The 46,300-nt window shown below is 36.2% G+C and carries 32 protein-coding genes and 1 CRISPR repeat array; of the genes, 19 read left to right on the top strand and 13 right to left on the bottom strand.

The window, feature by feature from the left end; translation table 11 throughout:
- Window positions 1–110: 110 nt before the first annotated feature.
- Window positions 111–863, bottom strand: a complete 753-nt coding sequence (locus QS62_RS09240) for an esterase family protein (protein ID WP_066109194.1) — start codon at window positions 861–863, stop codon at window positions 111–113.
- A gap of 12 nt (window positions 864–875) precedes the next feature.
- Window positions 876–2,054 carry an ATP-grasp domain-containing protein gene (locus tag QS62_RS09235; protein ID WP_066109191.1) on the bottom strand — a complete coding sequence of 393 codons (1,179 nt, stop codon included), beginning with the start codon at window positions 2,052–2,054 and terminating at the stop codon, window positions 876–878.
- Window positions 2,055–2,234: 180 nt separating this feature from the next.
- Between QS62_RS09235 and ettA the strand changes: the two genes are divergently transcribed.
- The 6 genes from ettA (at window position 2,235) to QS62_RS09205 (ending at window position 7,114) form a co-directional block, all read left to right on the top strand.
- Window positions 2,235–3,905, top strand: a complete 1,671-nt coding sequence (ettA, locus tag QS62_RS09230) for an energy-dependent translational throttle protein EttA (RefSeq protein ID WP_066109188.1) — start codon at window positions 2,235–2,237, stop codon at window positions 3,903–3,905.
- A gap of 140 nt (window positions 3,906–4,045) precedes the next feature.
- The gene (gene ribH / locus QS62_RS09225) at window positions 4,046–4,516 is read left to right on the top strand and encodes a 6,7-dimethyl-8-ribityllumazine synthase (protein ID WP_065233507.1); all 471 of its coding nucleotides are present in this window, start codon (window positions 4,046–4,048) and stop codon (window positions 4,514–4,516) included.
- Window positions 4,516–4,944 (top strand): transcription antitermination factor NusB, encoded by a 429-nt coding sequence (gene nusB / locus QS62_RS09220; RefSeq protein ID WP_066109185.1) that lies wholly within the window; start codon window positions 4,516–4,518, stop codon window positions 4,942–4,944. Before ribH ends, nusB begins: the two co-directional genes overlap by 1 nt.
- A 60-nt stretch (window positions 4,945–5,004) precedes the next feature.
- Window positions 5,005–5,985 (top strand): thiamine-phosphate kinase, encoded by a 981-nt coding sequence (gene thiL, locus QS62_RS09215; protein ID WP_066109182.1) that lies wholly within the window; start codon window positions 5,005–5,007, stop codon window positions 5,983–5,985.
- Window positions 5,957–6,466 carry a phosphatidylglycerophosphatase A family protein gene (locus QS62_RS09210; RefSeq protein WP_066109178.1) on the top strand — a complete coding sequence of 170 codons (510 nt, stop codon included), beginning with the start codon at window positions 5,957–5,959 and terminating at the stop codon, window positions 6,464–6,466. The genes thiL and QS62_RS09210 overlap by 29 nt, the downstream gene beginning before the upstream one ends.
- Before the next feature lie 15 nt (window positions 6,467–6,481).
- Window positions 6,482–7,114 (top strand): LysE family transporter, encoded by a 633-nt coding sequence (locus QS62_RS09205; RefSeq protein ID WP_197495468.1) that lies wholly within the window; start codon window positions 6,482–6,484, stop codon window positions 7,112–7,114.
- Here QS62_RS09205 and matP read toward each other — a convergent pair.
- The 5 genes from matP to pepT all read right to left on the bottom strand — a co-directional run bounded on the left by matP (window position 7,106) and on the right by pepT (window position 11,107).
- Window positions 7,106–7,552, bottom strand: coding sequence for a macrodomain Ter protein MatP (gene matP / locus QS62_RS09200; RefSeq protein WP_066109172.1), 447 nt, complete (start codon window positions 7,550–7,552; stop codon window positions 7,106–7,108). The two genes, QS62_RS09205 and matP, sit on opposite strands and share 9 nt — an antisense overlap.
- A 139-nt stretch (window positions 7,553–7,691) precedes the next feature.
- Complete coding sequence (locus QS62_RS09195; RefSeq protein WP_066109169.1) at window positions 7,692–8,447, bottom strand: YdcF family protein; 756 nt, start codon at window positions 8,445–8,447, stop codon at window positions 7,692–7,694.
- A 1-nt stretch (window position 8,448) separates the two neighbouring features.
- Window positions 8,449–8,604 carry a YoaH family protein gene (locus QS62_RS11890; RefSeq protein ID WP_082966174.1) on the bottom strand — a complete coding sequence of 52 codons (156 nt, stop codon included), beginning with the start codon at window positions 8,602–8,604 and terminating at the stop codon, window positions 8,449–8,451.
- A 15-nt stretch (window positions 8,605–8,619) separates the two neighbouring features.
- Window positions 8,620–9,708 carry a protease SohB gene (sohB, locus tag QS62_RS09190; RefSeq protein ID WP_066109166.1) on the bottom strand — a complete coding sequence of 363 codons (1,089 nt, stop codon included), beginning with the start codon at window positions 9,706–9,708 and terminating at the stop codon, window positions 8,620–8,622.
- 157 nt (window positions 9,709–9,865) lie between these two features.
- Complete coding sequence (gene pepT / locus QS62_RS09185) at window positions 9,866–11,107, bottom strand: peptidase T (protein WP_066109164.1); 1,242 nt, start codon at window positions 11,105–11,107, stop codon at window positions 9,866–9,868.
- A 274-nt stretch (window positions 11,108–11,381) separates the two neighbouring features.
- Between pepT and potA the strand changes: the two genes are divergently transcribed.
- The 3 genes from potA to potC are packed head-to-tail and all read left to right on the top strand — an operon-like array spanning window position 11,382 to window position 14,114.
- Complete coding sequence (gene potA / locus QS62_RS09180) at window positions 11,382–12,503, top strand: spermidine/putrescine ABC transporter ATP-binding protein PotA (RefSeq protein ID WP_066109161.1); 1,122 nt, start codon at window positions 11,382–11,384, stop codon at window positions 12,501–12,503.
- On the top strand, window positions 12,484–13,344 hold the full coding sequence (potB, locus tag QS62_RS09175) for a spermidine/putrescine ABC transporter permease PotB (RefSeq protein WP_066109206.1): 861 nt from the start codon (window positions 12,484–12,486) through the stop codon (window positions 13,342–13,344). The genes potA and potB overlap by 20 nt, the downstream gene beginning before the upstream one ends.
- Window positions 13,344–14,114 (top strand): spermidine/putrescine ABC transporter permease PotC, encoded by a 771-nt coding sequence (gene potC, locus QS62_RS09170; protein ID WP_066109158.1) that lies wholly within the window; start codon window positions 13,344–13,346, stop codon window positions 14,112–14,114. Before potB ends, potC begins: the two co-directional genes overlap by 1 nt.
- Window positions 14,115–14,193: 79 nt before the next feature.
- On the opposite strand, the gene ppx is transcribed toward potC, so the two are convergent.
- Together ppx and ppk1 are read right to left on the bottom strand one after the other, a co-directional pair.
- Window positions 14,194–15,720, bottom strand: a complete 1,527-nt coding sequence (ppx, locus tag QS62_RS09165; protein WP_197496292.1) for an exopolyphosphatase — start codon at window positions 15,718–15,720, stop codon at window positions 14,194–14,196.
- A 6-nt stretch (window positions 15,721–15,726) separates the two neighbouring features.
- Window positions 15,727–17,805: a polyphosphate kinase 1 gene (ppk1, locus tag QS62_RS09160; protein ID WP_066109203.1), complete on the bottom strand. Its 2,079-nt coding sequence runs from the start codon at window positions 17,803–17,805 to the stop codon at window positions 15,727–15,729.
- A gap of 356 nt (window positions 17,806–18,161) precedes the next feature.
- On the opposite strand from ppk1, the gene QS62_RS09155 reads away from it, so the two are divergent.
- The 4 genes from QS62_RS09155 (at window position 18,162) to QS62_RS09140 (ending at window position 22,429) form a co-directional block, all read left to right on the top strand.
- Window positions 18,162–19,181, top strand: a complete 1,020-nt coding sequence (locus QS62_RS09155) for an extracellular solute-binding protein (RefSeq protein WP_231923701.1) — start codon at window positions 18,162–18,164, stop codon at window positions 19,179–19,181.
- 105 nt (window positions 19,182–19,286) lie between these two features.
- Complete coding sequence (locus tag QS62_RS09150; RefSeq protein WP_066109150.1) at window positions 19,287–20,456, top strand: MFS transporter; 1,170 nt, start codon at window positions 19,287–19,289, stop codon at window positions 20,454–20,456.
- A 60-nt stretch (window positions 20,457–20,516) separates the two neighbouring features.
- Complete coding sequence (gene cls / locus QS62_RS09145; protein WP_197496291.1) at window positions 20,517–21,983, top strand: cardiolipin synthase; 1,467 nt, start codon at window positions 20,517–20,519, stop codon at window positions 21,981–21,983.
- A gap of 11 nt (window positions 21,984–21,994) precedes the next feature.
- Complete coding sequence (locus tag QS62_RS09140; RefSeq protein WP_066109197.1) at window positions 21,995–22,429, top strand: GNAT family N-acetyltransferase; 435 nt, start codon at window positions 21,995–21,997, stop codon at window positions 22,427–22,429.
- On the opposite strand, the gene QS62_RS09135 is transcribed toward QS62_RS09140, so the two are convergent.
- Both QS62_RS09135 and QS62_RS09130 read right to left on the bottom strand, forming a co-directional pair.
- On the bottom strand, window positions 22,426–23,118 hold the full coding sequence (locus QS62_RS09135; RefSeq protein WP_066109144.1) for a CidB/LrgB family autolysis modulator: 693 nt from the start codon (window positions 23,116–23,118) through the stop codon (window positions 22,426–22,428). The genes QS62_RS09140 and QS62_RS09135 overlap by 4 nt on opposite strands.
- Window positions 23,115–23,528: a CidA/LrgA family protein gene (locus QS62_RS09130; RefSeq protein ID WP_066109141.1), complete on the bottom strand. Its 414-nt coding sequence runs from the start codon at window positions 23,526–23,528 to the stop codon at window positions 23,115–23,117. Before QS62_RS09130 ends, QS62_RS09135 begins: the two co-directional genes overlap by 4 nt.
- An 84-nt stretch (window positions 23,529–23,612) precedes the next feature.
- Here QS62_RS09130 and QS62_RS09125 point away from each other — a divergent pair, with 84 nt between their 5' ends.
- The 6 genes from QS62_RS09125 to QS62_RS09100 all read left to right on the top strand — a co-directional run bounded on the left by QS62_RS09125 (window position 23,613) and on the right by QS62_RS09100 (window position 28,286).
- The gene (locus QS62_RS09125) at window positions 23,613–24,299 is read left to right on the top strand and encodes a thermonuclease family protein (RefSeq protein ID WP_066109138.1); all 687 of its coding nucleotides are present in this window, start codon (window positions 23,613–23,615) and stop codon (window positions 24,297–24,299) included.
- Complete coding sequence (locus QS62_RS09120) at window positions 24,290–25,513, top strand: aminotransferase class V-fold PLP-dependent enzyme (protein WP_066109135.1); 1,224 nt, start codon at window positions 24,290–24,292, stop codon at window positions 25,511–25,513. The genes QS62_RS09125 and QS62_RS09120 overlap by 10 nt, the downstream gene beginning before the upstream one ends.
- On the top strand, window positions 25,510–25,902 hold the full coding sequence (locus QS62_RS09115) for a SufE family protein (protein WP_066109132.1): 393 nt from the start codon (window positions 25,510–25,512) through the stop codon (window positions 25,900–25,902). The genes QS62_RS09120 and QS62_RS09115 overlap by 4 nt, the downstream gene beginning before the upstream one ends.
- A 65-nt stretch (window positions 25,903–25,967) precedes the next feature.
- Complete coding sequence (locus QS62_RS09110) at window positions 25,968–26,360, top strand: cytochrome b562 (RefSeq protein WP_066109129.1); 393 nt, start codon at window positions 25,968–25,970, stop codon at window positions 26,358–26,360.
- A 200-nt stretch (window positions 26,361–26,560) separates the two neighbouring features.
- Window positions 26,561–27,428: a CRISPR direct-repeat array (repeat unit 28 nt; unit sequence GTTTCCTGCCGCATAGGCAGCTTAGAAA).
- A 277-nt stretch (window positions 27,429–27,705) separates the two neighbouring features.
- Entirely contained in the window at window positions 27,706–28,002 is a 297-nt protein-coding gene (locus QS62_RS09105; RefSeq protein WP_066109126.1) for a type II toxin-antitoxin system RelE/ParE family toxin, read from the top strand.
- 2 nt (window positions 28,003–28,004) lie between these two features.
- The gene (locus tag QS62_RS09100) at window positions 28,005–28,286 is read left to right on the top strand and encodes an addiction module antidote protein (protein ID WP_156550117.1); all 282 of its coding nucleotides are present in this window, start codon (window positions 28,005–28,007) and stop codon (window positions 28,284–28,286) included.
- 319 nt (window positions 28,287–28,605) lie between these two features.
- Here the strand turns inward: QS62_RS09100 and QS62_RS09095 are convergent, their stop codons facing one another.
- Together QS62_RS09095 and QS62_RS12095 are read right to left on the bottom strand one after the other, a co-directional pair.
- Window positions 28,606–29,037, bottom strand: coding sequence for a YbjN domain-containing protein (locus QS62_RS09095; RefSeq protein WP_066109119.1), 432 nt, complete (start codon window positions 29,035–29,037; stop codon window positions 28,606–28,608).
- 68 nt (window positions 29,038–29,105) lie between these two features.
- A complete protein-coding gene (locus QS62_RS12095) occupies window positions 29,106–46,070 on the bottom strand; it encodes a hypothetical protein (RefSeq protein ID WP_231923700.1) in 16,965 nt (5,654 codons plus the stop codon).
- Window positions 46,071–46,300 lie beyond the last annotated feature (230 nt).

Below are 46,300 nucleotides of genomic sequence, written 5' to 3'. Positions count from 1 at the left end.
CGAAACCTAAATTTTATATAAAAATAATTTAGCTAAAAGTTTTATCATTGACTTTGTCAATAAACTGGGGCTTTCATATAAAGCCCCTCAGTTTATTAAATTTACCTTAATTAAATAATACCTTGTTCAGCCAACTTACCTAAAAAGAACGGCATTTGCACTTTCCACCAAGGCCAATCGTGATCAACATCATGTCCCCAGAAATCGAACCAAGCAGGAATACCTTTACCTTGGAACGCTTCTTGTAAGCGTGCAGTATCGGCAATATGTTGTTCTTCCCATGCACCTTGGCCCACAGCAACAATATAATGATTTTGACGATAACGTGATAAAAACCACTCATCATATTGTCCCCATAAATAATCAATTGGAGAATTAAAATAGACTGTTTCATCACCGTAAAATTCACCAGTAAAGAAACGTGCGTCATAAACTCCACTCAAGGCAATCGCCGTATCAAACAGATCTGGATGGCGTAACGCAAAATTGATGGTGTGAAATGCGCCCATACTACAACCAGTCGCTATCATTCCCGCATACCACTCAGATTCATAACGGATTAATGGTACTAATTCATTAACAATATAGCGATCATAAGCATTATGCGCTAAAGCCATATCATGGCCTGATTTATTTGGTGCAAGCCAAGATTCTTTATCTAACGAATCTGGTGTATAAAACTTCACTAGGCCAAGATCGATAAAAGAACGACAAGCCTCAATCATACCAAAATCGGCATATTCATTATGGCTACCGCCTGAAGATGGGAAAACAATGATCGGTTTACCAGCGTGTCCATACACATTAAAGTACATTTCACGTCCAAGTTCTCCACTCCAATGACTTCTTCTTTCAAAATGCATTTCCACTTCTCCTTACTGTTTTGCATGTGCAAATTGAATAATTTCACGCATCTGTTCAATTGTCTCAGTACGCGCCAAAATTCCTTCTTCACCCATAATCTTGGCAAAAATACCTGGTACAGTTTGCACACTAATAATGCGATCAGTAAATCTTTCACAAATCGCTTGAATTGAATTCACATAATTTTTGTTGGCTTTACGTGAAATATACACCACATTCCATGGGTGCGTGATATGTGAGTAGAATTTATTTTCTTTAACGATATGAGCATATTCATTAAATACATCAAAATCATTCGCATAATTCCACATATCAATCGTTAAACCACCAGGCGGACGGCAATTAATTTCTAACGGCATTAGTTCGTTAGTTTGTTTTACGCGGAAAAATTCAAAATGGAAAAAACGTTCGCGGACTTTAAAAGCCTCAACACATTGTTTACCTAATTCGACCAGTTTAGGAGAAATTTCACGCGGTACGTAATAGAACATATCACCGTCTTTAGCAACGGTATCTAACACAGCTTCAGAATATTCAAGGCTAGAATAAAAAACGATATTACCGTTAATATCAGCTAGACCATCAAAAGTGACAATATCACCATCAATGAACTCTTCCATAATATATTGCACTTCAGGATGTCGATAACCAAAAAACGCTTCTAATTCCTGTGCAGATTTAATCTTATAGGTATCGCTCGCGCCAACACCAGAATCTGGCTTAATAATTACCGGGAAATTTAACTCTTGCGCTAATTGACGAGCCTCTTCATCACTATGAAAAACACGACCTTGTGCTACTTTTAAACCAGCTGCGCGGAAAATTTCTTTCATTTGTGATTTGGTTTTAATAGCGTGCATATCTTCGTTTTTGTAACCAAAAACATTAAAATCCGTACGCAATTTTGCATCCAACTCTAGCCAATATTCATTATGCGATTCAATTCGATCGATACGTCCATATTTATGCGCAAAATAGCCTACGGCACGATACACTTGATCGTAATCTTCCATATTATCAACACGATAATATTCAGTTAAAGCGTTACGCAAGCCTTCGCTAAGCGACTCATAAGGTGCATCCGCTATTCCCAATGTATTAAAACCATTTTCCCGTAATCTGACTGCAAAAGTTTCAAAATTCGTCGGAAAATGAGGCGAAATCATGACAAAATTTAATGGTCTGGACATTAAGTTTCCCTCAAAATAAAAGTTGATGTTGGTGTTGTGCTTAAGATCATCAGATCTGTTTGTATTTTGCCATAAATCTAACAATTTTGTGCAGAAAAGATCGGCAGAAAAATAGTCAAAAGCAATAATTTACAGTAGAATATGCGCCTTTTCATCTAACCACAAACAATAGCGAGAACTATGTCAACACAATTTGTTTATACTATGCATCGCGTGAGCAAAGTTGTGCCACCGAAGCGTCAAATTTTAAAAGATATTTCGTTGAGTTTTTTCCCTGGCGCCAAAATCGGGGTTTTAGGTTTAAATGGCGCAGGTAAATCAACTCTTTTACGCATTATGGCTGGCGTAGATAAAGAGTTTGAAGGTGAAGCGCGTCCACAACCAGGCATTAAAATTGGTTATTTACCGCAAGAACCAAAACTTGAACCACAACAAACTGTTCGCGAAGTCATCGAAGAAGCGGTTGGCGAAGTTAAAGCTGCTTTAACACGTTTAGATGAAGTTTATGCTTTATATGCCGATCCTGATGCGGATTTCGATAAACTCGCCGCAGAACAAGCGAAATTAGAAGCAATCATTCAAGCACACGACGGACATAATTTACAAAACCAATTAGAGCGAGCTGCTGATGCTTTACGTTTACCAGATTGGGACAGCAAAATTGAACATCTTTCTGGGGGTGAACGCCGTCGTGTTGCGCTTTGCCGTCTATTATTAGAAAAACCAGATATGTTGTTATTAGACGAACCAACCAACCACTTAGATGCTGAATCTGTTGCGTGGTTAGAACGTTTCTTACATGACTATGAAGGTACTGTCGTAGCAATTACCCACGACCGTTACTTCTTAGATAATGTTGCAGGTTGGATTTTAGAGTTAGACCGCGGCGAAGGTATTCCATGGCAAGGCAACTACTCTTCTTGGTTGGAGCAAAAAGAGAAACGCTTAGCACAAGAAGCAGCAACGGAATCAGCACGTCAAAAATCTATTGAGAAAGAATTGGAATGGGTTCGCCAAAATCCAAAAGGTCGCCAAGCGAAAAGTAAGGCTCGTATGGCACGTTTTGAAGAGCTTAATTCTAGCGAATATCAAAAACGTAATGAAACCAACGAACTCTTTATTCCACCTGGTCCACGCCTCGGTGATAAGGTTATCGAAGTAGAGAATTTATCTAAATCTTATGGTGATCGTACTTTAATTGATAATCTCTCTTTCACGATTCCAAAAGGGGCCATCGTAGGAATTATCGGTGCTAACGGTGCTGGTAAATCTACACTATTTAGAATGTTGTCAGGTCAAGAACAACCAGACAGTGGTTCGATTACTTTAGGCGATACTGTTGTACTCTCATCAGTCGAACAGTTCCGCGATAATATGGACAACAGTAAAACAGTATGGGAAGAAGTTTCTGGCGGTCTAGATATTATGAAGATCGGTAACTTTGAAATTCCTAGCCGCGCTTATGTTGGACGTTTCAATTTCAAAGGAGTAGATCAGCAAAAACGTGTTGGTGAATTATCTGGTGGTGAACGCGGTCGTTTACACTTAGCGAAACTATTGCAACGCGGCGGTAACGTTTTACTACTCGACGAACCAACCAATGATCTTGACGTGGAAACTTTACGTGCTTTAGAAAATGCTATTTTAGAATTTCCTGGCTGCGTAATGGTAATCTCGCATGACCGTTGGTTCTTAGACCGTATTGCTACCCATATCCTCGATTACGGTGATGAAGGAAAAGTAACTTTCTATGAGGGTAACTTCACCGATTATGAAGAGTGGAAAAAGAAAACTTTTGGTGCAGAAGCGGTTCAACCAAAACGCATTAAATATAAACGTATCACCAAATAATCTGTATCTATAGAACAATCCTGTCATTTTCACGAATGACAGGATTTTTGCTGACTAGCTTCAGCTAGATTCCTCTCTGATTTTTCGCTTTTTTATGCTAAAATCTGCAACCGTTTTTGTTCATCTATATTGGAGAAAATATGAAAGTTTTAGAAGGTCAAGTTGCTGCACCTAATGCCAAAATTGCAGTAGTGATCGCACGTTTTAACAGTTTTATTAATGATAGTTTATTAGAAGGCGCACTCGATGCATTAACCCGTATCGGTCAAGTAAAAGATGAAAATATTACTATCGTTAAAGCGCCTGGCGCTTATGAATTACCATTAGTTGCCCGTCGTTTAGCGTCTAGCAAAAAATTTGATGCGATTGTTGCATTAGGCACCGTAATTCGTGGTGGTACAGCTCACTTTGAATATGTTGCTGGTGAAGCTAGCAGCGGTTTAGGTCAAGTTGCTATGCAAGCAGAAATTCCTGTCGCTTTCGGTGTTTTAACTACTGAAAATATTGAGCAAGCAATTGAACGTGCTGGTACAAAAGCAGGAAATAAAGGGGCTGAAGCTGCATTAGTAGCTTTAGAAATGGTTAATTTATTAGCACAAATTTCAGAATAATGAATCAACAAGCAAAACCGTCAAAACGTCGTCGTGCTCGTGAATGCACTGTGCAAGCGCTCTATTCTTGGTTTGTTTCACAAAATACACCAGAAAAAGTTGAACTTGATTTTGTCACTGATGAAAAAAATATCAAAGGTGCTGATTTACCTTATTTCCGTAAATTATTCCATGGTACTGTTGATAATTTAGATGTGCTTGAAGAACTTTTCGCACCTTATCTCGATCGTCCAATTAGTGAACTTGGGATGATTGAGCGTGCAATCTTAGCTTGTGCAACTTATGAATTAAGATTCGTGGAAGATGTTCCGTACAAAGTTGTGATCAACGAAGCTATTGAAGTGACTAAAACGTTCGGTGCAGAAGATAGCCATAAATATATCAATGGTGTATTAGATAAGTTAGCACCTCAACTCGGACGTAAATAAATTACCAATATTCACCTTATCTCAACAAGATAAGGTGATCTCAACAAAGGATGTGAGAATATGGCTGATAATGGCGAATTCGATATTATTCGACGTTATTTCGCATCATCTAATCGACAACCACGACGTGATGTTTGGCTTTCTATCGGTGATGATTGTGCTATTACTGAAATTAAACCTAATCGTCGTTTAGCCATGACCACTGACACTCTTGTCGAAGGAACCCATTTTTTACCTACAATTTCAGCTGCCGATCTGGCTTATAAAGCAGTAGCAGTAAATTTAAGCGATTTAGCAGCAATGGGTGCAGAACCTGCTTGGATTAGCTTAGCACTAACGATGCCAAAAATTGATCATCAATGGCTAGCTGAATTTAGCCAAAGTTTCTTCGCTATTCTCGATCACTATAATGTCGATTTAATCGGTGGCGATACCACCAAAGGTACCTTATCACTCACTATTACTGCGCATGGCTTAGTAGCAAAAGAGAAAATTTTATGCCGTCATACTGCAAAAGTCGGCGATTGGATTTATGTTTCTGGTACACTTGGCGATAGCGCTGCTGGTTTAGATCTATTATTAAAACAAGCTCCTATACACAATGAAGCCCGCCAATATCTCTTACAGCGCCATTTACGTCCAACACCTCGTGTGTTGATGGGAATGGAATTAGCCGGCATAGCCAATGCAGCAATCGACCTTTCTGATGGCTTGATTTCTGATTTACAACATATCCTAGATCGTAGCAATTGCGGCGCTGTCGTTGAATTAGATAAATTACCGCTTTCTCCTCAATTACTTAGTGAATATTCATTAGAACAGGCAAAACAGTTTGCGTTAGCAGGTGGCGAAGATTACGAGCTTTGTTTTACCGTATCAGAACAAAATCGCGACAAAATGGAACGGACTTTGCGTTATCTTGGTGTTGCTTATCAATGTATCGGGCAAATTCGTGCCAATAAACATTTACAATTTACTCAATTTGCAAAACCAGTAGAGGTAGCAGTTTCTCATGGCTTCGACCACTTCAGCGAAAAATAATCACGACGCACTCAAAAAAATTCATCTTACCAATCCAATCCACTTTTTAGCCGTTGGCTTTGGTTCCGGTTTAATTTCACCTGCACCCGGCACTTGGGGAACATTGGCTGGTTTAATTGTCGGCGCTATATTATTGCAATGGTGCCCATTACCTTATTTCTTACTATTAATTATGGTTGCTTTTTTGCTTGGCTGTTATTTATGCGCCAAAACCGCCAAAGATATGCAGGTGCATGATCATGGTGCGATTGTGTGGGATGAAATTGTTGCAATTTGGCTAGTGCTCGCGGCATTACCTGAATTATCGCTTATTTGGTACATTGTTGCCTTTGTCCTCTTCAGGTTGTTCGATATTCTGAAACCAATGCCAATTCGTTATTTTGATCGTAAATTACACACTGGTTTCGGCATTATGTTTGACGATCTATTAGCGGCACTTTACGCGATTCTAGTTATTACACTTTGCCATTGGTTTATTTAAAAAGGATTTTCTATGTTGTGGAATATTATGCTTGTTCATCTTTTAGGATTGATGAGTCCAGGCCCTGACTTTTTTTATGTCAGCCGTACTGCTGCCAGTAATTCAAGGCGTAATGCAGTTTGCGCCGTCATTGGGATTACATTAGGTGTTGCTTTTTGGGCAACAGCCGCACTATTAGGCTTAGCAATTGTCTTTGCTACTAGCCAGCTCTGGCATGGGATTGTGGTATTGTTAGGCGGCAGCTATCTCAGTTATATCGGTTACAAAATGTTAAATGTACGTTCGAACATTACGTTTGAACAAGAAAAACAAGAAGCAACAACGGCAGTAAAGCAAAGCTCTACTAAACAAGAAATTTTAAAAGGACTTTTTGTTAATTTATCAAATGCTAAAGTAGTAATTTATTTTAGTAGCGTGTTATCACTCTATCTGGCTAATGTCAGCGGTATTGAACATATTTTATTAGTGTTAGCTATTATCCTGATTGAAACCTTTTTATATTTCTATGTCATTGCGCTACTGTTTTCACGCCCTGCTGCAAAACGTTTTTATAGTAAATATAGCCGTTGGTTAGACAATGCTGCCGGTGTCGTTTTCATTGCATTCGGGCTATATTTAGTTTATTCAGGTATTAATTATCTACTTTAAAAGATCTTTTAGATTTTTCTTCATCGCTTGAATTTGCGATTCATATAAGACCTTACTCTCTTGCTCATCAATCATATACATAATAGTTTGAGATAAGGTCATTTTCATTTTACGGGAATAGCGAGAAAGGCGGTGCCAAACTGCATAATCAAGGTCAATGGATTTCTTTTTGGTTGTCTGTTTTTCCGCATTAAAAAAACGTTTACGTTTAGCACGAATCGCTTGATCCAATTTAATCACTAAATCAAGCGACATATGATTTTCAATCCACTGTTTTACTTCTTCTGTTTGATGTTCTAATTTTGTGAGTTGTTGAATTTTATCTTCAGCCATACTCTGCTCAAGATAGCGAGTAATGTTGACACCTTCACGTGCTTTACGCGTTAAATAGAGCCACTTCCAGTGAGTTTCTTGGTTGTCGAGTTTCTGATAGCGCATATAACCTCACAAATTAATCATATCAAACCGTAAAACTACAATATTGACGGTATTTTCAGTGACAAGGTAACCCGTCAGATTATAAGCGTTTTTTTACCCTTATACTATTGAATATTTGGCTTTTTCTTACTGGAAAACATTACTCCAGACCAATCAATCTATCACGTAAAATACCTAACCATTCACGCAACACTAAACCAGATTGATAAAAACTTACTGGCTGAGGAATAAATTTCAATAAACCGCTGCTAGAAGCACGCTGACTCTTCGTTGCTGCAGGTAACACTATAAATCCTTGACGTTCAAAAGCAGCCATTGCACGACGCATATGCCATTCATTCGTCACTAAAATAATTCGGTTAATCTGTTTACCATCATCAGTTTGATCAAACAATTTTCTTAAATAAATCGCATTTTGTTCCGTTGTATTGGATTTATTATCCAACCAAGTTGGCTCAATTTGGAAAAAACGTTGTAATTCACTCCCCATCACCTTAGCTTCATTATCAACACCGCCACTGATTGCAATCGGTAACCCTGTTTTTTGATGCAGATAGACAGCATAACGCATTCGCTCTAATGGCAAAGCTGCGGTAGTCGAATAAGATTCTGGATAATCGCTATAACGCAGACCACCGCCCAACACAACAATTGCTTGTCCTTGCGTATAAACTTGTGGATCTGGACGCTCCAAAGCAATCGAGCGAATTAATAAATTTGAAAAAAAAGGCGTACTAATCAAATAACTCAGCACTAAAGACAGCGCCAATATTCCTTTCGCTGTTTTTTGAAAACGCGTAAATAACAAAATAAAGGCAACTAACGCCAATAAAATTAAATTAAATGGTGGTAAAATCGCGGCTTCTACCACCTTTTTCAAAATAACTGCAAACATTTTATTTTTTATCCTGTTGCTGTTTTGCTTGTTGGCGTAACTCTTCAGCAACTAAGCGAATCGCCTCACCGCTATTAATCCCTTGCTGCATTAATTGCTGGATTTTTTCTACTGCTTGCTGCTGTTGTTCATGAGTTAAATTTAATGTATCTAACATTTTCTATCTCAACCATTAAAAGAAAGTTCTACGATCTTGATATAACGCTTTTTCTAACACACTCGTTGCGCTTTCTTCCGCTTGTTTGCCAAGTTTTTGTACTAATGATTTTTTCACACAATATTTCACTTGCAACACATCCTTTTCAGTAATCGCCTGTAAAATCAAATCATCACTCGTTTTTACTTCATCAATTAAAGCTAAATCTAATGCCTGTTTACCAAACCAATGTTCGCCTGTTGCGACTTTTTCAATCTCAACTTGCGGACGGTGTTCTGCGACAAATTGCTTAAATAATTGATGAGTTTCTTCCAATTCTTGTTGGAATTTTTGTTTACCTTTCTCGGTATTTTCACCCAATACAGTTACTGTTCTTTTATATTCCCCAGCAGTCATCACATCCACATCCACATCATGTTTCTTCAATAAACGATAAATATTTGGGACTTGTGCCACTACGCCAATAGAGCCAATAATCGCAAATGGTGCAGCGACAATTTTATTAGCCACACACGCCATCATATAACCGCCGCTCGCTGCCACTTTATCCACTGCAATAGTCAATGGGATCTGTTTGTCGCGTAAACGTTGTAATTGAGAGGCTGCAAAACCATAACCATGAACGACACCGCCAGGGCTTTCTAGGCGTAATAACACTTCATCTTTTTCCGGACGAGCTACTGCTAAAATTGCATTTAGTTCTTCACGTAATGCCGCTGCTGCATTAGCTTGAATATCGCCATTAAAATCTAGCACAAACAAACAAGGCTTTTGTTCCGCAAACAGGTTTTGTTCAGTTTGACTTTGTTCTGTTTTCTCTGCTTGTTTTGCTTTTTTCTTAGCTGCTTTCGCTTCTGCTTTTTCTTGCTTTTTACGTGCTTTTTCTAATTGTTTAACTTGATGTTCATCTAAACGAAATGTTTTCAACAGTTGTTGCTGATCTTCATATTGATGATTTAAATTGGTAATACGCAACTCACCAGCTTTAGCATGATTTTTCTGTTTTAATACAAAAATAACTGCAAAGATAACGGCAACCACCACTACCAAGGTAATCACTTCTAAAATAAACACACTATAATTCATTAATATATCTGACCACATTCCTTTTGCCCCTTTTCTTTAGGTGATGACTGAAAGCGGTCTATGATACTTGATTTTTTAGCTTTGTTCATTATTTCAGAGGGAATCTTCATACTATCTCGACAAAAAAGCCAAGTCAGTTATTCACTAATCTTGGCTTTTTACTGTTTCGTTTGCTTTAACGTTGTGCCAATTGCGCTATCTCAATAATCACTTTTGTCGCTTGCTGCATCTCATCTAAGCTCGCCAGCTCATGCTTACTATGGAAATTATAGGCACCAGTAAAGAGATTTGGACAAGCAATACCATTTTCTGACAACCAAGCACCATCAGTACCACCGCGAATAATCTTATGTTTGGCACTGATACCGCATTTCTCCATTGCTAATTCAGCCACTTTAATACTTTGCGGCACTTTTGCTACTGCATTAAACATATTGTGATAGCTATCTTGAATTGTGATATCAATACGATCAGCTAATTTATGTTGTTTAGCAAATTGTTCTACAAGATTGCAGAGGAAGGTTTTACGTTGCGCAAAACCTTCATCACTAAAATCACGAATGAGATATTTCATTTCACAATATTCAATATCACCAGTCAGACTATCTAAATGGAAAAAACCTTGTCGATCAGTTGTCTTTTCTGGTACCTCTTCTCTAGGCAATAACTGATGCAAGTCACAAGCTAATGCCAAAGCATTCACTAATTTATCTTTCGCATAACCTAAATGTATAGATTGACCTTTAATGGCGATAGTCGCAGTCGCAGCATTAAAATTTTCATATTCCACTTCACCTAAACCGCTGCCATCTATCGTATATGCCCAATCACAAGCAAACTGCTCTAATGGGAAAAATTGCATTCCGGCACCAATTTCTTCATCTGGGGTAAATGCTACACGAATATTCACGCGTGGCAGACGATGACTAATAATTGTTGCTAACGCTGTCATAATTTCCGCAATACCCGCCTTATTATCGGCACCCAATAAAGTAGTACCATCAGTAACAATTAAGGTATGACCAACTAATTTCTGTAAAAAAGGTGATGTGACAGGGCTAATAAACTCTTCGCCCAATCCTAGCGCAATATCGCCGCCACGATATTCACTAATCACTTCAGGTTTTACATCTTTTCCTTTAACACCTGGATAAGTATCTAAATGTGCAATTAAACCAATTGTCGTTTGATTATTCGGAATATTAGAGGGTAATAATGCAGTAACAACACCATGGGAATTCATCTCTACTTGCGCTAAACCTAATCCTTTCAATTCATCTCTTAGGTATTCAGCTAATAGCCATTGACCGCGACTGCTTGGTGAATGTTTTACCCCTTCTTTAGATTGGGTATCAAAACTAACATAATTTAAAAAACGATCTAATAAGCCATTTTTCAACGTTTCTTCTGAGTACATCATATTTCCCATTATTTTGCTAAAAAGTTCATATTAAATTCAGGCATAAAATGCTATCATATCCGCCGTTTAATAATATGATATAAATCAACACCTTTCGCGAAATTTTATCGTTAAAAATTTGTGAAATTGGGTATATTTTTTTAAATCGCAAAAAAATTTTTTAATAGACACTTTCAATTATGGGGTGATCACTATATCATTGCGAGTTTCTTGTAGAATGTAATTCTCGTGGGTATGTGAATTTATTGACTTAGGAGGAAAAACAAAGCTAGTGGAAAATCCAGTACAACAAAAGCCAATTATTGAATTGCAATCTGTCACTAAAGCTTATGACGGGAAAACTATCATTAAAGATATTAATCTTACAATCAATAATGGTGAATTCTTAACTATTTTGGGGCCTTCTGGCTGTGGTAAAACCACGATTTTACGCTTAATTGCAGGTTTTGAAGAAGTTAATGCTGGACGCATTATTTTAGATGGACAAGATATTACTTCCATTCCAGCTGAACAACGCAATATTAATACCGTATTCCAAAGCTATGCGCTTTTCCCACATATGACAATTTTTGAAAATGTGGCTTTCGGTTTGCGTATGCAAAAAGTACCTAACGAAGAAATTAAACCTCGTGTACTTGAAGCATTAAGAATGGTGCAATTGGAAGAATTTGCAGATCGTAAACCAGCGCAACTTTCTGGTGGTCAGCAACAACGTGTTGCTATTGCTCGTGCGGTGGTAAATAAACCAAAAGTGCTATTACTGGACGAATCCCTTTCTGCATTGGATTATAAACTTCGTCAGCAAATGCAGAATGAATTAAAAGCTTTACAACGTCAACTTGGCATTACCTTTATTTTTGTAACACACGATCAAGAAGAGGCACTAACAATGTCCGATCGTATTATTGTGTTGCGTCAAGGTAAGATCGAGCAAGATGGTACACCACGTGAAATTTACGAAGATCCGAAAAGTTTATTCGTGGCGAAATTTATTGGTGAAATCAATATTTTCGACGCTACTGTTTTACACCGCGTTGATGAAAAACGGGTACAAGCCAATGTTGAAGGACGTATCTGTGACATCTATGTAACTCGTCCTGTCGAAGCGGGACAAAAATTAAAAGTATTACTTCGTCCTGAAGATATTCGTATCGAAGAAGTACACGATAAAGAGGCTCATGAAGGTTTAATTGGTTATGTGCGTGAACGTAACTATAAAGGTATGACCTTGGAATCTACCGTTGAATTAGAGTGCGGTAATCGGGTGCTAGTCAGCGAATTTTTCAATGAGGATGATCCAGATGTTGATCACTCTCTTAATCAGAAAGTCGCTATAACTTGGGTTGAAAGCTGGGAAGTGGTACTTGACGATGATGAAGATAACAACGCGTAAATTTCAGAATTTTACTGTTACTATTATTTTTGCTTGGCTAATATTCTTTGTATTAGTGCCAAATCTTTTGGTATTAATTACCAGTTTCTTAACTCGCGATAGTAGTAATTTAGTCGAATTTACTTTTTCATTAGACAGTTATAAACGTTTAATTGAGCCGCTCTACGCACAAGTATTGTGGAATTCCCTCTATATGTCGGGAATTGCCACTATTATTTGTTTGGTGATTGGTTATCCATTTGCATTTATGATTGCCAAAATGAAACCTGCATTCCGTCCAGTGATGTTGTTCTTAGTGATTTTACCTTTCTGGACGAATTCATTGATTCGTATTTATGGTATGAAGATCTTCCTAGGTGTAAAAGGTGTGCTAAATAACACTTTATTATGGCTAGGTATTATTGATACACCAATTCGTATTTTGAACACTGAAGTCGCAGTCATTATTGGTTTAGTCTATATCCTATTACCATTTATGATTCTGCCACTTTACTCATCAATTGAGAAATTGGATCAACGCTTATTAGAAGCAGCGAAAGATCTTGGTGCGAATGCGTTTCAACGTTTTGTGAAAATTATTGTTCCATTAACAATGCCGGGCATTATTGCTGGTTGCTTATTAGTATTATTACCTGCAATGGGAATGTTCTATGTAGCAGATTTACTTGGTGGTGCGAAAGTTCTATTAGTTGGTAACGTAATTAAGAGTGAATTCTTAATTGCACGTAACTGGCCATTTGGTTCTTCAATCAGTATTGCATTAACGATTCTGATGGCACTTTTATTGTTCATTTACTACCGCGCTGGTAAGTTGTTCAACAAGAAATCGGAGTTGGAATAATGAAACGTTCACTACGTAATCTCTTTTTATTTTTGGTATATGCTTATTTGTATATTCCAATCATTATTTTAGTTATTAACTCTTTCAATTTAGACCGTTATGGGTTGTCTTGGAAAGGGTTTAGTTTTAACTGGTATGAACGTCTTGCCAACAATAATACTTTATTACAGGCGGCGTTCCATTCCGTCACCATTGCTTTCTTTGCGGCAACGGTAGCAACATTAATCGGATTATTAACCGCTATTGCGCTTTATCGTTATCAATTTAAAGGCAAAAAATTCGTTGGTGGAATGTTATTTATCGTGATGATGTCGCCAGATATTGTGATGGCGGTATCATTATTAGCATTATTTATGCTAGTTGGTATTTCACTAGGCTTTTGGTCATTATTATTTGCGCACGTTACCTTCTGTTTGCCTTATGTGGTTGTTGCAGTCTTCTCACGTTTGAAAGGTTTCGATGTGAAGATGTTAGAAGCTGCACGTGATCTTGGCGCAAGCGAAACAACTATTTTGCGTAAAATTATTGTACCGTTAGCGTTACCGGCGATTGTTTCTAGCTGGTTGTTAAGTTTTACCATTTCATTAGATGACGTGGTGGTATCTTCATTCGTAACTGGCGTAAGTTATGAAGTATTACCGCTAAAAATCTTCTCATTAGTGAAAACTGGGGTAACGCCAGAAGTTAATGCGTTAGCAACAATTATGATTGTATTCTCATTAACCTTGGTGATTTTAAGTCAGATTATTTCCCGTAAAGATAGAACTTAATCAGTTATCAGTCAAAAATAAACCCACAACTCCAAAAGAGTGTGGGTTTATTCATTTAAAAACGTTGTACAGTAACTCATTATTGTACTGAGAAATGAACACCTACAGTGCGCAGATTATTTTGTTCCTCTAACAAATCATTTTTCGTCAATGGATTTCTTTCTAAATAACCGGGCTCAAATTCTAATTCCCATTTATTCGCCTCAGCATTAACATGCAACGCAAATTTCTCCGTTAATTCTGTCGCACGACGCGAGCGATTAATAATAACCGCAAGGCGCAACATAATAATCAGACTTAGAATATCTTGATTGTTATATCGACTACCTTTCGGTAAATCTAATTGCTTCAATGATTTGAGATGAAAGCGAATTAACGTCACTAATAATTTCTTTTGCATAGGATCAAAACCGGGCAATTCACTATTTTGCAAAATATAGGTCGCATGTTTATGAGATCCACTATGATTTACTACCATACCGGTTTCGTGTAGTAACGCTGCTGCTAATAGAATACTTTGCAACTCCTCAACTTGTTCGCCATTTTGCCAACGTTGGTAACGCTTTGCTAATAAAATCGCAGTATCGGCAACTCGTAACGCTTGTTCTTTATCAATCCAGAAATGCTCAATCAAGCTGATAACTGTCCGTTCACGAATATCATCAACTTGAAAATCATGCTCAAAGCTATACAGCACACCTTCACGCAATGCACCATCGGAATAGCGCATTTGTTCAATTCGATAATTTTCAAAAACAGCACTCAAAATCGCAACGCCTGCTACAAAGATACCAACACGATCTTCGCTCAATCCTGCAATTTTCAGTTTATCAAATGAATCAAACTTTAAAATTAAGGCAACTACTTGTTGTAACGTTTTCGTCGTAATAATACCGTCCGGATTAAAATTTTCGGCGATAACCTGGCTAATCGCTTTAATCGTTCCAGATGCCCCTAATGCTGAATCCCAGCCTAGATGACGATATTCCCACGAGAGATCTTCGATCCTAGATAGAGCCGTTTTCTGGGCTAAATTAAATTGTTTTTCGCTAATCTTACCATCAGGAAAAAAAGCCTTAGTAAAGCTAACACATCCCATATGGCGACTTTCTGCTAATTCTGGCGTGAAACCTTTACCAATGATCATTTCTGTTGAGCCGCCACCGATATCAACCACAAATTTGCGCCCATTTTCTGGCTGAGTATGCGAAACGCCCAAATAAATTAACTTCGCCTCTTCAGCACCAGAAATAATGCGAATCGGGAAAGGGAAAACCTTTTTTGCCGCTTCTAAAAACTCATCACTATTCTCTGCTCGACGTAATGTATAGGTTGCAACAACCTTTACCTGTTCCGCTGAAAAGCCTTGTAAACGTTCCGCAAATAGCGCCAAACAATCTACACCGCGTTGAATCGCCTCTTGGCTTAAATGGTGTTTTTCATCTAAGCCACTCCCTAGTTGTACTCGTTGTTTTAATCGCGATAACACTTGAATCGAGCCATTGACCACTCTCACAATAATCATATGAAAACTATTCGAACCTAAATCAATCGCAGCAAATTCTTTATGCTGAGAAGTTGTCAATGTTTTTACTCCATTCATCATTACATCCTATTTTTCATTAGCTCTCGCAGCTAAATAATCATAGATGGCAAGTTGAGAACGACATCGTGGTTCATCATTTTGCACATAATTATTTTGTTCTTTACTGTCAATCACTCGCGCTTTGACATTATCTGCAAGCTGTATATTTAAAATATCAATCACACATTGTTTAGCATCTGGATCGAGCAAAGGTGTACCAACCTCAATGCGTCGATCAAGATTTCTAGTCATCCAATCCGCAGAAGAGATATAAACATCAGGATCACCATTATTAGCAAAATAATAGACTCTCGGGTGTTCTAGAAAACGATCCACAATACTAATAATATCAATGTTATCGCTTAATCCTTTGACTCCAGCTTTTAATGAGCACATTCCGCGCACAATCATTTTAATGGTAACGCCTGCTTGACTTGCTTTATATAACAAATCAATCATTGCCTCATCCACCAGATTGTTGATTTTTAAAATAATACCGCTCTTTTTACCTTTTGTTGCATTTTTTATTTCACGATTAATTAAAAATTCTAATCTTTTGCGGACATTGATTGGTGAAACTAGCAAATAAGCAAATTTTGCTGGACCAAAAGGCATTTCAATAAAACGGAAAACGCGTTTTACCTCTTCTGTCAGTGCTTCATTTTTCGTGAGCAACGCAAAATCAGTATAAATTGTCGCTGTTTTCTCGTGGAAATTTCCTGTACCAATATGTGCATAATCCACTAATTTGCCATTTTCATTACGTGTAATCAGAAATAATTTGGAATGAATTTTAAATCCGGCTGGAGAAAAAATAACTTTAATATTGCTTTCTGTTAAACGTTTTGCCCAATGAATATTCGCTTCTTCATCAAACCTTGCTTGCAATTCAATAATTACTGTAACTTGTTTACCATTATTAGCAGCATTCAATAATGCTTCAATAACTAAAGATTGGCTGGCTACTCGATATAAATTAATTTTTATGGCAACCACATTAGGGTCAAAAGAAGCTTGGCGTAGAGTTTCACAAATCACATCAAAACTATGGTAAGGATAATAAAGCAAAATATCTTTCTTACTAATGGCATCAAAAATAATTCGCTCTTTTTTTAATTGTGGATGTTTAATCGTAGGTAATGGTGCATTGACTAATGCTTTATTACCTAAATCTGGAAATTTTAATAGATGATTAAAACTTAAATAACGCCCACCCGCTTCAACCAAATCAAGATTGGTAATATGTAAGCGTTTTTTTAGCATTTTCAGTAAGTTTTTCGGCATAGATTTTTCATATAAGAATCTTACCGGTTGTGCAGTTAAACGTTGTTTCAAACTTGATGACATTTGTTCCAATAAACTATATTCCACTTCTGTCACCAAATCATATTCCGCATCACGCGTCATTCTGATTGAATAGGCATTGATCTCATCATAATCAAACACCGTTTCAGAAAAGATATCAGATAAGCAAAAACGCAACACATTATCTAACAACACAATACTTTCATGCCGTTTATATTTTTCTTTTGGTAAGACAATAAAGCGAGGTAACACATCGGAATGAATTGGTAAAATCGCCAAATTTTGGATCTTTTTATGTTTTCTTAATTCAATAATTAGATTGGAATTGTGTGTGCTTAAAGAGTGCAACAGATCAATTTCTTCATTAAGAATGATTGGGAAAATATGCTGCTTAATTTCTTTCTTAAAATATTTTTTTAACCACTCTTGATGGAATGGTGAAAGTTGAGTTTCATTCAAGACAAAAATTTTATGCTTTGCTAAACGCAGCATTAAGCGATTATAGATTTCATAAAACTGATTATTCAAAGCTTCCGTACGTTGCTGAATAATCTCTAATTGCATCCGTATTTGTTTCGTAAGGGAAGGATTCTTTTCTTTACTAATCAGTAATTTATGTTTTAGGTTAGATACTCTGACTTGATAAAATTCATCTAGATTAGAGGCAAAAATACCTAAAAAACGAATTCTTTCTAATAATGGATTACTTTCGTCATAAGCTTCCTGCAATACTCGTTCATTAAATGATAGCCAACTTAATTCTTTTAACGTATAACATTCTGTGTCTTGTTCTGCTGTCATTACCATACCTCAACTCCCATAACGTTACCTTTCATAAATTATAAACTGTCATCTTAACGAATGAATGTGGCAGTTAAATGACAATTATGACTCTTTTTTATACATTAATCTCTGTAATAATCTATTTACAATAAATTTTATTATTTAATTGTATTTATTAGCATTAATGGTTGCCATATTGGTAAACACTTTATACAATGGCCTTCCTTGTCTGATGTGTTTTCTCAACACGTTATCCATCAACAAGTACCTACAAAAATCATTTTGATTTTTATATCCGCTTGGCTTTGGTCGAGCTATGGCTTTAATTAACTATAACGGAGAATTTTGTGAAAAAAATCACTACTTTATTAGGTATTAGTACACTTGCTCTTGGTATTCATGCGGTTGCTCACGCAGAGGGAGATACCGTTTATCTTTATACTTGGACAGAATATGTACCTGACGGTTTATTGGATGATTTCACCAAAGAAACTGGTATTAAAGTAAACGTGTCTAGTCTTGAATCTAATGAGACTATGTATGCTAAGTTGAAAACTTTAGGTGATAGTGCAACCTATGATGTTATTGCACCATCAAACTACTTCGTATCTAAGATGGCAAAAGAAGGAATGCTATTGCCTTTAGATCATAGTAAATTGCCTGTGATTAAAGATCTCGACCCAAATATGTTGAACAAGCCTTATGATCCAGGTAATAAATATTCACTTCCTCAACTTTTAGGTGCTCCAGAAATTGCTTTCAATACTGACACTTATAAAGCAAATCAATTTACTTCTTGGGCTGACCTTTGGAAACCTGAATTCAAAGGAAAAGTACAATTATTAGATGATGCGCGTGAAGTGTTTAATATTGCACTATTAAAACTTGGCGAAGATCCAAATACTAAAGATCCTGCCGTTATCAAAAAAGCATACGAAGAATTATTAAAATTACGTCCAAACGTATTATCATTCAACTCAGACAACCCAGCAAACTCATTTATCGCAGGTGAAGTCGAGTTAGGACAATTATGGAACGGTTCTATCCGTATTGCTAAAAAAGAAGGTGCGCCAGTTAATGCAGTTTACCCGAAAGAAGGTCCTGTATTATGGGTAGATACTTTGGCAATTCCAAAAACATCTAAAAACCCTGAAGCAGCACATAAATTAATTAATTACTTATTAAGTCCAAAAGTAGCAGCTCGTTTAGCAACTGAAATTGGTTATCCAACCACCAATTTAAAAGCGAAAGCAATGTTGCCAAAAGAGATTACTGAAGATCCAAGCATCTACCCACCAGCGGAAGTGCTTAAAAACAGCTACTGGCAAGACGATGTTGGTGATGCAATTCAATACTACGAAAACTATTACCAACAACTAAAAGCAGCTGAATAATTTTTTATTCACCAATCTATGTAACATACACCCTCTTTTTAGAGGGTGTATTGTTTGTGAAATAAATTAATTTCTCACTGAGAGTTTTCAACAATAAGAATAAAAATGAAAAAACAAAATACCACTTTTTTAATTCTGGGCATCATTATGATTGGTGTCGTATTGCGTGTGCCTTTTACTGCTATTCCGCCTATTTTGCAACAAATCGCTGATGAATTTGCGATTCCTATTAGCTCATTGGGTATCTTAACTACTCTGCCATTGTTAATGTTTGCATTGGTTTCCCCTTTTGCTGCTCGCTTAGGACAAATCTTTGGGATTGAAAAATTATTCGCCTTAGTATTAATTTTGATGATACTTGGCTCTACGATCCGTATTTTTTCGTTACCGCTGTTATTCACTGGTACCATCATTATTGGTATTGGAATTGCCGTATTAAATGTCTTATTACCAAGTGCCATTATGGCAAATTATCCTAGCCGCCTAGGTAAATTAACATCACTTTACTCATTGGCAATGACTTTTGCCACTATAATCGGTTCATCGCTAGCAATTCCAATTACTCAAATGAGCAATTGGCAAACTATGATCTTAGTATTATCTGCAATACTACTACTTGCATTAGTTATCTGGTTGCCGAACGTTAAACACAATCACTATTTAGAGAAACCACACAATCAATCACAAAAAAATACTTTATTTAAAAATAAATATACGTGGTGTTTGGTGGTATTTGGCGGCTTACAATCACTTTATTTCTATACAACTCTCGCTTGGTTACCAACAATGGGACAACAGGCAGGACTTTCTGCAAGCACCACTGGATATCTGTTAGGTATCTATATGTTAGTAACCATCCCATTAATGATATTTTTACCATCAGCATTTATCCGTTGGTCAAGCCGTACTCGCCAACTTGTCGTTGCCGGCTTTATGTCTATTTCTTTTATTGGCGTTGCGATGATGTTGTTAAATTACAATAACTTCACCTATTGGTTATTAGTCAATATCTTTACTGGTTTAGCGGGTGGTGCGTTATTCCCTTATTTATTAACAATGTTGTCAGTAAAAACTACATCGCCAACCAATACCGCAAGATTATCCGGTATTGTGCAATCTGGCGGTTATTTATTAGCGGCTTGTGGTCCGATCTTATTTGGTTATGGCTACGGTTTCTGGCATAGTTGGGCTCCACAAACTTGGATACTACTAATATTAGTTGTTATTATGGCGATTGCCGCTTGGTTTGTAGAACAAACTGATAAGATTATTTAAAGTGTGAGAAAATCGGCACATTGCCGATTTTCTAATTCATAGCTTGATAGTATAAAAATAATGGTAAGTACAGATATTACAACAATTTTACAATATACCATTCCAGCGCTAATCTGGATTTGTATGGTTTCTATTACCTTACGTCTACTTACCAAACAACAAGCAATTTCTGTGACACTTTCGTGGTTACTTATTGTTTATGTAGTGCCTGTTATCGGTATTATTGCCTATTTCATCTTTGGTGAAATTAAATTAGGATCGCGTCGCGCTAAATTATTCCACCAACTACGACCAAAATACATTGCGTGGTTTGAACAATATCAACAGTACAAAAATATTATCGAAAGTAGCGAGGCTTTACGCTATCGACCGCTATTTGATTTATGCCAGCAACGGCAAAAAATTCCCTGCATTCTCGGTAATGATCTACATATTCTGAATACCCCGGAAGACATTATCCAAAGCATTATTCAAGATATTGAGAAGGCAAGATTCTCAATTAATATGACCTTCTATATTTGGCAAAGCGGTGGCTTGATTGAACAGGTGGAACAGGCGCTCATTTCTGCTTATCAACGTGGTGTACAAATTCATATTTTATTAGATTCCGTTGGTAGCCGCGATTTCTTAAAAAGCAAACATTGCCAACAATTGCGTAAACAAGGGTTAATGTTTTTTGAAGCGCTGCATGCAAATCCATTGCGAATGTTTTTGGAACGAATTGACTTACGCCAGCATCGTAAAATCGTCGTGATTGATAACCAAATTTCTTATACCGGCAGTATGAATATGGTTGATCCTAGCCAATTCAAACAAAATGCTAATGTTGGTCAGTGGATTGATATTATGGTAAGAATGGACGGCCCCGTCTCTTCTATTCTAAATCATCTGCATGCTTGGGACTGGGAAATTGAAACCGAACAACAACAATCTCTTGCTTTTACCCTCTGTCCACTATTGCCAATTGAAAAAGACAATTCCCATGCAGTACAAATTTTGGCAACTGGACCGGGTTTCCCAGATGACTTAATGTCACAGGCATTATTAACGGCTATTTTCTCAGCTCGTAAATCAATTACAATCACTTCACCCTATTTTGTACCAATGCAAAGTATTGAAGATGCTTTAAAAATTGCTGCACAACGTGGTGTCGCAGTCAATATTATCTTACCGCAAAAAAATGATTCAACGATGGTGCAATGGGCGAGTCGTGCTTTATTTGATAATTTACTTGCTGCTGGCGTAAAAATTCATCAATTTACCGGTGGGCTACTACATACTAAAAGCATTCTGATCGATCAACGTTTAGCACTCGTCGGCAGCGTTAATATGGATATTCGTAGCTTTTTATTAAATTTTGAAGTGATGATTATTGTTGAAGACCGCGATTTTGCAAAAGAGATTGCTGCCTTACATCAAAGTTATTATCAACAAACTATGCCTCTTAACTATCAACAATGGCGCAAACGCCCTTTATGGCAGCGTATTATTGAACGCCTCTTTTTCTTCTTTAGCCCTTTGCTATAACTAAAATGATGATGCAATTACACTGTAAAACTTTCTCACAATTAACAACAACAGAATTATTCCAGATTTATCAGGCAAGAACGGCAATTTTTGTTGTTGAACAGCAATGCCCTTATCAAGAAGTCGATCACATCGATTGCATAGCCACACATTTATGGTTCACGATTGATCAGCAATTAGTTGCTTATGCCAGAATTTATCAACAGCAAGAGGAAGTTCATTTTGGGCGTGTTTTAGTAATGCCTGAATATCGTGGTCAAGGCATTGCTAAACAATTGATTACACAAGTGCTCACTTTTATTCAGCAAACTTCACCAAATTTACCTATCGTGATTCAAGCACAACATTATCTGCAAGCGTTTTATCAACACTTTGGTTTTGTTGCCACTTCAACAGTTTATCTTGAAGATAACATTCCACACATTGATATGTGTAAGGCGCTTTAAAAGATTTTCACAATAATCAGCACTAAATCAAATAATAATGGTGCAATTAAAGAGGTAATCACGCCGCAAAGTACCAACGCAATGGAACTATAAGTACCAGCTTTTTTATCAATCTCCATACAGGCAGCTGTACCCAATGCATGTGAAGCTGTACCAATCGCCAAACCTGCCGCTTCACTACTTTTGATCCGTAATAATTTGATGATCGTGTAGCCAAATACTGAACCAATCAAGCCTGCAATAATGACTAATACCACTGTAATCGTTGGTACGCCACCAATAGTACCCGACACCGCCATTGCCAATGGTGTGGTAATCGACTTCGCAAACAGGGTCGCCATTACCTGTTGATCACCGCCCAACATAAACGCGACTAATGCACCACTCATCATCGCAACTGCTGATGAAATTGTTGTGATAAATAAAATACTGCGCCAATATTGTTTAATTTGCTTTAATTGTTCATAGAGCGGTAAAGCTAATGCAACAATAGATGGACCTAATAATTCACTCAAAGGTTTATTGCCAGCGATATAATCGTGATAAGGAATATCAAAGATTAATAAAATTGCAATTAACATACAGACTGTAATCACAAAAGAATTGAATACTAATGACTTAATTCTTTTATTGATAGCAACAGCAAGTGAAAAGGCGACAATAGTCATCGCGCAATACAGATAAATCATTTTGCACCTCGTAAACTACGTTTTTTTGCCTTTTTACGCAATTTAGCAAATGAATTATAAGAGAAGAAGTAATCAGCTAACAACGCGGTAAAAACCAATACCAAACAGGTACTAATAATAGTTGGAATTAATAAAGATAACGCCTGTTTAGTCAAAATATCAAAATAATCTATGATACCGACGCTAAGAGGAATAAATAGTACCGACATATAGCGGATTAATAATGCACCACTAGGTAAAACCCATTCTTCTTTAATCAGTTTTAGTGTCAATGCTGCGAATAGTAACAACAATCCCCAAATGCTCGCTGGAATACCAATAGGTAAAAGATAATTGATCCCTTCACCAAGGTATAACATGGCGTATAAAATAGCGAGTGAACGTAATAGAGCAACGATTTTATGAAACATCATCGATAGAAATGTGTAATAATATTGGACCTATTCTACTCTCATTTTGTGATCAATGTCACTTTTTTAAATAAATTTAGTGTTATGAAAAGAATAATTATTGCATTTTTATTTACTTTAGTTGCAATCAACAGTTTTGCCGCTCGTGAAATTCAATGTCGCGTAGTGAGTATCAGTGATGGTGATACCTTTACTTGCTTATTAAAAAATAATAAACAAATTCGCGTACGTTTAGCACAAGTTGATGCACCAGAAAAAAAACAACCTTATGGTGATCGTTCTCGCCAATTACTTTCCCAATTGATTTTTAAGAAAAACGTTACGATTCAATCAGATGAATATGATCGTTATGGACGTGTAGTGGGGCAAGTATTGGATGCTAGCGGAAAAAATATCAATTTAACGATGGTGCAACAAGGTTTAGCCTGGGCTTATCGTGAATATTTACATGGCAACCAATACCTACAAGCCGAAACAGAAGCAAGACAAAAAAGACTTGGATTATGGCAAGATGAGAATCCAATTTATCCAAGCAATTGGCGCAAACATGAGAAAAATCCAAGTGCACCATTAGCGCAAAATCCAACGGCTCCTCTGCTAGCATTACCAAAACCAGGAAAAACCAGCGTGACTAGCAACAATTGTGGCACTCGCCGCAGTTGTAAAAGTTTCTCATCTTGTGCAGAAGCTACCCAATTTTTTAAACAATGTTCTGCTGATTACTTAGATGGTAATCATGATGGTATTCCTTGTAATTCATTATGCCGTTAATGACTATGCCAATTTTTGATCTTGAAAATTTTCGGGCGGAATTTCCTTTTTTGCAGCAGAATCCAACTGCAGTTTATTTAGATTCGGCTGCAACAACATTACGCCCGCAAACATTAATTGAAGCAACAACCCAATTTTATTGTTCGGCTGGTTCTGTACATCGCAGCCAATATGATTGGCAACAAACGCAACTATTTGAACAAGCACGTCAAATCACTGCTGAATTTATTGACGCAGAGGATAGTTCGTGCATTGTTTGGACATCGGGCACCACTCATAGCATCAATACGATTGCTTACGGTTTACGACATACATTGTCGCCAAATGATGAAATCATTATTAGTGAAGCTGAACATCATGCTAATTTTGTTGTTTGGCAACAACTCGCATTGGCACACAAAGTAAAACTGGTTGTCTTGCCACTGCAAGCCAACTATCAAATTGATTCAGCTGCACTAAAACAAGCGCTTTCACCACAAACCAAAATTGTTGCATTAAATCTAGTTTCGAACGTGACAGGTTATCGGCAGCCATTAGAACAATTTTGTCCGTTAATTCGTCAATTGGCACCAAATGCCTTTATTGTTGTTGATGCAGCGCAAGCAATATTACACCAAAAAATTTCACTACAACAAATGGATATTGATTTCTTAGCATTTTCCGCTCATAAGATATTTGGGCCAACTGGCTTAGGGGTATTATCAGGAAAGAAATCAGCATTACAGCAATTAACACCACTTTTATTTGGTGGGAAAATGGTGCAACAAGTCACCAACCAACAAACTACCTTTCAAGAATTACCTTATCGCCTTGAAGCTGGTACACCAAATATTGCTGCGGTTATTGGTTTTGGCGCAGTCTTACAATGGTTGCAACAATACGATTTTGCCCAATTAATGGCTTATACCCAACAATTAGCACAACAATTTCGCCAACGTCTAACGCAATATGCTAATTGCCAAATATTCAGTGATATTGATAGCCATATTATTAGCTTTGTGTTTCAACATATTGATAATAGCGATTTGGCAACTCTATTGAGCGAACAGCAAATTGCATTACGCACAGGGCAACATTGCGCACAACCTTATCTACATTTTTTACAACAGCGCGGTACCTTACGTATCTCATTAGCGCCTTATAATCATCAACAGGATCTAAATTTATTTTTTAATGCTTTGGATAATGCTCTCGCTATCTTGGAGGATGAATGACTTTTGCTGAAATTGAAACACTCTTTGCACAATGCACAAGTTGGGAACAACGCTATCGTCAACTGATTTTGCTAGCAAAACAATTACCGAAACCCGACGAGCATCTACTTGAGCAATTACCGCTAATTGAAGGTTGTGAAAGTCGTTTGTGGTTTAAAATCTTTTATCAAAATCAGCAATGGCAATGTATTGCTTATAGTGAGGCGCGCATTTTGAATGGCATTCTTTTTATCTTACAAACAGCAATTAGCGAACAAAACGGTGAGCAACTGAAAACATTCCAAATTACTCCTTTATTACAACAATTAAAAATTGAACAACGTTTGACTGAAACTAGGTTAAACAGTCTTAAAAACATCGAAAAAATAATTAGAAATAGTATTAATTAAACGTTATAGTTGTTTCGCTTGTTAACTTATTTTTACGATTTTGTATAACTAATAAAGGAGTGATGATGAAAACAACAACTTTAATGAAAACTGTACTATTTAGTGGTTTATTAGCTTTTAGCGCCTTTAGTATGGCTGATACTGTTGCTCAAGAAATGCAGTTTTTTGCTAAAAATATTGGACCTGCGTTAAAAGCTGATAATGCAGAAACTATGCAAAAACACCTTTCTGAACTTAAAGCTGCAGCACAACGTTCACTTGATCTTGTACCTGGCAGCTTAGCGAATAAAGGTAAGGATAGTGCTGAATTTAAAGATTATCAGCAAGGTATGCAGCATTTTATCACTGTTATTGACGAATCTTCCGCGTTAGCAGCAAAAGGCGAACTTGAGCAAGCCAAAGAGAAAGCCAAAACGTTACTTTCTATCCGTAATGATTATCACAAAAAATATAAATAATTAATTTCTAAAAACTACACCTCATCTACTTTTATGTATTTGGGTGTAGTTTTTATCTATATTAGTTTTACCCTTTATTTTTCAATATAAATAACCTTTTGATTTATAACAATTTTATTTTTATTGATAAAAAAGGTTTTTTTATTAATTTTATATTCTAAACCCTTGTCACTCTTCTTTTCGTCACATATTATGTTCTAGTTTCCTGCCGCATAGGCAGCTTAGAAAAACCGATGAACTCCTTAACAGCGTAGATCGAAGTTTCCTGCCGCATAGGCAGCTTAGAAATTTTGGGTTGAAAGGGTTAATGACAGTGGTTGGTTTCCTGCCGCATAGGCAGCTTAGAAACTCTTCAATTAAAAATGACACTCCCGCAAAGCGTTTCCTGCCGCATAGGCAGCTTAGAAAATTTGTTTTAAAAAGTCGTAGTTCTTTTTGACGTTTCCTGCCGCATAGGCAGCTTAGAAATTTACAAACAAACATTGGTGTCGCAGTAGTATGTTTCCTGCCGCATAGGCAGCTTAGAAATTGCGTGAAGCGGATTATCCTTATCTCCAATAGTTTCCTGCCGCATAGGCAGCTTAGAAATCCTAAGGCTAATAAATTTACTAATTGATAAAGTTTCCTGCCGCATAGGCAGCTTAGAAAATGCACCTGTATAACGACGAGGGCGAGCATTTGTTTCCTGCCGCATAGGCAGCTTAGAAAAGAATATACTGTTACACAAGCCTTAACCAGATGTTTCCTGCCGCATAGGCAGCTTAGAAAAAAATCTGGGCTTTGATGCTATTGACCGTATCGTTTCCTGCCGCATAGGCAGCTTAGAAATTTAACATGCGCGCCGATTTCACCGATTTTGCGTTTCCTGCCGCATAGGCAGCTTAGAAAAGATCCAACACCAATCTATTTTAGAGTTAAAGGTTTCCTGCCGTATAGGCAGCTTAGAAAATCAAGTTTCTTTTGGGTCGCAAGTTTTCTCGGTTTCCTGCCGTATAGGCAGCTTAGAAAATTTTTATAGCAACTTTACCTTGCTCAGTATCGTTTCCTGCCGCACAGGCAGCTTAGAAAAAACATTGTAGCAATCTCTCGATCATACGTTTTGCACTCAAGCAAATAAGCAACGCTACCCTTGATTCTGGATTCACCTCTCTTAGAACCAACAGACACAGTTTTCTGCTCATGGGTTACTCAACTTTATAATTGATTGATTACTTACCAACATCACCACACCAATCTGTAGGGTTAAATGCGGCTAGTTTTATCTGTTTTATTTTTTATAAAAAGTGTGAACTATGGTTTACATTTTGTGAAAAGTTATATAATGTAACCATACAAGGAGAGATAAATGATTCAGATAAAATCAACAGAAACCTTCAATAAATGGTTAAGTAATCTTAAGGATTTACGCGCAAGAGCAAAAATCCAAGTAAGAATTAAAAGATTACAATTCGGCAATTTTGGTGATGTCAAACCCATAGGTGAAGGAGTATCAGAACTTAGAATTACTGAAGATAAAGGTTATCGAGTTTATCTCAAGAATCAGAATGATGTTATTGTGATTTTGCTATGTGGTGGAGATAAATCTACACAAGAATCAGATATTAAAAAAGCAAAATCTTTGGCAAAAGAATTAGGAGTTTAATAATGGAAAAACTACACGATTTTGATATGTCTGAACATTTACGCACAGAAGAGGAGATTCAGCTTTACCTCAATGAAATTTTGAAAGAAGGTAATGTTGATTTACTTCTTTCCGCTTTAGGTGATATTGCCAAAGCTAGAAACATGAGCCAAATTGCTCGTGAAGTTGGTGTAACAAGAGAGGGCTTATATAAAGCGTTATCTGGGCGTGGTAATCCAACATTTGCAACTGTCTTTAAAGTAATGCAAGCGTTGAATTTAAATTTAGAAGTGAAGCACGCTTAACTCAAACTTATCTATTTTCTTAGTTTAAGAAAACGTATTTACTCAAACTATTCAGTTGTTAAGTATTAGTTGTCCTAATAGACAAAAGTGTGGGAAAAAAGTGGTTTGAGGTCATATACTATAAGGCTTCAACCACTTTTTTAGCAGCCATTTTGTCTACTATACCTAGGGGTTACCCAGTGTGAATTAGCTGTGCAGCTAGGTTGGTGCAACCGAGAATTACTAATGTTTCCTGCCTCATAGGTAGTAAAAAACCACACTATAACTTTATCGGTCATAGTGCGGTTTCACTATAAATTATACAAAATAGATTTAGAAATTAATTCCAGATTGATTTCATTACAGTTTTGTAAGATTCATTAAGGTGGTTAATTAATACTTCAAACATTGCATAAACTAAGTCACCATTAATTTTCTCACCTTCAGTTAATAGGCAAGTATCTAAAACAATTGCATTATCATTATCTAGATAATATTTAAATGATTTATATTGTTTATTGAAATCGTTCAATAATACTCTTACTTTTTCTAATGCTTCTTCTGATTCAACTTTTGGTGCAACTAACACGCGGATCATTGCATAAATAGAATCATCTAAAATTACAATAGTAGGTAATTGGTTACCACCAATATCAAGATGTGAACGAAATACCACAGTATTTAATGCATCATCTGCAATTTCTTCAACAACAAAAGCATCTACCTTAGCGTTATCTAAATAACTTTTGAAACTTTCAGCTTTTTTATTCACTTTATTTTCTCCTATGAGTAGTAATAGGTGGTAAGACTCATTCCTACCACCATTGGGTTTAATTATTCTTATTCAGCAACAATGATCTCATCTTCTTGGGCTGATTTTAATGTTACGGTCTTATTATCAATGAAGTGAGTCCATGGATAACGATAGAAATCTTGATAATAATTGCCCACTATATTCTTACCAAATGAACGACCAAAATCATCAAATAAAGTTTTATGTGTCATTTCATCTGTTAATGGAATACGTTGTGAATACACAAAGTAATTATCATCTAAATCTAATAAATGACCTGTACTATCCTGAATATTTCCACGAACAAATTTCAGATTCATCCAACGTCCATCATTAACACCTGCCAACCATGCACTCAATGAGTCTTTAGGACTATTAATATGAGTATCAATCCAATAGAAATTATTTGGCATTGCTTCAATTCTTGGATCACGTCCATATACACGAGTAACAGTTTGATTATTACTAAATGTTGCTTTATCCAAGATATAAAGTTGATCAAACGTAAATGGTGCAGCATTTGCATGAATATAAGCATTATATGCCCATAATCTGCTTACTGATACTCCATTGCCATCATTTGGTTGAATATTATTGATATTCAACTTGGTGATTGCCATATCATCAAGATATCCATCTGGAGCTATTGTCAGATCACCTACTACCCCCGGACGTTGTGTCACTTCACCAATATTCACATTTTGTGCATGAAGACGTAATAATTTACCAACTTGTGTATTAGTAAGAACAAGTTCTTCTTTCGGATTTGCTAATATCCATTCCACAATGTTGCCGTTGGCATATTCAATATAGGCACTACCATCTGCAAGAACAGTCTTATTCACACCATTAGCTTCTGTTTTATACAGATCAACCACACCTACACCAGAATGATGAATAGAGATATTATTTTGCTCAGCTTTTAAGAATGCTCTATCGCCATTCGCAATACGGTGAGTATCTTTAATATCACCAACACCAGTCAAGGTCATAATGATATCACCAGTTCTTGCTATTGCACTAATATCTTCTGTTTTATTTGGATTATTACCATCAAAGAAAATATTTCCGTTATGTGCATTGATAACAATATCTTTATTTGCATCAATATCCTGGCGAATAATTACAGAACCTGTATTTTCTGCATTAGCTACAATGCTACGTTGAGTACGTACATTACCATTAAAGATAATATCACCTTTCTCAATAGTATGAGCAAGAATGTCTTGATCAGCTGAAACATTGCCAGTAAAGACGATATCACCATCTTTCACTGTTCTAGCAGTAACATCGTTATTCGCTGTCACATCACCAAGTATCACAATATCACCTGTTTGCGATAAAGTAGACACATCTTGTTTAGCTTTAACATTACCACCTACACCGATATTTCCACTATTAGTAGTTAAATGAACATCTTGCAATTCCGCTGTAACATCTTTTTCCACACTAATTGCACCAACACCAGTAGATTCAGCTACCACACTGCGTTTTGCACGAACATTACCTTTTATTGCAATATCACCATCAATAGTGTTTGCAGCAATATCATTTCCAGATTGTGCATTACCTGTGATAGTAATCGCACCTGTTTCAGTATTAGCGGCAAGATCGTTACCTGCTGTTGCATTACCTTTCACGTCAATCGCACCCACTTTCGTTGTTAATGCAATATTGTGATTTGTCGCAGTCACATCTTTTTCTAGACTGATTGCGCCTTGTTCTTGCGCTGTAGCAATAACATCATTGTTCGCGGTAATCGCACCAGCAAAACGAATATCACCACCTTTGGTTTGCGCTTGAACGTCATGTCCAGCTTGTGTATTACCGGTTACACTAATTGCACCTGTGGTTTCTGCTTTCGTAAACACATCTCGTGCGGCAGTTACTGCACCATTTAGCACTATATCGCCGGCTTTAGTTTCCACTTTGACATCTTGACCAGATTGCGCATTACCTGTGATGGTAATCGCACCTGTTTCAGTGTTCGCGATAAGATCATTACCTGCTGTTGCATTACCTTTCACGTCAATCGCACCCACTTTCGTTGTTAATGCAATATTGTGATTTGTCGCAGTCACATCTTTTTCTAGACTGATTGCGCCTTGTTCTTGCGCTGTGGCAATAACATCATTGTTCGCGGTAATCGCACCAGCAAAACGAATATCGCCATCTTTGGTTTGCGCTTGAACGTCATGTCCAGCTTGTGTATTACCGGTTACACTAATTGCACCTGTGGTTTCTACTTTCGTAAACACATCTCGTGCAGCAGTTACTGTGCCATTTAGTGCTATATCGCCGGCTTTCGTTTCCGCTTTAACATCTTGATCAGATTGCGCATTACCTGTGATGGTAATCGCACCTATATTAGTCACTTTGGCAATTATGTCGTTCTTCGCTAATATATTCCCACCAAATATAATATTACCGTGATCTGTTTCTGCAGTAATACCGCCTAATTCAGCTTTAATTTGACCGTTAACATTGATATTACCTTCTATATTGTCACCACTCTGTGCATGCAATTTAACATCAGCCTGTTTCGACTCAACATTACCAATAAGATCAATACTACCTTTTTTACTTTCTAAACGAACTAACCCATCTGCAGCAATTGAACTATTACTAGTAATTCCTTTTCCTGCTGTAACTAGAATATTACCAATTCGATCACCAATAATAGAACCATCACTATTTTTAGCAATCTTAGCTACCAACTCACTGGCTACATTAATACCACCAGTAGTGTTTTCTAAATTAATATTACCAATCACTGGTGCATCGATATTGGCAGTGAATACATCTGCGGTAGTCTTAACTAGAACATTACCATCAATACTGTCATGAGTCGGTACGTTATGAATATTAATAATATTTATTTGATGATTGCCTTGATTTAAGGCAATACCTTTAGCTGTATTAACAATCACATTTCCAACATTAATATTAGAATTAGCACTGCCTTGAACACTTCCAGTACGAGACGTAATTGTTAAATCTTTTTCACTATTTACTATTCCAGAAACAGTCACCATTTTTTCAGCACTTAATGCAGTTTTATCTTTAATATTAAGTTGTTTACGAGCTGAGGTTTCGTCTTCACTAGAACCTAATACTAAATTACCTTCACTATCTACAATAAGTGTATTTGCAGTAATGTTTCCTAAATGGAGAATACCATTATGATCTTGCGATTTACCTAATAAATAAACATCTCTAGGAGTAGCATTTCCATCTTTGCCTTCAATAGTAATTAATGCATTATTCGCTAATACTCGTAAGCTATTATCAACTTCCCCTATATCACCTTCAGTCTTAATAGTTAAATTCTTGCCTACATTAATATAGCCTAATCCACCAGCAACTGAACCTAACCCAGTTTTACTATCAACAATCAAATCATTAACAACATATGCACCATTAAATGATAATGGATTTGTTGATGAATGATTGATCAAGTAAGCATTAATAGCTCTGACATCTAAGTTACCTTTTAAATTCAATGACATTGGCTTATCAGCAGCGCCCACATTTCCTTGTTCACCGCCTTCAAGCAATAAATCTTTTCCAATAAAGTTAGTCGTTTCTGCATCAGATAAACCATTATAAACACCAGCTTTACCTAAAATACGGATATCCCCTTGACCAGCATCTATGGTACCAATATTAATTGCTGCTAAAGCATCATTTTCATTACTACGTCCTGCAACATACACATTACTTCCAGTAGTATTAATATTTAATTGATCAGTAAAAATACCAAGTGGTACTTTACCTTTAATGATAAAGGCTGATTTATCTTTAGTTAATTCAACATCAGATACTTCTGCATTTGCTAATTTCTTCAAATCATCAATACGATTACCTAATCCTTTAATTGCAATTGGGTCACTCGGAGCTTCATCAATACCGACACCAAGACCAGTTAATGTAACTTGTTTTGCCGAAATATTAGCACGTTTTAACTCTGAATCTGTTGATAATGTTTCTTTGTTATACATCGCATCGCTAATCGCATAGAGCAATTGATCTTGTGTCCATTTATACTGAGGATTATCTCTCGCACTTACTAATGCTTGATAATTTGTATCTTTAGTTTTAACACTATTGATAAAGCTATTTGTTGCGGTTTGTAAACTACTTCCTCCAGCAGTAACATCACTAGCTGATTGATTAGCTTGGCTTACTAAATTAGATAGATCACTTTCACTAACAACTTTCAGCAACGTACCTTTCAGACTTGCTAAATTCTCATGAGATTGAGTGAATCGATACTGACGTAATGTTTGTTGATTATTTAATGCTTCCTCTTTAGTAATATTTCCACCAATCGTTGTTAATACAGTAGCTGCATCTTTCTTCGTAACACCATAAGTTCTAATATCTGCGAGAGAAATACTACTTGCTGATGATCCTTTCTTATCTAAGATATCTGCTTTTAACAACACACCTAGACCACTGCTATCACTACCATTCTCTGATAATGCCAATGAAGTAATATCTTGATAGAGAAGATCGTATTGTACAGTGCGATTACCGTTAACTTCTTTCACTCTATTATTATAAAAGACTTGTAAATTTGCTAAGGCTTCATCTTGATCTTTACCGGCAGCCATCTCATTAATTTGTGCCTTACGACGGTTGTAAAGATCTTCGACTTCAGCTGAAACTTGGCTTATATATGCACTATCTAAAGCTGCTTGAGTATCTTTTACTTTACTTTCCCAATTAGCCTTAGCTTCTGCTGTCATTAACCCTGTTTCAAGGAAAATACTATACCTATTGATATCTTCATTTGAAATTGAAACATCAGATAGTGCTACTGATTCATTAGCAGCTTTCACTTGGCGAAGATCTTCTTTAAATAACTTACCTAAACCAGTTTGATCATCTTGTTCAGACTTAGCGATCTCTACAAGATCATTATAAAGAGCTGCCTTAGCTTCTACACTAACATTGTCGTTCTTAATTGCGCCAAATATACTATCTAATTTTTCAATAGAAGCTCTTTTTTCATCATCATTAGCAGATAATGACTCAATTTCTTTTATTCGACGATCATAAAGTTGTGTAACTTTATATGCTTGTCGTTTTTGTATTGCCTCTTTTTGTTCATTTTCTTCTTGCACTGATGCCGCATAATCAGCAAAGGCTTTTCTCATACTATCTTCATAATCAGTGACAGCATCTTCTAAACCTTGTTTATATGCACCTTTATATTCACTTGTACCAGCAATAAGACCGGCATCAATCCACCCTTTGATCAATCGATCGGTAACATCACTTTCAACTTGTTTTCCTCTTGGTAACGCATCAACAATTCTTCCGTTCATTGCCGTTAAATAAACACTATTGCCTGCTGTAATATTACCAACACGCATATTGCCAGTTGTTTGTTCTAAGCGAATATCATTTTTCGCTTTAGCATTAATACTTGCACTTAATGGATCGCCACCTAATGCGTATTGACCTGCATTAACTTTTAATAAAGACGAAGCATTTGCACCATAAATACTACCGTTTTCACTTTCTAAAGTAATTTTACGTCCAGTCACTGTTGTCTTATTATCCGAAGAATAAATATCACTGTATGCAGTAAGTTGAGTACTACCTTTACCTTCTAATTTAATAATATTAACTTTTGTATCTAATGAATTATTATTTTTAAATCCTTTAATTACATTAATATTAATATTTCCATTACTACCTTTAGATTCAGCTGTTAAGTTAACAACATTCGTTTCACTAGGTTTTACTTCAATATTTTTAATATTATTACCAGCTATTAATGAGAGATTATTTGTCTTTAATTGACCTACTTCTTGAATAATATCTTTGCTAGAATTAATACTTAAAAGTGCACCAGATTTTTCATTTTCAATATCACCTTTAATAGTAATAGTGGAATTACTGTTAATTTCAATTTTACCGCCATTAGACTGACCAATAAATTCGGCTGTTACAGGATAATTAGCTTTAACAGAATGAATATAGGTACGTTTCGAACCAGTTTCTAAATATTGTGTTGCTTCATATACTCTATAGAACCAATAATCTTTTATCATTTCAAATTCAGCTTTGCTGAGTTTTGAATTTAGGTAAGTATACATAGATTGTAGTCTATATCTAGTATTTAAAGTATCATCATTTGATAAATAAGCTCCCGGAGCTAATCCTGATTCCGATACACCTAATGCTATAGGAGCTGATACTCCTTCCATTGTTCTAATATCTATACTTTCTGGATCAGTTTTAAATGCTCCAAAAAGATATCCTTCTTTTTGTAATGTATATTTAGTTTTTGCAGTATTTTCTGTTCCTTCTGTCCAGTTATAAGTGATACTTCCTAGATCATAGATATTGCCATTTTTTGTAGACCAATTTGAGCATTTATCCAAGCACTTAACATAATCATTTATATTTATGCTTTTTTGCTTAATCGTATTATTTTCCTTAACAATTTCAGTTCTTGTATTAGTCCATCCATTATTTAGAACAATTTTACCTTGTCGATAATTATTATAAATATTACCAAGCTCAAGAGTTTTTCCTGTATTATTGACAATATTAATATTTGCCCCACCATCAGAAACTACTAATGTAGCATTTTCTGTGGCAATAATTGATCCTGTAATTTCAATATATCCTCCTACTGCATCAACATCATCTAATTTAATCTTATCCATAGCAGGATCATAAACTGCACCTATATTATAATTATAAATACCATCGCCTCTTAATCTTTCACCACCTTCACTAATAACAACTTTCCCATCTTGACGCTTACTACCAGAAAGACTATTTAATGTTACCGTATAAGTATCGTATCCACTTTGTACAATACCATTTAAATTCACCACATCCGCGAATAAATAAACATTATTTCCAGCAATACGAGGTCCATAACCTGTTTCAACTCCATCTGTTAAAATAGGAGTTTCAGTAAAACTAGAAGTTTTCTCTGCTGTCTCCTTATATACCTCTGTTTTTTCTTTCTGTTGTTGTGCATAATCAGCATATGCTCTTTCAGGAGTTCCACCACCCAAGCTCAATAACCCTTTAACATGATTCTGTACAATAGAACCTGTAGCTTTAAGCTCAACTGTATTCGCCAATACTTGGCTATTTTGTGCTAATTCTAAATCTCCAGCATTATTATTAATAGTAATCCGACCATTAACATTATTCCTTCCTTCCCCACTCGTTAATGTTCCTGAAACAATAACCATACCTAGTGGTTTATAATTATCAGTACGTGCAGAATTATATGCAGATTTTACCACTCTATTTCCAGCCGAATTATTAATAATAGATACAATACCACCACCTTCAGCAATAGAAGTTATCTTACCAAAAGTTGTATTTTGTGCTTTATCTTGATTTTTATTTTGGATAGTGTTGAGTGCATTATTATCTAATACCTCTCCATTAAAGCGAATAGCTCCGCCTGCGTTACCCACTTTAAGATTACTTACTGTAAGAACTGCATTAGAATTATTCGTCACATTAATAGTTGGTGAACCATTTGCCTGTAACGATGAATCTTTGTTTTCACCAATCAAATTATTAGAGGTAATGTTAATACTACCACCACTAACAAAAATGTTATCAATACCAACAGCACTATATTTTCTGACATTATTAGGATTAATTGTTATTGTTGATTCAGCTGACACATCCTCATCTACCAATCCATATTTTTTCATAGTACTAAGTAAACGTTGACGTGTAGATAGATACCCTAAATATGCTGTCTTATTAACATCATTAGAGTGTTGATTCATTAATTTAGTAGCTTCATTATATTGGTTAATTAAATCAGTACTATAATTATAATCATATTCTCTAATACTACTTTTCCATTCGGAATTCTTATTTTCAACACCATTTTCTTTAATTGTAATGGTATAAGAACCCCTGGTATCTTTCCCTTCACCATCAGCAAGAAGTAACATATCCGGTACTCTATACCCAGAAATACTAATATCAATAGTATTATTCGCCCCAGATATTAATTTCCCATTAATTTTGGCAAAATTGTTAACCGATTTAGTTTCCTTAGCATCACCAGAAACATCTGCCGGAGTAGTTTCTTCTCCTTTATCCGTTGTTGTATATAACCACGTTTTTGCTTTAGAAATTTTACTAACCGTTACCTTACCATCATCAGCATAAATATTAATATCTTTTGTTGCTACTCCTTCAACATTATTACCGACAATAACTTGATTGCTACTATTTATTTGATTAGATACAACTGGTTTCGATGATAATGGAATAACTGCATTATTAACAACCTCTGCAGTTAAATTCATTGCAATATTTGATACATTATTACCTTTCTTACCAGCTAATAAATTTAAATCACCAGAACTTCTTACTTTTCCTAATAAATTTACGGAATTACTACGTGTTAATTTATTTTGTGTTTCCGAATACAATACTGCAGCCAATCCTGCTGGTGTTTCAGCATATGAACTAAAATCAGATTTAATATTATCAGAACTATTAAAACTAATATCTGTAGCATTATTCTCAAAATCACCTTTACTATGTAAAGTTGTATTTTCAGCCACATTAATATTATTCGCTATATTAAGAGCATTGGTTGATTTAACAACCTGCACTCCAATAACTCCTACAGCCATTCCTTTTATTTTATTTTTCAAATCTCCATTTGTTAATGCATTATAAGATTGATAACCAGTTGTAAATATCTTAGTACCTGATCCAATATTAATATTAGACGACTTACCTATTTCACTATTACTGATAGGAACAGAAACTCCAGCAATAGCAAACACTTGCCCCTCTACCTCATACGCATAATTCTTACCAGTAACAATATTATTTAAAGCATTTACACCGAAATTATGGGCCGTAATTTCCGAACCATTTTCAATATTCACGGTATTACTACCATCAATTCTATTATCTGCTTTTGTACCGCCACCCACAGCAGCACCTGCTTTTGTAGATTCTGCATGTAAATCGGCTTCATCTGTTTGAGTAGTAGCAACAGTTAAATTCTCTTTAACATCCCATTTACCACCCAACGTTGCAGTTACATTAGTAGTTTGTCTATTTTGCGATAGCGCTGACAATGGTGAAATATCAACTAAACCACCACCATCACCATTAGCAAGAGCATTAACCTTATTGATACCATATCCTGATAAGGTGAAACTTTTTACAACACTACTATTAATATTGTCACCATTAATAATACCGCCACGAGCAGCAATATTAATATTATCTGTACCGTAGCTTAATGCTGAACCGTTACCAGTGGCAAATAATCCACCTACGGTTAATGAACTAATATCAACTGAACGAGAAAGATAATTTTGAGCTGCAATATTAAGCGCAGTTCCTACTAGTTGACCTGCTGCATTTCGACTGATGCTTTTATATATAGCTCTACCAACAGTGACATTTGTATTTGTCGCTGTTTCTACTTGAGCAATATTAACACCAATACCTACTGCACCACTTAATGAAACACCAACCACTTTTGCTGTTACATTCGGTGTTGTTCCACCTTGTTTTCCTGTTTCAGCAGTAAAACTTAAGTTATTTGCATCAAAAGTATTATCATCATTAACAACAACTTCAGTTGTGCCAGTTGCAGAAGCAAAACCTCTCGTTACCTGACCAGCATACATACCTGCTGCTGCACTACCTGCATTAAGGTTAACTATTGGATTACTACGAGCTGCAAAAGTAACAGATTCCCCAATAAATTTATATTTGCTACCTTGAATCTTAATTGAAGTTTCACCACTATCTTTTGCTTCTGCATTAAGCCCTACACCACCTGCAAAACCAACTGCACCACCAACTACTTTAGTAGTAACTTTATTTTCTTTTGAAGCATTGACCACTAAATTCTTTGTGCTAATAGTTTCTGCAACTGTACTATTTCTAGTATCAAAATTTACCCCTACATTACTGCTATTCTCAGCAGCCGCATAAATAATACCAGCTGCAATTGCACCACCAGTTAAACCATAAGCAGAGATCGCTGTACTAGAAGTATCTTTTGCATCAATATTAGTATCGCCTGTAGAGGTGATTGAGGTGTTAGTAACATTAACTTGAGTTGTACCTGTATTAGTTACTCTACCAAAAGCGGCACCTATAGCGATTACACCACCAGTTCCTTGATAAAGATTAAGTTCAGTTCCTTTACCATTAAGATTTGCCTGTTCAGCTTTTACAACCACAGTTCCACTAGAAAGTGTAGAATCAGTAAAATTAACTTTCGTACTATGATGACGATTTAAGATACCTACTGCTCCATTGAAAGCGGCACCACCGCCAGCAACACTACCACCATGCATACTGGTTGCACTATTCTCAATCGCATTAATTTTGATCTGATTACTCGCAGTTAAGGTTGAATTCGAAATATCTGAGTAAATTCCTGACTCATTATTCGATCTGTTGACATCAAATTTAGCATCACCATCAAGACGACCATTAACCTCATTTAATTTTCCTTTTAATTCTGCGTCAGTAAGATCGGCATCAATATTTGTCACCATAATATTAGCGCCAACTGCAATACCGCCTGCAGCAGCATTAATAACTACTTGATCAATATTTCGTTTATTTTCTGACTTAATATCAATATCTTTGACGTTTAGCTTACTATGGTTAATTATTGACGTTGACACTCTATCATTAAATGTATTTACTGAAATACTTGAACCAAAACCAAATCCACCAGCACCAAGTGCACCACCGTTAGTGGAAAGCGTTGTACTATTGAGCGCATGAACGTTTGTTGTTCCTCTATTAATATTGCTATTATCAATCGTAGAACTTACTTGTTGTTTCATATTGTTGACAGCAACTGCACCAGCAATTCCTGCACCACCAACACCGGCAGCAGTAACTACAGTATCTAATTCACCTGTATGGCTAGCGATAACCTCTGTTTGATTCTCATCGGTTTCAGCTGTTAAATCACTATTCTTGACCTCAGCATTAACATTAGATTCTTGTTTTACAACGCTCACATTTAAGCCAAAGCCAGCACTACCGCCACCAGCTAAAGCGGCATTAGTGACATAAATACCATCTTGGTGTATAGCTTTAACATACAAGTTATCATAATTAATGTGGACATTTTCTAGTTTAGCTGATGTAGTACTATTTAATTTATTAACAACAACAATACCTGTTGCACCAACACCAGCGGCACCGCTTGCGCCTAGATCAAAGGTTGATAATGCTTGGCGAGAAAACGCATCAACGTAAACATTTTTCGCTTTATTAGCTGTTGCAGTCTTACCTTTACTGGAGAAATAGGCTTCTGTTGTACGTTCTACTTTATTTGTATCAGAACCTGCTCCTACAGACGCAATACCTGCACCTGCAACTGTACCTGTAAAACCTGCTGCATTAGTATAATCGCGTGCTTTAACAGAAATATCACTTGCTAAAGTACCATCTCCTGTATTGACATTTGTGTTAATGACTTTAGCTTGTGTGCTACCACCAATTAAGTTGACATTAATTGTTCCCATTACAGCAGCAATACCGGCACCGCCTCCACTAACAAGTGAAGAGGCAATACTATGTGTCGCAGAGCTATTAACTACTAAACCATTGTATGTAGATGATTGTCTTCCACCGTTTAACACTGATGAATCAAATGTCGCTTTTTCAATAGCAGCATGAATAAATTTAGTACCATCCATACCATCATTTGCAGTTATAACGTCAATATCATCAGCATTTTGTTTTGCCTTGATATCACTATTTTCTACATTTGCAGATGTGTTACCATCAATCTTATTAACAGTTACTGTAAGACCAATCGCTGCACCGCCAGATCCAGCAACAGCACCTGCATAATTAGCAATAAGTTCATCACTCTGAGTCAATACGCCAACATTACTTAAAGCATTAATCTTCGCATTTTTGATATTGCTATTGACAGTATTAGTAATCAGATTAGTACCAAAAGACCCTGCCACTGCCGCATTAGAAGATCCAGCAGCACCAACCGTAGCAGATAGAATCTCTGGTTTACCATTCGCACGTAGTTCAACGTTGTTAATGTGATAATCGCCACCAATAATTTGTGCATTAGTATGTTGTATAATGCGATTCACATTGATCGCAATACCGCCCGCAACCCCTGCGCTACCAGCTACACCGATAGCAAATCCATTGATAGCAGATTCATTAACTGCATTAGCATTAACATTCGCCTGCGCTAGTTTTTCAGTATTTGCCGCAGAAATATTACTGTTTTCTAATCCTGCCCAAACATTCTTATTAACAATTGAAGATGAAGCTACCCCTTGAAGCGCTACACTACCTGTTGAACCAGCTGCTCCAGCAGAAATTGTCCATAATTTTGAATGATCCACTGCATTTAATGATATTTTAGAATTTAATATCTCTGTTCTAGAGATATTAGTCTCTTTATTGGTTATAGTGGTTGGGTTTTTTACAGTAGTAATAGTTGTATTTCTAATTGCAGCTGTTACTCTTTGTGCATTTTCATCCTGAGAGTTTGTTGAAAAACCACCAATACTATTAATTGCAACTGCGCCACTTGCCGCGGTACCAGCCCCTAATGTCACACCCCCAGCAACAACAGTCGCAGTAGATTCATCTGTTGCTGTCGCTGAAACACTTTGTACGTTAGTAAGATTATTACTATCTAATATAACCTCTGTATTATTCGTTCCTTCATTTACTGCAAATGTACCATTCAATGCTGCTCCGCCTAAATTTGCGGTCACACCGGCACCCACTGCAATCACTTTAGATTGACTTAGTGCATTTGCTAGAAGATCAAAACCAGACTCGCTTTGGCTTGTTAAGGTTGAATCACTGATAAGTACCTTAGTTTGATTATCTAAAGCGTGATACGCCAACGCTAATCCTAAACCTGCTGAGCCTTTGCTGACTCCAATTTGACCAGCAACACTAATTGATCTTGCATTACTAACCGCATTAAAATCCATGCTATTTGCCGTTAGCGTACTATTTTCCACTTTTGTAATTGCTTGATCTGCTACATTGCTCCAACTTACAGAACCAGCCGCAGCAAATTTACCATTACCACCAGCAATACCGCCAGCTACGCCAACTAGTAGAGATTTTGCACTTGATGCAGCCCCAATATGCTTAGACGTAATATTTGCATCAATGATATTGGCATACATTTTATTCTCAATATCATTAACGACGACTGAAGCGCCTACAGCATCACCGCCTTTACTACCAGCTATTGTTAAACCACCGACTACAATGGTATTACCTATAGGTGCATTTTTAAGCTCTGCTTGATATTCTTGTTCAGCAGCTTTCTGCTTACCATCCGCTTCATATTTTTCTTTATCAGCCTTTTGTTTATCATCTTTATTCTGATTAGCAGCATTTTTTTGTTCTTCTGGATCAACTGTCGACTCATTAGAAGAATATTCTGAACGGTAGTCTTCTCCTGTTGGATCAATACCTCTATCCTTCATAAATTGAATATAATCTGATTTCTTTTTATCTTTCTCATCACTGCTCAATACAGCCTTATCATCATGGGCATTAACAACCACTGTACCACTAGCTGAGATATCAGCTTGTCCTTTGATCACAGAATTTACAACATTACTTAAACCGTTATAGACTACTGTTCCTTGGAATGCTCCGCCACCAGTACCTGAAGATACAGCTACACCTATACCAACACTAACTTGGGTCGTAGCAAGCACCCCTTCTACATTAATATCTTTTATCTTACGATAAGTTCCGCCATAAATTCCGCTATCAATGTGGTTTTGTAAATCACTAACAATAATAGAACCGCCTGCAGCTGTGGCACTACTATACTTACTTTTAGCAAAAGAAATATTCATACCACCTGTAACATTGATATCTTTATTTACTGCATTTGTGGTAATGTCTGTTTCATTACCTGAAGGTACATTTCCAGAATTATTGATTGTATTATTGATTAATAAAGCAGATGTTTGGCTGTTTTGTAAATTTATCGATATAGCTGCAGATGCTGCAACACTAGTATTTTTCGCCATAGAAATGGCAGCTGCCAAACCGCCAGACGCAACGATGCCATCTTTTACAGCTTCAGCAATAATTTTCTCTGCATTATTAATGGTAGAAGTATGGATGAATGAGCCAACATCACGTTTCAAACTATTAACTGCAGCAGATCCTGCAAGACCATAACTATTACTTTCTTTAGATTTACTATAAGCACCGCCGCCTGACCATGCTCCGATAAAGACGTTATCAGTTGCATTTACAGTAACTGTATTTTTATTATCTGTGTTAGTAGTATCTCTAACGACATTAATCAGTGCCTTATTTGCTAACGCTATAGTTTGACCAGCAATAATATTAACAGCTACGCTACCTGCACCAGCAATTTGACTTTTAGCTTGTTCTTGTGAACTTTGTGCATTTGAATCAGCAACACTGCCGCTATTCATGCTATTCGATTTACCATCTTGGCTTTTCGCTGCCTCACCAGGTTTAGCATTACCTTTATTATGTGCAAGATCATCATTATTGTTATTAACAGCCGAACCACCTTTCCCTGTCACAATATCATTTGGTTTAGATCCTTTATTACCTTCACCACTCATTGTCTTATCAACTTTATCTATCTTGCTAGTAGCTGAGCTTGTTTTGTTAGGATCCGTATTCCCCGTACTTGTAGAAGAATTACCAGAATTTGTACTACTATTAGAATTTGAAGTAGATGTACTTGGAGAAAGACTAAACAAATCATCAAACTCTGCAATAAAACTAGCAGCTGATTCTTGTTTTTCTTTTGCAATGGAAAGATTGCCAGTGAAGGAATCTTTTATTTTTTGTGCTGTTGTTCTACGATCACCATCATCTTTTTTCGGTTCTGAAGCTGCTGTTGCGGTGAAACCGATAGTATTAATTAAACCAGTTGCTGTACTACCAATATTGACTTTATTGGCGGTAATTCCTCTGTTTTCATTAATAATAGAAGATGTTCCCAATAAATCTTGTTCATTATTATTGAGGCGACTTAATACTAATGCCAATGCACTGGCTTCACGTTCTACCGCTTGTTTTTCTTCTTCACTCAAGGAATTATTAACTACATAAGATGAAGATGCATCTTTATCAATATCCATGATAGCGGCAATACTATTATTAGTATAAAGACCAATACCAACACCGATGCCAACCGCTGCACCTTCACCACCTCGATAGCCGGCAGCAATATTATTTACTATAGTATTATTACTTGCTTTAATACCAACTTCATTCTTAGTATCACTATCTTTAGCTTTAATTTCTGCTTCATCATCAACAACAGCGACAGCATTGCTGTCTCCTTTACCAATGACAATTAGTCCTCCAAAGGCTTTACCTTCAGACTTACCAGATGCAAACGCAATGTTATTTTGCATAAATTTATTATCACTATTGACATTAACAACTGCACCAGTAAGTTTTGCTCCCTCTGAAACTAATGCTAACCCGTTATTATGCTGCCCAGCATAAATAATATTCGCACCGATAGCAGTACCTTGTGAACCAGGGATAGGATTAATTCCTGCATTTCCAGAGAAAGTCACTAACTCTGACTTAGTAATTGCATTGATATCTAAACTACCATTATTACCATTCGAAACAATATTTGCATTTTTGCCAATGATAACATTGCTATCATTAGTAATATCGGTATAACTAAACGAACCAGAAACACCTAGTTTTTTAGCAGACTCACCTGTTTCTTGATTTTTAGCACCTTTACCATCTGACTGTTCCGCTCTTACAATAAAATTAGCAAAACGTTCATAATTTAATTTTACTAACTCATCAAAAGCAATTAAGAATGGTTTAGAATATTCCTCTTTTATATTAGAAAAATTGTCAGCAAGACTACTTCCAGTTTCTTTTAATCCAATTCCCAAATCTTTAAGATTTCCTGCTATATCATCAATAAATTGATCAAAATTATTTATATCAGGCTCTTTCAATCCGTCTATAGCTGTTTTTAATTTATTGAGTGCTATAGAGAATGCATCACTTGCATCATTAATCGGTTTATCCTTCAAAATATTTACTATAGTGTTTTTAAGTTTATCTATAATTTCGACAGTACGATTTATACGATCATAAGGATTAAGTGTTTCACCTTTAATAGCAACACTTTGTCCTTCAATCTTCGTACCATTGCCAATGGTAACTTTACTATCGTTCTTAATAGTTGCAGCTAAAACAGCAAGTGAAGCACCATATTCTTGCTGGCTGCCTCCTTTTGTCGAACCAGGAGTCCCTGTGGTTCCTGTAGTAGTCCCTGTTGTTGCTGTACCAGTGGTTCCTGTTGTAGATGTAGAACCCGTTGTTCCAGCTGTTGTTTTTGCAATTTCAGGATCATTATTGGTTGTGCTATGGACTGGCATGAAAACATCTTTCATATCTGTTTTGGCTAAGATATTGACATTTCCACCTGTAGAAGTGACATTCTTATTGATATTAACTTCAGCAGTATTATTCTCATCAACATATTGGAAACTTATTGAGCCACTTAATTTATTTCCCATTGATTTAATGGCTTCATTAATAACCTTTTTAACTTGCCCTGTAACACTATTATCATTAGTATTTTTTCCTGAGTTTCCTTCGCCACCAGCTTCTTCTTGTTGTTCATCTACAATATCTTTTATAGCACCAAAAATCTCTTTAGGATCTTGTTTAACAATGGCGTCTTTTACTTCACCTACTTTTTCAACAATTTCTTTTACTTGATTAATTTTAGCGAATATTGGAGCAAGTGGTTTTAATAATTTATCTACAAATCCAACACCAATCTTACTGTTACTTTTAATCTGATTGTTTTCAAAATTATTTAACGATTGAATATCTATATTGCCTGTGGCATTTAAAGCTGAATTAATTGTTGTATTAGCATGACTATTATAATTCACAACATTAAATACAGACGCTAGAATATCTTTATCGTTAGCTTCAGCCTCCGCTTTCACTTTAAAGTCATTCTTTGATTCTGATTTAATGCCAATACCTACGTTTTGATTATCGCCACTAGCGCCAGTACCAGCTTGAATATTTGCGGATTCTTTTACATCAACATTAGAATGATTTACAACATTAGTATTTAAGATAGTAATACTACCTATGCTTGCTGTTGTATTATTTTGTGTATTCTTAGTTCCTGTACCAGTAGTAGTTGAGCCATTTGTACCTGTACCTGTAC

The sequence above is a fragment of the Gallibacterium salpingitidis genome (assembly GCF_001678495.1).
Lineage (GTDB): Bacteria > Pseudomonadota > Gammaproteobacteria > Enterobacterales > Pasteurellaceae > Gallibacterium > Gallibacterium salpingitidis.
Note: the sequence above shows the minus strand (reverse complement) of the source record. Positions and strands in the feature narration are given on the sequence as shown.

Coding starts and splice junctions, on each gene's coding strand:
- QS62_RS09125 (WP_066109138.1), top strand. CDS start 23,613: ATGAAAAGAATAATTATTGCATTTTTATTTACTTTAGTTGCAATCAAC.
- QS62_RS09210 (WP_066109178.1), top strand. CDS start 5,957: ATGGCTTCGACCACTTCAGCGAAAAATAATCACGACGCACTCAAAAAA.
- QS62_RS09240 (WP_066109194.1), bottom strand. CDS start 863: ATGCATTTTGAAAGAAGAAGTCATTGGAGTGGAGAACTTGGACGTGAA.
- potC (WP_066109158.1), top strand. CDS start 13,344: ATGAAACGTTCACTACGTAATCTCTTTTTATTTTTGGTATATGCTTAT.
- cls (WP_197496291.1), top strand. CDS start 20,517: ATGGTAAGTACAGATATTACAACAATTTTACAATATACCATTCCAGCG.
- potB (WP_066109206.1), top strand. CDS start 12,484: ATGAAGATAACAACGCGTAAATTTCAGAATTTTACTGTTACTATTATT.
- QS62_RS09120 (WP_066109135.1), top strand. CDS start 24,290: ATGCCGTTAATGACTATGCCAATTTTTGATCTTGAAAATTTTCGGGCG.
- sohB (WP_066109166.1), bottom strand. CDS start 9,708: ATGTGGTCAGATATATTAATGAATTATAGTGTGTTTATTTTAGAAGTG.
- QS62_RS11890 (WP_082966174.1), bottom strand. CDS start 8,604: ATGTTAGATACATTAAATTTAACTCATGAACAACAGCAGCAAGCAGTA.
- ettA (WP_066109188.1), top strand. CDS start 2,235: ATGTCAACACAATTTGTTTATACTATGCATCGCGTGAGCAAAGTTGTG.
- QS62_RS09150 (WP_066109150.1), top strand. CDS start 19,287: ATGAAAAAACAAAATACCACTTTTTTAATTCTGGGCATCATTATGATT.
- ribH (WP_065233507.1), top strand. CDS start 4,046: ATGAAAGTTTTAGAAGGTCAAGTTGCTGCACCTAATGCCAAAATTGCA.
- pepT (WP_066109164.1), bottom strand. CDS start 11,107: ATGTACTCAGAAGAAACGTTGAAAAATGGCTTATTAGATCGTTTTTTA.
- QS62_RS09130 (WP_066109141.1), bottom strand. CDS start 23,528: ATGTTTCATAAAATCGTTGCTCTATTACGTTCACTCGCTATTTTATAC.
- QS62_RS09235 (WP_066109191.1), bottom strand. CDS start 2,054: ATGTCCAGACCATTAAATTTTGTCATGATTTCGCCTCATTTTCCGACG.
- QS62_RS09100 (WP_156550117.1), top strand. CDS start 28,005: ATGGAAAAACTACACGATTTTGATATGTCTGAACATTTACGCACAGAA.
- matP (WP_066109172.1), bottom strand. CDS start 7,552: ATGCGCTATCAGAAACTCGACAACCAAGAAACTCACTGGAAGTGGCTC.
- nusB (WP_066109185.1), top strand. CDS start 4,516: ATGAATCAACAAGCAAAACCGTCAAAACGTCGTCGTGCTCGTGAATGC.
- QS62_RS09115 (WP_066109132.1), top strand. CDS start 25,510: ATGACTTTTGCTGAAATTGAAACACTCTTTGCACAATGCACAAGTTGG.
- thiL (WP_066109182.1), top strand. CDS start 5,005: ATGGCTGATAATGGCGAATTCGATATTATTCGACGTTATTTCGCATCA.
- QS62_RS09195 (WP_066109169.1), bottom strand. CDS start 8,447: ATGTTTGCAGTTATTTTGAAAAAGGTGGTAGAAGCCGCGATTTTACCA.
- QS62_RS09135 (WP_066109144.1), bottom strand. CDS start 23,118: ATGATTTATCTGTATTGCGCGATGACTATTGTCGCCTTTTCACTTGCT.
- QS62_RS09110 (WP_066109129.1), top strand. CDS start 25,968: ATGAAAACAACAACTTTAATGAAAACTGTACTATTTAGTGGTTTATTA.
- ppk1 (WP_066109203.1), bottom strand. CDS start 17,805: ATGACAGCAGAACAAGACACAGAATGTTATACGTTAAAAGAATTAAGT.
- QS62_RS09105 (WP_066109126.1), top strand. CDS start 27,706: ATGATTCAGATAAAATCAACAGAAACCTTCAATAAATGGTTAAGTAAT.
- ppx (WP_197496292.1), bottom strand. CDS start 15,720: ATGATGAATGGAGTAAAAACATTGACAACTTCTCAGCATAAAGAATTT.
- QS62_RS09140 (WP_066109197.1), top strand. CDS start 21,995: ATGCAATTACACTGTAAAACTTTCTCACAATTAACAACAACAGAATTA.